The sequence below is a fragment of the Aquabacterium commune genome, assembly GCF_004362855.1.
In the GTDB taxonomy this organism is placed as follows: domain Bacteria; phylum Pseudomonadota; class Gammaproteobacteria; order Burkholderiales; family Burkholderiaceae_C; genus Aquabacterium; species Aquabacterium commune.
On sequence record NZ_SNXW01000001.1, the window covers coordinates 122,121 to 178,414 of the forward strand.

50 protein-coding genes and 2 tRNA genes (1 of these 52 only partly in view) are annotated in these 56,294 nt (G+C 67.6%); 26 read left to right on the forward strand and 26 right to left on the reverse strand.

Annotated features, from left to right (window positions below; all coding sequences use genetic code 11):
• A partial coding sequence (locus tag EV672_RS00575) for an Ig-like domain-containing protein (RefSeq protein ID WP_166643396.1) occupies window positions 1-2,776 on the forward strand: 2,776 nt, incomplete at its 5' end.
• A gap of 94 nt (window positions 2,777-2,870) precedes the next feature.
• Here EV672_RS00575 and EV672_RS00580 read toward each other — a convergent pair.
• Window positions 2,871-4,787 (reverse strand): bifunctional diguanylate cyclase/phosphodiesterase, encoded by a 1,917-nt coding sequence (locus EV672_RS00580; RefSeq protein WP_166643397.1) that lies wholly within the window; start codon window positions 4,785-4,787, stop codon window positions 2,871-2,873.
• Window positions 4,788-4,833: 46 nt separating this feature from the next.
• Window positions 4,834-5,568 (reverse strand): transglutaminase-like cysteine peptidase, encoded by a 735-nt coding sequence (locus EV672_RS00585; protein WP_243738440.1) that lies wholly within the window; start codon window positions 5,566-5,568, stop codon window positions 4,834-4,836.
• 258 nt (window positions 5,569-5,826) lie between these two features.
• Here EV672_RS00585 and EV672_RS00590 point away from each other — a divergent pair, with 258 nt between their 5' ends.
• Window positions 5,827-7,698 carry a TolC family outer membrane protein gene (locus EV672_RS00590; protein WP_243738441.1) on the forward strand — a complete coding sequence of 624 codons (1,872 nt, stop codon included), beginning with the start codon at window positions 5,827-5,829 and terminating at the stop codon, window positions 7,696-7,698.
• Window positions 7,668-8,051, forward strand: coding sequence for a zinc ribbon domain-containing protein YjdM (locus tag EV672_RS00595; protein ID WP_133605654.1), 384 nt, complete (start codon window positions 7,668-7,670; stop codon window positions 8,049-8,051). Before EV672_RS00590 ends, EV672_RS00595 begins: the two co-directional genes overlap by 31 nt.
• Before the next feature lie 66 nt (window positions 8,052-8,117).
• Here the strand turns inward: EV672_RS00595 and EV672_RS00600 are convergent.
• The 5 genes from EV672_RS00600 to EV672_RS00620 all read right to left on the reverse strand — a co-directional run bounded on the left by EV672_RS00600 (window position 8,118) and on the right by EV672_RS00620 (window position 11,879).
• A tRNA-Ser gene (locus EV672_RS00600) sits at window positions 8,118-8,207 on the reverse strand.
• A 38-nt stretch (window positions 8,208-8,245) separates the two neighbouring features.
• Window positions 8,246-9,415, reverse strand: coding sequence for a branched-chain amino acid ABC transporter substrate-binding protein (locus EV672_RS00605; RefSeq protein ID WP_133605655.1), 1,170 nt, complete (start codon window positions 9,413-9,415; stop codon window positions 8,246-8,248).
• Window positions 9,416-9,482: 67 nt separating this feature from the next.
• Entirely contained in the window at window positions 9,483-9,824 is a 342-nt protein-coding gene (locus EV672_RS00610; protein ID WP_133605656.1) for a DUF2486 family protein, read from the reverse strand.
• On the reverse strand, window positions 9,821-10,267 hold the full coding sequence (locus EV672_RS00615) for a DNA polymerase III subunit chi (RefSeq protein ID WP_133605657.1): 447 nt from the start codon (window positions 10,265-10,267) through the stop codon (window positions 9,821-9,823). Before EV672_RS00615 ends, EV672_RS00610 begins: the two co-directional genes overlap by 4 nt.
• 16 nt (window positions 10,268-10,283) lie before the next feature.
• Window positions 10,284-11,879, reverse strand: a complete 1,596-nt coding sequence (locus EV672_RS00620; protein ID WP_133605658.1) for a leucyl aminopeptidase — start codon at window positions 11,877-11,879, stop codon at window positions 10,284-10,286.
• A gap of 41 nt (window positions 11,880-11,920) precedes the next feature.
• Between EV672_RS00620 and lptF the strand changes: the two genes are divergently transcribed.
• From lptF to EV672_RS00640, 4 genes are read left to right on the forward strand one after another with little or no spacing between them, the layout of a single operon-like run.
• Window positions 11,921-13,024, forward strand: coding sequence for an LPS export ABC transporter permease LptF (lptF, locus tag EV672_RS00625; RefSeq protein ID WP_133605659.1), 1,104 nt, complete (start codon window positions 11,921-11,923; stop codon window positions 13,022-13,024).
• The gene (gene lptG, locus EV672_RS00630; protein ID WP_133605660.1) at window positions 13,021-14,205 is read left to right on the forward strand and encodes an LPS export ABC transporter permease LptG; all 1,185 of its coding nucleotides are present in this window, start codon (window positions 13,021-13,023) and stop codon (window positions 14,203-14,205) included. Before lptF ends, lptG begins: the two co-directional genes overlap by 4 nt.
• A gap of 21 nt (window positions 14,206-14,226) precedes the next feature.
• Entirely contained in the window at window positions 14,227-14,613 is a 387-nt protein-coding gene (locus tag EV672_RS00635; RefSeq protein WP_133605661.1) for a sirohydrochlorin chelatase, read from the forward strand.
• 12 nt (window positions 14,614-14,625) lie between these two features.
• On the forward strand, window positions 14,626-15,603 hold the full coding sequence (locus EV672_RS00640; protein ID WP_133605662.1) for a CysB family HTH-type transcriptional regulator: 978 nt from the start codon (window positions 14,626-14,628) through the stop codon (window positions 15,601-15,603).
• A gap of 25 nt (window positions 15,604-15,628) precedes the next feature.
• Here EV672_RS00640 and EV672_RS00645 read toward each other — a convergent pair whose 3' ends face one another.
• Window positions 15,629-17,590, reverse strand: a complete 1,962-nt coding sequence (locus EV672_RS00645; protein ID WP_133605663.1) for a type IV pilus assembly protein FimV — start codon at window positions 17,588-17,590, stop codon at window positions 15,629-15,631.
• A gap of 162 nt (window positions 17,591-17,752) precedes the next feature.
• On the opposite strand from EV672_RS00645, the gene EV672_RS00650 reads away from it, so the two are divergent.
• Window positions 17,753-18,526, forward strand: coding sequence for an oxepin-CoA hydrolase, alternative type (locus EV672_RS00650; protein WP_133605664.1), 774 nt, complete (start codon window positions 17,753-17,755; stop codon window positions 18,524-18,526).
• A 30-nt stretch (window positions 18,527-18,556) separates the two neighbouring features.
• On the opposite strand, the gene EV672_RS00655 is transcribed toward EV672_RS00650, so the two are convergent.
• The 8 genes from EV672_RS00655 to EV672_RS00690 all read right to left on the reverse strand — a co-directional run bounded on the left by EV672_RS00655 (window position 18,557) and on the right by EV672_RS00690 (window position 26,729).
• Window positions 18,557-19,234 (reverse strand): hypothetical protein, encoded by a 678-nt coding sequence (locus tag EV672_RS00655; RefSeq protein ID WP_133605665.1) that lies wholly within the window; start codon window positions 19,232-19,234, stop codon window positions 18,557-18,559.
• A 731-nt stretch (window positions 19,235-19,965) separates the two neighbouring features.
• Entirely contained in the window at window positions 19,966-21,255 is a 1,290-nt protein-coding gene (locus EV672_RS00660) for a hypothetical protein (protein ID WP_133605666.1), read from the reverse strand.
• Window positions 21,256-21,465: 210 nt separating this feature from the next.
• On the reverse strand, window positions 21,466-21,894 hold the full coding sequence (locus EV672_RS00665) for a hypothetical protein (protein WP_133605667.1): 429 nt from the start codon (window positions 21,892-21,894) through the stop codon (window positions 21,466-21,468).
• Between the two features lie 87 nt (window positions 21,895-21,981).
• A complete protein-coding gene (locus EV672_RS00670) occupies window positions 21,982-22,299 on the reverse strand; it encodes an HVO_A0114 family putative DNA-binding protein (RefSeq protein ID WP_133605668.1) in 318 nt (105 codons plus the stop codon).
• A 59-nt stretch (window positions 22,300-22,358) separates the two neighbouring features.
• Entirely contained in the window at window positions 22,359-22,664 is a 306-nt protein-coding gene (locus EV672_RS00675; RefSeq protein WP_133605669.1) for a toxin-antitoxin system TumE family protein, read from the reverse strand.
• 44 nt (window positions 22,665-22,708) lie between these two features.
• A complete protein-coding gene (locus tag EV672_RS00680) occupies window positions 22,709-23,953 on the reverse strand; it encodes a tyrosine-type recombinase/integrase (RefSeq protein ID WP_133605670.1) in 1,245 nt (414 codons plus the stop codon).
• A gap of 198 nt (window positions 23,954-24,151) precedes the next feature.
• A tRNA-Arg gene (locus EV672_RS00685) sits at window positions 24,152-24,228 on the reverse strand.
• 65 nt (window positions 24,229-24,293) lie between these two features.
• A complete protein-coding gene (locus EV672_RS00690) occupies window positions 24,294-26,729 on the reverse strand; it encodes a heavy metal translocating P-type ATPase (RefSeq protein ID WP_133606395.1) in 2,436 nt (811 codons plus the stop codon).
• 151 nt (window positions 26,730-26,880) lie between these two features.
• Between EV672_RS00690 and EV672_RS00695 the strand changes: the two genes are divergently transcribed.
• The 7 genes from EV672_RS00695 (at window position 26,881) to EV672_RS00725 (ending at window position 33,600) form a co-directional block, all read left to right on the forward strand.
• On the forward strand, window positions 26,881-27,102 hold the full coding sequence (locus EV672_RS00695; protein ID WP_133605671.1) for a heavy-metal-associated domain-containing protein: 222 nt from the start codon (window positions 26,881-26,883) through the stop codon (window positions 27,100-27,102).
• The gene (gene cueR / locus EV672_RS00700) at window positions 27,099-27,545 is read left to right on the forward strand and encodes a Cu(I)-responsive transcriptional regulator (RefSeq protein ID WP_133605672.1); all 447 of its coding nucleotides are present in this window, start codon (window positions 27,099-27,101) and stop codon (window positions 27,543-27,545) included. The genes EV672_RS00695 and cueR overlap by 4 nt, the downstream gene beginning before the upstream one ends.
• 45 nt (window positions 27,546-27,590) lie before the next feature.
• Entirely contained in the window at window positions 27,591-28,493 is a 903-nt protein-coding gene (locus tag EV672_RS00705) for an alpha/beta fold hydrolase (RefSeq protein ID WP_133605673.1), read from the forward strand.
• Window positions 28,494-28,635: 142 nt separating this feature from the next.
• The gene (epsC, locus tag EV672_RS00710) at window positions 28,636-29,553 is read left to right on the forward strand and encodes a serine O-acetyltransferase EpsC (RefSeq protein WP_133605674.1); all 918 of its coding nucleotides are present in this window, start codon (window positions 28,636-28,638) and stop codon (window positions 29,551-29,553) included.
• A 38-nt stretch (window positions 29,554-29,591) separates the two neighbouring features.
• The gene (locus EV672_RS00715) at window positions 29,592-30,509 is read left to right on the forward strand and encodes a family 2A encapsulin nanocompartment shell protein (protein WP_133605675.1); all 918 of its coding nucleotides are present in this window, start codon (window positions 29,592-29,594) and stop codon (window positions 30,507-30,509) included.
• Window positions 30,496-32,199, forward strand: coding sequence for a family 2A encapsulin nanocompartment cargo protein cysteine desulfurase (locus tag EV672_RS00720; protein ID WP_133605676.1), 1,704 nt, complete (start codon window positions 30,496-30,498; stop codon window positions 32,197-32,199). Before EV672_RS00715 ends, EV672_RS00720 begins: the two co-directional genes overlap by 14 nt.
• An 81-nt stretch (window positions 32,200-32,280) precedes the next feature.
• Complete coding sequence (locus EV672_RS00725) at window positions 32,281-33,600, forward strand: OmpP1/FadL family transporter (RefSeq protein WP_133605677.1); 1,320 nt, start codon at window positions 32,281-32,283, stop codon at window positions 33,598-33,600.
• Window positions 33,601-33,609: 9 nt separating this feature from the next.
• Here the strand turns inward: EV672_RS00725 and EV672_RS00730 are convergent, their stop codons facing one another.
• Window positions 33,610-34,632, reverse strand: coding sequence for a sigma 54-interacting transcriptional regulator (locus EV672_RS00730; RefSeq protein WP_166643398.1), 1,023 nt, complete (start codon window positions 34,630-34,632; stop codon window positions 33,610-33,612).
• A 5-nt stretch (window positions 34,633-34,637) separates the two neighbouring features.
• A complete protein-coding gene (locus tag EV672_RS00735) occupies window positions 34,638-35,861 on the reverse strand; it encodes an acyl-CoA dehydrogenase family protein (protein WP_133605679.1) in 1,224 nt (407 codons plus the stop codon).
• Between the two features lie 422 nt (window positions 35,862-36,283).
• On the opposite strand from EV672_RS00735, the gene msuE reads away from it, so the two are divergent.
• The 10 genes from msuE to EV672_RS00785 all read left to right on the forward strand — a co-directional run bounded on the left by msuE (window position 36,284) and on the right by EV672_RS00785 (window position 46,005).
• A complete protein-coding gene (gene msuE, locus EV672_RS00740) occupies window positions 36,284-36,832 on the forward strand; it encodes an FMN reductase (RefSeq protein ID WP_166643399.1) in 549 nt (182 codons plus the stop codon).
• Between the two features lie 15 nt (window positions 36,833-36,847).
• Window positions 36,848-38,059 carry an acyl-CoA dehydrogenase family protein gene (locus tag EV672_RS00745; protein ID WP_133605681.1) on the forward strand — a complete coding sequence of 404 codons (1,212 nt, stop codon included), beginning with the start codon at window positions 36,848-36,850 and terminating at the stop codon, window positions 38,057-38,059.
• A 29-nt stretch (window positions 38,060-38,088) separates the two neighbouring features.
• On the forward strand, window positions 38,089-39,240 hold the full coding sequence (gene ssuD / locus EV672_RS00750; protein ID WP_133605682.1) for an FMNH2-dependent alkanesulfonate monooxygenase: 1,152 nt from the start codon (window positions 38,089-38,091) through the stop codon (window positions 39,238-39,240).
• 59 nt (window positions 39,241-39,299) lie between these two features.
• Window positions 39,300-40,292, forward strand: coding sequence for an aliphatic sulfonate ABC transporter substrate-binding protein (locus tag EV672_RS00755; RefSeq protein WP_133605683.1), 993 nt, complete (start codon window positions 39,300-39,302; stop codon window positions 40,290-40,292).
• A 63-nt stretch (window positions 40,293-40,355) separates the two neighbouring features.
• Window positions 40,356-41,222: an ABC transporter permease gene (locus tag EV672_RS00760; RefSeq protein ID WP_133605684.1), complete on the forward strand. Its 867-nt coding sequence runs from the start codon at window positions 40,356-40,358 to the stop codon at window positions 41,220-41,222.
• A 19-nt stretch (window positions 41,223-41,241) separates the two neighbouring features.
• Entirely contained in the window at window positions 41,242-41,976 is a 735-nt protein-coding gene (locus EV672_RS00765; RefSeq protein ID WP_133605685.1) for an ABC transporter ATP-binding protein, read from the forward strand.
• Between the two features lie 114 nt (window positions 41,977-42,090).
• Complete coding sequence (locus EV672_RS00770) at window positions 42,091-43,068, forward strand: sulfonate ABC transporter substrate-binding protein (RefSeq protein WP_133605686.1); 978 nt, start codon at window positions 42,091-42,093, stop codon at window positions 43,066-43,068.
• A gap of 8 nt (window positions 43,069-43,076) precedes the next feature.
• Complete coding sequence (gene ssuD, locus EV672_RS00775; RefSeq protein ID WP_133605687.1) at window positions 43,077-44,240, forward strand: FMNH2-dependent alkanesulfonate monooxygenase; 1,164 nt, start codon at window positions 43,077-43,079, stop codon at window positions 44,238-44,240.
• A 6-nt stretch (window positions 44,241-44,246) separates the two neighbouring features.
• On the forward strand, window positions 44,247-45,056 hold the full coding sequence (ssuC, locus tag EV672_RS00780; protein WP_133605688.1) for an aliphatic sulfonate ABC transporter permease SsuC: 810 nt from the start codon (window positions 44,247-44,249) through the stop codon (window positions 45,054-45,056).
• A gap of 40 nt (window positions 45,057-45,096) precedes the next feature.
• Window positions 45,097-46,005 (forward strand): ATP-binding cassette domain-containing protein, encoded by a 909-nt coding sequence (locus EV672_RS00785; RefSeq protein ID WP_133605689.1) that lies wholly within the window; start codon window positions 45,097-45,099, stop codon window positions 46,003-46,005.
• A 42-nt stretch (window positions 46,006-46,047) separates the two neighbouring features.
• Here the strand turns inward: EV672_RS00785 and EV672_RS00790 are convergent, their stop codons facing one another.
• On the reverse strand, window positions 46,048-47,334 hold the full coding sequence (locus EV672_RS00790) for an O-acetylhomoserine aminocarboxypropyltransferase/cysteine synthase family protein (protein ID WP_133605690.1): 1,287 nt from the start codon (window positions 47,332-47,334) through the stop codon (window positions 46,048-46,050).
• Window positions 47,335-47,713: 379 nt separating this feature from the next.
• Between EV672_RS00790 and EV672_RS00795 the strand changes: the two genes are divergently transcribed.
• The gene (locus EV672_RS00795; RefSeq protein WP_133605691.1) at window positions 47,714-49,489 is read left to right on the forward strand and encodes a vanadium-dependent haloperoxidase; all 1,776 of its coding nucleotides are present in this window, start codon (window positions 47,714-47,716) and stop codon (window positions 49,487-49,489) included.
• 121 nt (window positions 49,490-49,610) lie between these two features.
• Here EV672_RS00795 and EV672_RS00800 read toward each other — a convergent pair whose 3' ends face one another.
• The 7 genes from EV672_RS00800 to ccmE form a co-directional block, all read right to left on the reverse strand.
• The gene (locus EV672_RS00800) at window positions 49,611-51,350 is read right to left on the reverse strand and encodes an arylsulfatase (protein ID WP_133605692.1); all 1,740 of its coding nucleotides are present in this window, start codon (window positions 51,348-51,350) and stop codon (window positions 49,611-49,613) included.
• Window positions 51,351-51,383: 33 nt separating this feature from the next.
• Window positions 51,384-52,328, reverse strand: a complete 945-nt coding sequence (locus tag EV672_RS00805; protein WP_243738442.1) for a formylglycine-generating enzyme family protein — start codon at window positions 52,326-52,328, stop codon at window positions 51,384-51,386.
• 62 nt (window positions 52,329-52,390) lie between these two features.
• On the reverse strand, window positions 52,391-53,191 hold the full coding sequence (locus tag EV672_RS00810; RefSeq protein WP_133605694.1) for a tetratricopeptide repeat protein: 801 nt from the start codon (window positions 53,189-53,191) through the stop codon (window positions 52,391-52,393).
• A complete protein-coding gene (locus EV672_RS00815; RefSeq protein ID WP_243738443.1) occupies window positions 53,188-53,637 on the reverse strand; it encodes a cytochrome c-type biogenesis protein in 450 nt (149 codons plus the stop codon). Before EV672_RS00815 ends, EV672_RS00810 begins: the two co-directional genes overlap by 4 nt.
• Window positions 53,630-54,199 carry a DsbE family thiol:disulfide interchange protein gene (locus EV672_RS00820; protein ID WP_243738444.1) on the reverse strand — a complete coding sequence of 190 codons (570 nt, stop codon included), beginning with the start codon at window positions 54,197-54,199 and terminating at the stop codon, window positions 53,630-53,632. Before EV672_RS00820 ends, EV672_RS00815 begins: the two co-directional genes overlap by 8 nt.
• Window positions 54,196-56,259: a heme lyase CcmF/NrfE family subunit gene (locus EV672_RS00825; RefSeq protein WP_133605695.1), complete on the reverse strand. Its 2,064-nt coding sequence runs from the start codon at window positions 56,257-56,259 to the stop codon at window positions 54,196-54,198. The genes EV672_RS00820 and EV672_RS00825 overlap by 4 nt, the downstream gene beginning before the upstream one ends.
• Window positions 56,256-56,294 carry the final stretch of a cytochrome c maturation protein CcmE gene (ccmE, locus tag EV672_RS00830; protein ID WP_133605696.1) on the reverse strand. It continues 417 nt past the right edge of the window, so 39 of the gene's 456 nt are visible here — the last part of the coding sequence; its start codon lies beyond the right edge, outside the window; the stop codon is at window positions 56,256-56,258. The genes EV672_RS00825 and ccmE overlap by 4 nt, the downstream gene beginning before the upstream one ends.

The window sequence follows — 56,294 nt, forward strand, 5'->3', positions numbered from 1 at the left end:
CACCGTGGACGGCCAGGGCAACTGGACTTACACGCCCAACAAAGATTACAGCGGCGCTGACAGCTTCACCATCACCGTCTCCGACGGCAAAGGCGGCACGGCCACGGCCACCGTGGACATCGGCGTCACCCCGGTGAGTGACGCCCCGGTCGTCACACAGGCCGCAGCCACACTGTCCGAAGAAGGTCTGGCGGGCGCCAATGCCGACAACAGCGGCTCCACCAGCACCAACGACAGCACCAACGCCCGCGAAGCCAGCGGCCACATCACCGTCAACGACGTTGACAGCACGCAGCTGACACTGACCCTCGGCGGCCCCACCGGCCTCACCTCGGGCGGCACCGCCATCACCTGGTCGGGCAACGGCAGCGCCAACAACCCGCTGGTCGGCTCCGCTGGCGGCAAGCCGGTGCTCACCGCCACCATCGACGCCAACGGCGACTACAAGGTCATCCTGCAAGCCCCCATCGACCACGCAGGTGCCGGCGAAGACGCGCGCAGCATCGACCTCACCGTCAAGGCCAGCGACGGCAAATCCGTGGGCACGGGCACGCTGACGCTCAACGTGGAAGACGACGCCCCGCTGTCTGGCGCCCAGATGGTGGAAGTGAACGCTGTCACCAGCGCACAGAACACCAACCTCATGCTGGTCATCGACACGTCGGGCAGCATGGAAGACCGCCTCAACGACAAGACCGCTGGCGGCATCAAGGCCGCCATCAAGGGCCTGATCGACCAGTACGACGGCTTGGGCGATGTCAAAGTGCAGATCGTCACCTTCAGCGACAAGGGCGCCGGCCAGAAGCTGTGGATGAGCGTGTCCGACGCCAAAGCGCTGATCGACAAGCTCACCGGCGACGGTGGCACCAACTACGACGCGGCCCTGGCAGAAGCGCAAAAAGCCTTCGCCTACAACGGCAAGATCGCCGGTGGCGTCAACGTGTCGTACTTCGTGACCGACGGTCAACCCAGCGATGGCAAGGGCCTGAGCAGCAGCGATGAAACCAAGTGGGAGAGCTTCCTCACCACCAACGCCATCGACTCCTACGCCATTGGCACGGGCACGCTGACAGCGCAGTACGTGTCCAACATCGAGCCCATTGCCTACAACGGCATCACTGGCAAAGAGCAACCCGCCGTCACCCTGGCCACCAACGCCGAGCTCAGCAAGTACCTGCTGGACACCGTGCCAGTGGTCAAGACCGGCACCCTCGCCTCCCTGGCCGGTGCCGACGGCCTGCAGAAGATCGAATCCTTCAGCGCCGCAGGCCAGTTGGGCAGCAGCCTGGACAGCAAGACCCAAGTCCTCACCATCCAGCTCAAGTCGGGTGGCGAGATGAAGGTCAACATGCTGACCGGCGAGTTCACCCTGACCCAACCCAAGGGCGCCGCAACCGAATCCTTCAGCTACAGCATGCTGGACAAGGACGGCGACCGCGGCACCGGCACGGTCAGCCTGTCGGTGAGCAACCGCGCACCAGAAGGCACGTCGGGCAGCGTCACCCTGCAGGAAGATGGCAGCCACGCCTTCAAGGCCACCGACTTCGGCTTCAAGGACCAGGACGCCGGCGACAGCCTGCGCGCCGTGCGCATCGACGGCCTGCCCGCCCATGGCAGCCTCGCACTGGACGGCGTGGCCGTGGTGCCAGGCCAGCTCATCTCGGCCGGTGATCTCGGCAAGCTGGTGTTCAGCCCAGAAGCCAACGCCAACGGCAGCAACTACGCGCAAATCAGCTTCAGCCTGCAGGACAGCAACGGCGCCTTCGACACCAGCCCGAACACCCTGCAGATCAACGTGACGCCGGTCAACGACGCCCCCGAGGTCTTCGCCAACCAGGCGGGCTTCAACCTGCTGGGCCTGGTGGACGTCAGCGTCAACCCGCTGCTCAACCTGATGAAGACGCAGACCTTCGCGGTCAACGACGTGGACAACAACCTCACCAAGGTGGAAGTCCGCGTGACCGCGCTGATCTCGCTGGGCTCGCTCCTGGGCGGCCACGACGCGCTCACCGTGTCCACCGACGCGGCCTTGACCCAAGGCCTGCGCATCACGGGCAATGGCACGGACGACCTCGTCATCACCTCGGCGACGAACGGCGGCACCCTCGACGTGGCGCAGATCAACAAGCTGCTGGGCACCCTGCACTTCGACCCCGCCGACGTGCTCGGCGTCAACGTCGATCTGCTGCCCTTCATCACCATCACCGCGACCGATGCCGGCAACCTGAGCGCCAGCCAGACCGTGCACACCAGCCTGCTCTCGGTGGGTGTCGATGTGCAACCCGTGCTGGCCTTGGGCGAAAGCCTGCTGTCCGGCCATGGCGAGCACACCGGCGCATGCGGCACCGAGGTCTTCCAATGGACCTTGGCCGACCGCCCCGCCAGCGGCAGCGGTGAGCACTACGTGGACACCATCCACGGCTTCGACGGCTCGGCACGCACTGCGGGCGGCGACGTGCTCGACCTGCGCGACCTGCTCAGCGGCGAGCACGCCAGCACCACCAACGGCCAAGTGGACGTCGGCAACCTGCTCAACCACCTGGACTTCGACACCCAGTCGCAGCCCGGCAGCACCGTCATCCACATCAGCGCCAACGGTCAGTTCTCGGCAGACACCAGCGGCAACAGCCACTCGGCCGGCTGCGCCGACCAGCAGCAGATCGTGCTGTCCGGCGTGGACATCCGCAGCTCGCTGGGCCTGGACGCCCAGGCCAACGACCACCAGATCATTGCCGAGCTGATGCAGCGCGGCAAGCTGCTGGTGGACCAAAGCTGATCAGGCACTGCGCCAAGGAAAACACCGCCCTCGGGCGGTGTTTTTTTGTCTGTCGGCGCAGGGTCAGCGCACAGTCAGGCGCTGTCCACGCCCATCAAGCCACTCGCACCGCCGGCCCGGTCACGCCATCGATGCCGCACTGGCGCAGCGCCAGGATGTCGGCCGGCTCGTTCACGCCCTCGCCATAGACCTGCAGGCCCAGGCCGTGCAGCATGTTCACCGTGCCCGACACGAAGGCCGCACGGGCCGCGTCGTTGGCCACGCCTTGCACCACGGACGCGTCGAGCTTGACATAGTCCAGCCCGGCTTCGAACAAGGACTCGATGCGCGTCAGCCGGTCACCAGCGTGCTCCAGGCCCACGCGCGCGCCCAACGGCCGCAACTGCTTGCACAGCTCGCGCACCAGTTCGAAGCGCTCCACCGCAGCGGCCTCGGCCACCTCCAGCCACAACAGGCGCGCGGCCTCGGGCTTGGCGGCCAGCAGCGCCCGCAGGCGCGGCACGAAGCCACTGTCCAGCAAGGAGTTGGGCGCGATGTTCACCCCGCGCGGCTGCTGGTCCTGCGCGATCTGCGCCAGCGCCAGCGACACGGCCGCCTCGTCAATCTGAGAAATCAGCCCCGTGCGCAAGGCCATGGGCAACCACATGGCCGCCGTCTCGAACGGCCCATCGGCCTCCAGTTGCAGGCGCATCGGGCACTCGTGGTGCAAAAGCTTGAGCTGGCGGTCCACAACGGGGTAGCGCATCAACTGGGCACGCCCCGTCTGCAGGGCATTGCCCAGGCGACGGCGCCATTCGTCTTCGCCCAGCACCACGGCCTGGGCGTCGGCCAGGGCCGACAACTCGACGCTGAACGCGCCTCGGCTTTCGGCGCGCGCCAGGGCCGAATCGGCCGCCGCCAGCACGGACTGCATCGTCACACCGCGCTTCCAGCGCACCCCGCCCACCACCACCGCCGCGGGCACGGCCTGCTCGGTGAAAGCGCGCTTGAGCGCATCGGCATAGTGCTCGGCCTGGGGCAAGGGCACATGGCTGCTCATCAGGCACACGGCGAAGTCACCGCCATTGAGGCGTCCCATGGCGGCCCCCGGCACACCGGCAGACTCTTCGGTGAGCACGCGCGCCAGGCGCTGCAGCAGCACGTCGGTCTGGCGATGCCCGAGCAGACGGTTGATGCCGGCCAGGTCGCTGATGCGGATCAGGTAGATGACCCCATCGCCCGAGCCCTCTTCGCTGCTGAGCGCCGCACCGAGCTGGGCCATGAAATGCCGCCGGTGCGACAAGCCCGTGAGCGGGTCGCAATGGGCCTGCTGGCGCAACAGCTCCACCTGCCCGGCCTGCTCCTCGAACACCGACTTCATGCGCAGCACCACGGCGTTCATGGCCTGGCTCAGCTGCGCCAGCTCGGGCACGCGCGGCTCGACCACGGTCACGAAGCGCCGCTCCATCAAGGCACGCGCCTGGCTGACCGTGGCGTTCAGGGGCTTGCGGATGCCGTTGACGCCAAAGGTCGCCACCACACAGGCCAGGGCGCCGAGCAGGGTCAGCAAGCCCGCCGTCTTCATCGAACCCTGCCACAGCTGCGCATGCGCAAAGGCCGAGTGGCTGACCACCTCGACCGAGCCCACGGCGCGCCAGCCATCGGACACCTGCGCCACGCCCGGCACCGATTCCACCGGCACCAGCTCCACGAACCAGGCGGGCGCCTGCTCCCGGGTGACACTGGGATCGGCCGCGCGGTTGGCCAGCACACGGCCCGCCGCGTCTTTGAGGGTGATGCGCTGGTAGGAGCCCGTGTCGAACATCGCCGACAGGGCCAGGTCCATGCCCATGGTGTCGCCGCGCTGCTGCGTCAGGTTCAAGGCCAGGGACTGTGCGTTGTCCGCGTTCTTCAGGCGCAACTGGGTTTCCAGGTAGCCGCGAGACGACAGCATCCAGACGGCAAAACTGCCGAGGAAAGCCATCAGCAGCGTCACCAGCAGCAGCAGCCAAATCTGACGGATCAAGGACATGGAAGGTTCTCTGAGTTCTTGGTTGTGTCTGTGTGCATGGCGCGCGTCACCACCACCCCTCGGCCTTGGCCTTGGCCAGCACCTCCCGCCAGCGTGACAGCCGCGCCGAAGGATCGCCGGCACTCGCACCCGCCACACCTTGCCACAAGCCTTCGGCATTGAAGCTGAAAACAGGGATCAGGTCGGGGCGGCGCGACGCCGGTCGGATGTCGGTCAGCAAATTGTCCAGGATGAGGGGCTCGGCATCGGGCTCCGGGTAATAGGCCAGCACCATGTGGGCCTGGATGATGGCGCCAATCTGGGCCCGCACATACACCAGACGCATCTTCACACTGGGCACGCCCGCTGCCAGCAAGGAGAAATACTTGCCAATGGCGAAATCCTCGCAATCCCCTTGCCCCTTGCCCAGGGTTTCCAGGGGGGATGCCCAGTAATCCACCGCGCCCCAGACCTCCCGGTCGTCGCGGTACAGGATTTGCCGGTTGAAAAAGACATTGACCGATTTCAGCCGCGACTCCTCGTCCTGCGCCGCCGCCTCGCCAATCACCTGGACCAGCGACTGCGCCCGTTGCACGGTCGCCGGGTTGACCTTCTGGGCCTGCGCCAGCAATTTCGGGGAATCCCAGGCCAGGCCCCAGCCACTGAGCAGCAGCAAGGCCAGGCTCAGCGCGCCGATCCACCATTTCGGCCACAGATGCGCCCACCCCTCCCTCACGCGACGGATCGTCGTGCAGGCGCCAAACTGCCAGCAGCGGTGTCGGAGCAGGAGATTTTGGGACACGGTTTGACATCGGCGTCACCGCCGCAAACTTGACGTGAAACTGCGCAACGCACCTGTCGAACGGACCACGCCCCCCCCGGTTTGACCGCCGCCTGTCTCGTTCTTGCACCGCACCGTCCATTTGAGCGGGGCGGTCCAAATGCGCATTGCGGGATTGATGCGAAAATGTTTGTGAAGAAGTCCGCATTCAATTGTGGACAGAAACGACCGAAAAGGCAGTTTCTTGCCCCATTTCGACACCCAACAACGAGGTTCCCAGTGACACACCAGCCCCTGACATCCGCCCTGAGTTCCGGACTGACCGCCCTGGCCCTGGCAACGCTGTCCTGCGTGGCCCACGCCCAATCAGCCAACGCAGGCAGCAGCGTCAGTGGCATGGCAGCGGCCGTGCAGAAAGCCATCGACACCAACCCCGAAGTCACGGCACGCCTGAACGCACTGCGTGCGGCGAACAACGAGGTGGACGTCGCCCGCGGCGCCTACTACCCGACGCTGGACCTCTCGGCCGACGTGGGCCGCGACAAAGACAAGATCTCCACCCGCAACCCCGACTCGCTGAGCTTCACCCGCAGCGGCGTGGCCCTGACGGCCAACCAGGTGCTGTGGGACGGCCGCCTCACCGCCAAGGAAGTCGAGCGCCTGGGCCATGCCCGCACCGTGCGCTACTTCGAGTTCCTTGCCGCCACCGAAGACACCGCCCTGGAAGCCGCCCGCGCCTACCTGGACGTGCTGCGCTTTCGCAAGCTGGTGCAACTGGCCGAAGACAACTACACCCAGCACAAGTACGTGTTCGACCAACTCCAGTCCAAGTTCAAGGCCGGTGTCGGCCGCGGCGTGGACTCCGAGCAGGCCAACGCCCGCCTGGCCCTGGCCGAATCCAACATGACCACCGAAGTGGCCAACCTGCACGACGTCAGCGCGCGCTTCCTGCGCCTGGTCGGCGACGTGCCCGCCGCCAAGCTGCCCGCCGCGCCCAACCTGGAAAACAGCATCAAGGCCGACAACGCCGAGCTGATCGCCCAGGCGCTGGCCAAGAACGCCAGCATCAGTGCCGCCATCGAGAACCTGCGCGCCGTGCAAGCCGAAGCCAGCACCAAGGAAAGCCCCTTCCAGCCGCGCGTCGAAGCCCGCCTGCGCACCGGTGCCGGCAAGAACTTCGATGGCCTGCGCGACCGCAAGAGCGCCACGTCCGCTGAAATCCTGCTGAACTGGAACCTCTACAAAGGTGGCTCCGACACCGCACGCGTCAAGCAATTCGCCGACCTGATCAACCAGGCCGCCGACCAGCGTGACAAAGCCTGCCGCGACGTGCGCCAGACTGCCGCCATCGCCCAGAACGACATCAACCGCTCCAGGCAGCAACTCTCCGCCCTGGACCGCAACGTGCTGGCCATCGAGAAGGCCCGCGACGCTTACCGCCAGCAGTTCGACATCGGCCAGCGCAGCCTGCTGGACCTGCTGAACGCCGAAAACGAGCTCTACACCGCCAAGCGCGCCTACGCCAATGCCGACGCCGACCTGCAACTGGCCCATGTGCGCACCCAGGCTGCCCGCAACACGCTGGTGGCCAACCTGGGCCTGTCGCGCACCAACGACGACCAGGCCGGTCTGGTGAAAGACTGGCAAGCCGCCAGCGACGCCGCCCAACGCTGCCCAGCCACCTCGGTGGACGTGCCGGTCACACCCCGTGAAGAGCTGGACGCCCGCGCCCGCAAGCAAGCTGGCGTGAGCCCGGTGGCCACCCCCGTGGCAGCGCCCGTCGCTGCTGCTGCAGCCCCCATCGTCGCCGATGCAGCCGCCGTGCAGACCGTCTCCCAGCGCCTGGACGACTGGGCCGCCTCCTGGCGCGCCAAGGACGTGGAGCGCTACCTGAGTTTCTACAGCAAGGCTTTCGCACCCGCGCGCAGCACGCACGCCAAGTGGGCGCAAGAACGCCGCCGCCTGGTGGGCAAAGAAGGCGCCATCGACCTGAAGCTCGACGGCGTCAAGGCCTCACCCCAGGGCGATGCCGTCCAGACCGCGTTCACCCAGATTTACACCTCGGCCAACTTCAAGGACCAGACCGCCAAGCTGTTGACCTGGCGGCAGGAAGCCAAGCAATGGGTGATCGTCAAGGAAAGCAACCGTTGAGCGGCGATCAGACTGTGCCAGCCTGCCCGAAATGTGCGTCTGTGTATGCCTATGCAGACGGCACCCAGTTCGTGTGCCCGGAGTGCGCGCACGAGTGGCCTCAGCAGCCTGAAACGCCCGGAGCAGCAGTCGATGCCGCGCGCGTCTGGAAAGACGCCAATGGCCAGATTTTGCAAGACGGTGACAGCGTGACCGTCGTCAAGGACCTGAAGATCAAGGGCTCGTCCTCGGTCGTCAAGGTGGGCACCAAGGTCAAGAACATCCGCCTGATCGACGGTGACCACGACATCGACTGCAAGATCGATGGCATCGGGCCGATGAAACTGAAGTCCGAGTTCGTTCGCAAGGCTTGAACCGGGGGAACCTGCGGGCCAAGAAAAAAGCCCTTGATGAGCGATCATCAAGGGCTTGAATCTTTTTGGCGGAGAGGGCGGGATTCGAACCCGCGGTGGGGATAAACCCACACACGCTTTCCAGGCGTGCGACTTAAACCGCTCATCCACCTCTCCGAAGCCCTGCATTCTAGCAAGGATTTGAGCCTGCTCTCTCAGTTGAGGGCGACTTTCTTGCCGTCTTTGTAGGTGTAAAGCGTCATGGCCGGGTTCTTGAGTTCGCCGTTGGGCTCGAACATCACCTTGGCCGTCACGCCCTGGTAAGCAGCCTCCACCAGCTTGGGGCCATACACCTTGGGATCGGTGGAATTGGCGCGCTTCATGGCATCGACCAGCACCATGGTCGCGTCGTAGGTGTAAGGCGAGTACACCTGGAACTGCTTGGGGAAACGCGCCTCGTACTTGGCGCGCCAGGCCTGGCCTGCAGGCAGTTTGTCGAGCGACGCACCGCCCACGGCGCACACCACATTGCCCAGGGTCTTGGCGCCGCTGGAGAGCTCCATCAGCTTGTCCGTGCAGATGCCGTCGCCACCGAACACATAGGCCTTGGTCAGGCCCAGGTTCTGCATCTGGCGCAGCATCGGGCCGGCTTGCGGGTCCATGCCACCGAAGAAGATGCCATCGGGCTTCTTGTTCTTGATGGCCGTGAGGATGGCCATGAAATCCACCGCCTTGTCGTTGGTGTATTGCTGGCTCACCACCTCCAGGCCCAGCTCCTTCGCCGTCTTGGCGAACACATCGGCCACGCCTTTGCCGTAAGCCGTGCGGTCATCGATGATGGCGACCTTCTTGAGCTTGAGCGTGTGCGCTGCGTGCTTGGCCAGGCCGGCGCCCAGGGCGTTGTCATTGGCCAGCAGGCGGAAGACCTGCTTGTAGCCCAGGGTCGTGAGCTCCGGGTTGGTGGCCGAGGGCGAGATCATGGGCAGGCCGCATTGGTTGTACACCTTGGCCGCCGGGATGGTGGTACCCGAGTTCAGGTGGCCGACCACGCCATTGACCTTGGCATCGCACAACTTCTGCGCCGCTGCCGTGCCCTGTTTGGGGTCGGCGGCGTCGTCTTCTGCCACCAGCTCGAACTTGACCTTCTTTCCACCGATGCTCAAGCCCTGGGCGTTGAGCTCTTCCACGGCCATGCGGGCGCCGTTCTCGTTGTCGCGGCCGTAATGGGCCTGCGGGCCAGACACCGGGCCGACGTGGCCAATGCGCACAACGGTCGGCACAACGGTAGGCACAGCGGTCTGGGCCTGCGCCTGCAGCGACGACAGGCCGAGGGCCAGCAGGGCGGACAGTGGCAGGAGCTTGCTGAGGGTGGGGTTCTGGGTCATCTTCACCTCGTTGAAAGTCAAGGGGCAAGGGGTCAAGGAGCGGGCCGGCACAGCCCTTCGTGGCGGCTCAGCGCGGGCGCAGTTTGGCGACTTCCTGGGCCACCGACCGCGCCACCACGTCACGCATGGTGCGTGCCAGCTCGTCTTTCAGCTCACGGACGATGGCCTCGCTGTGCCGGGCCAGCACGGGTGCCATGGCTTCGCGCAGGCGGAACTCCAGCATGCTGTCGATCTGGCGTTGCACGTCGTTGAGCACGCGCTGTGCAAGCTGCCCTTCCAGCACGGGCAGGCTGTCCAGCGGGATGGGCTGAGGTGCGGCGGGCGTGGGCGAGGGAGCGAGTTCAGCCACCTCGATGACCTCGGTCAGCGTGGGCACATGCGCTGGGTGCGGGCGGGAGAAAGTGTTCATGGTGTGGCGCCTTCATTGACATCGTGCGGGCGCACGTCCCAGCCGCGCGCGGCATAGGCTTTCCAGCGGGCGCGGCCCTCCTGGCGGTCGTCGGGCTGGCTGGAAACGAGGTCAAACAGGCGGTCGAAGCGCTCTGCGCCGGGGGGCACCTCGCGGCCCAGGTTGACCAGGACGCTGCGTGGTCCCGGCGCCGAAGCCGGATCGTCGGACAACCAGACCGGCGTGGCGTGCAGGCGCTCGGGCAAGCTGGCACCGCCGGTGCTCAGCACGTGGGGCAGGAACTCCTGGTCGTCGAACACCCACAGCAGGCGGTCCAGCGCCTGCAGCGCCGCGACGTCGCCCGTCACCACCAACTGCACGCCCGCGCGGCTGGCCTTGCGCAACAGGCGGCAGGCATAGGCCTGCTTGTCGCCGATGCCGTGGTGGAACTCGACCTGGGGCATGGTGGCTGACCGATGCTCAGGCCTGGGCGGCAGGCTTGACGGCCGACTTGGCCGCGGCCTTGCGGGCCACAGCCTTCTTTGCGGCAGGTTTGGCCGCTGGCTTTTTGGCCTCGGCCTTGCGCTGCAAAGCGCCCTTGCCCGCCGCGGCCTGGTCCAGCAAGAACTGGGTCAGCAGACCCACCGGGCGGCCTGTGCCACCTTTGGCGCCGCCCGACTTCCAGGCCGTGCCAGCGATGTCGAGGTGGGCCCAACGGTAGGCCTTCGTGAACTTGCTCAGGAACACCGCCGCGGTGATGGCGCCACCTTCGCGACCACCCACATTGCCCAAGTCAGCGAAGTTGCTCTTGAGGGACTCGCCGTACTCTTCGTCCAGGGGCATGCGCCAGGCCGTGTCCAGGCTGGACTGACCGGCGCTCAACAGGGCCTGGGCCAGCTCGTCGTCGGCCGAGAACAGACCGCTGTGGATGTTGCCCAGGGCGATGACGCAGGCGCCGGTCAGCGTGGCGATGTCCACCACGGCCGCGGGCTTGAAGCGCTCGGCGTAGGTCAGGGCATCGCACAGGATCAGGCGGCCTTCGGCGTCGGTGTTGAGCACCTCGATGGTCTGGCCCGACATGCTCTTGACCACGTCACCCGGTTTGGTGGCTGTGCCGCTGGGCATGTTCTCGCAGGTGGGGATCAGGCCGATCACGTTGAGCTTGGGCTTGAGCAGCGCCAGGCTCTGGAAGGTGCCCAGCACGCTGGCCGCACCACCCATGTCGAACTTCATCTCGTCCATGCCGGCGCCGGGCTTGAGGGAGATGCCGCCGGTGTCGAAAGTGATGCCCTTGCCCACCAGCACCACGGGCGCTTGCGAGGCAGCCGCGCCTTCGTAGCGCAGCACGATGAATTTCGGCGGCTCAGCGGAACCATTGGTGACCGACAGGAAAGAGCCCATGCCGAGCTTTTCCAGCGCGGGGCGCTCCAGCACCTGCACACCGATGTGCTTGTGGGCCTTGCCGATGCGGCGGGCCTCGGCGGCCAGGTGCGAGGGCGTGCAGTGGTTGGCCGGCAGGTTGCCCAGGTGGCGGGCCAGGGTCACGCCCTCGGCCACGGCTTCGCCTTGGGCCAGACCAGCCTTCACGGCCGCAGCCACCTCAGCGGCATGCAACAGCGTGATCTTCTTGAGGGCGCCGGGCTTGGGCGCACTGGGCTTGGTGTCGCGGAAAACGTAGGTGGTGTCGGCCACCGCGGCCACCACGCTCTGCGCCAGCGTCTGGGCAGCGTCGGCATCGGGCAGGAGGCCTTCGGCCAGGGCCACGGCCACGTGGGCGGCCGCGCTGTCCTTCAGTGCCGCCACACCCTTGGCCACCGCGGCCTTGAGGGATTTGGTTTGCGCGTTGGCCGCGGCCACCAGCACCAGGCGCGGGGCCTTCAGACCAGCGGGGCGATGCAGGTAAAGGGTGCGACCGGCCTTGAGGGCGAAGTCGCCGCTGTCCAGCGCCTCCTTGACCAGGCGGTCCAGCTCAGGGTTGGCGACGGCGCTGTGCTCGGGGGCCAGCACCAGCACGAGGGCGTCGGCGTTGACCTGGGACAGGGCGGGCCCTTGGGCGATGGCGGAACGGTAGTCCATGCGGTGCAAGTCCATAATGCGCGGGTTGATCGACCCAAGCGATGTTATTCGATTCCTCCGTCCGCAGAGAACTCTGGCGCAGCTTCAGCGGCACCCTCGTGGTGTTGCTGACCGTGCTGTTGACCATGGTGCTCATCCGCATCCTCAGCCAGGCCACCAAAGGTGCGCTGGCCCCCACCGACGTCGGCCTGGTGCTGAGCTACACCGTCATCGGCCAGTTGCCGGTGCTGCTGGCGCTCGCCCTGTTCGTGTCGGTCGTCTCCGTGCTCAGCCGCATCTGGCGCGACAGCGAGATGGTCGTGTGGCAGGCCAGCGGTGCGCGCCAGGCCAGCTTCATCCGTCCGCTGCTGGGCATGGCCTGGCCCGTGCTGCTGATGGTGGCGGGCGCCGCGCTGGTGGCCCGTCCCTGGGCGCAGAACCAGACGCAGGTGCTGAAGTACCGCTACGAGCAGCGCTCCGACATGGCGCGCGTGGCACCGGGGCAGTTCCAGGTCTCGGCCGATGGCAAGCGCGTGTTCTTCATCGACAGCCACAGTGATGGGCTGCAGTCCGGCCGCAACGTGTTCATGGTGACCACCGCCGACGGCCAGGAAGCCGTGGTGACGGCCAACCAGGGCCAGGTGCAGGTGATTGACGGCCAGCGCTTCTTGGTGCTGAGCCATGGCGAGCGCACCCAGACCGACCTGAGCACCGGCGAGAAGGCTTTGTCGCGCTTCGAAACAGCGAAGGTACGCATGGGCGAGGCCATCGACCCCAACGATGTCGCGCCGGACATGCGCTCCCTGCCCACCTTGGCGCTGCTGGCCTTGCGCTCCGACGAAGCGCGCGGCGAGCTGGTCTGGCGCTTCGGCCTGGTCTGGGCCGCCTTCAACATGGTGCTGGCCGGCCTGAGCCTGGCCGCTGGCAACGCACGGCGCCACAGCAGCTGGAACCTCGTTTACGCCCTGCTGGTGTTCGTGGTGTATTTCAACCTGCTGAGCCTGAGCCAGACCTGGGTCAGCCGCGGCAAGCTGCCCTGGGATGGCGCCTTGCTGGCCGTGCACGGCACGCTGACCGGGGCCGCCTTGCTGGTGGTCTGGTGGCGCGATGGCGCGCGGTGGCCGGGCCAATCCGCGCGCCGACCCAGCCCCAAGGCATCCCCATGAGGACCGTTCGCCGCCTCATCTACCGCAGCGTGGCATCGAGCGCCACGCTGGTGGCCCTGGCCTTCGCCGCACTGGCCTTCTTCATCGATTTCGTTGAGGAGTCGCAAGACCTGGGCAAGAACGGCTACACCGTGCTGGACGCCCTGTGGACCTGCCTGCTGATGCAGGTGCGCCACATCTACGACCTGATGCCGATCGCGCTGCTGATCGGCGGCATCCTGGCGCTGTCGCGCATGGCACAGACCTCGGAGTTCACCATCCTGCGCACCGGCGGCCTCGGTCCCTGGCGGGCGCTGCAGCTGCTGGCCGGCCTGGGTTTGATGTCGGCCCTGCTGGTGGCCGGCATCGGCAACTGGGCCGTGCCGCTGGCCGAGCAAATGCTGACGCAGCAACACGCACGCTTCAGCAGCCAGCAGCAGCTCACGCTGGGCCGCGGTGGCACCTGGCTGCGCGAAAAGCGCGAGGTGCCGGGCATGGGCACACACACCATCACCGTCAACGTGGGCAGCGCCCTCAGCGAAGGCGAGTTCGGCCTGGTGCGCATCTTCGAGTTCGACGCACGGGGCCAACTCACGCGCCGGCTGTCGGCGGCCAGCGCCAAGGTGGATGCGGTGCAGGCAGCCCGAGAAGCCGGCGCGATGTTGCCGGCCGAGGGCTCGGTGTGGCGTCTCCAAGGCGTGACCGACACGCGCTGGTTGTCGCACGAGCGGCTGTCGCAGGAGGCCGCACTGGCTGGCTTGAAAGTGATCGACGAGCGCCAGTCCGCCGCCCTGGACTGGTCCAGCAGCCTGACACCGCTGGTGGTGTCGGCATCCGTGCTGCCGCCCGAGAGCATGTCGGCCTTCGCGCTGTGGCGTTACACGCGCCACCTGGCGTCCAACGCCCAGGCCGCACAGCGCTACGAAATCCAGTTCTGGAAAAAGAGCTTCTATCCGCTGGTCTGCCTGGTGATGATCGCGCTGGCCCTGCCCTTCGCCTACCTGCACGCGCGCAGCGGCAGCATGAGCCTGAAGATCTTCGGTGGCATCATGCTGGGCATCAGCTTCGTGCTGATCAACCACATCTCCAGCCACCTGGGCCTGCTGCAGAACTGGCAGCCCTGGCTGGCCGCCGCCGCCCCCAGCCTGCTCTACCTGCTGCTCTCCATGAGCGTGTTCGCCTGGCTGGTGCGCTACCAGTGAGTCACTGACAAGGCTTTCCGCATGACCCGACTTGGCATCCTCCTCTTCGCCCACGGCGCCCGAGACCCGGCCTGGGCACAGCCCTTCGAGGCCGTGGCGCGCCGACTGACCGAGCAAGCCTCGGCGCAAGGTCACCTGGTGACGCTGGCCTTCCTGGAGTTCATGTCGCCCGACATCCTGGCCGCAGGCGCTGCGCTGGCCGAACAAGGCTGCACCGAGGTGGCCGTGGTGCCGCTGTTCCTCGGCGCGGGTGGCCATGTGCGCAAAGACCTGCCCCGCCTGCTGGCCGAACTGGCCGAAGCGCACCCTGGCGTGCAGTGGCGCCTGAGCGCTGCGGTGGGCGAAACCGACATCCTCATCCAGGGCATGGCCGATGCGGCCTGGTCGCTGGCCCAGCCGGGCACTTGACGAGGCCGCGCGATGAACCTGCACCAGTTCCGCTTCGTGCACGAAGCCGCGCGCCGCAACCTCAACCTGACGGAAACGGCGAAGGCCCTGCACACCTCGCAGCCCGGCATCTCCAAGGCCATCATGGAGCTGGAAGAAGAGCTGGGCGTGGACATCTTCGTGCGTCACGGCAAGCGCCTCAAGCGCATCACCGAGCCGGGGCTGGAGGTGCTGAAGTCGGTGGACGTGATCCTGCGTGAGCTGGGCAACCTCAAGCGCATCGGCGACGAGTACGCCATGCAGGACGCAGGCACGCTGTCGATCGCCACGACGCACACACAGGCGCGTTACGTGCTGCCGGAGCCCGTGGCCGCGCTGCGCAAGAAATACCCCAAGGTGGCCGTCAGCCTGCATCAGGGCACGCCCGAGCAGGTGGCGCGCATGGTGCTCGACGAGGTCGCCGACATCGGCCTGGCCACCGAATCGCTCAGCGAATTCCCCGAGCTGGTCACCCTGCCCTGCTACGAATGGCAGCACGTGGTGGTGATGCCCGCCAGCCACCCGCTGGTGCAGGCACCGCGCCTGACGCTGGAGCTGCTGGCCGCAGAGCCGCTGATTTCTTACCACCCGTCGTTCACGGGCCGCAAGCGCATCGACCAAGCCTTTGCGCAACGCGGTTTGACGCCGAACGTGGTGCTCGAAGCCATCGACGCCGACGTCATCAAGACCTACACCCGCCTGGGATTGGGCGTGGGCCTGGTGGCCGAGATGGCGGTCAAGGACGACCCCACGATGGGCCAGCCGGGCAGCGAGCTGGTGTGGCGCCCGGTGGGCCATTTGTTCGGCCCCAACCTGGCCCGCCTGGCGTTCAAGCGCGGCGCCTACCTGCGCCAGTTCGTGCTGGCGTTTGCCGAGTTGATCTCGGACCGCCTCACGCGCCAGCTCATCCTGCAAGCGATGCAGGCACCGCCGGGGCAATCGGCACCGGGCACGGGCGATTACGGTTTGTGACGACCGCTTGAGCTGCGCAGGGATGTCAAGGCCGGTAGTCTGAATCTGGCTCGCGCGGGCTGGCTTCGGCATCAGCCTCGCTGGCGGGCAGGCCCTTGGAAGCAAAGGCAGATGCCGCACCAGGCGCACCCACATTTGGCTGCGCCAAGTCGTCCAGGCACAGGTCCACATCGAGCGTGGGGCGCACGTCGGGGTCGGCGATGAAGGGCCGTGTGGCGGTCAAGGGCGTGACCGCGGTGATGGGCGCATCGCTGTGGGCATCGGGCTTGTCGGCCAGGTCGCGGGCGATGGCATAGAGGAACAGCAACTCGCGGTAGGCCGGCAGGTCGAAGGTTTCGGCATCGGCTTCCGGGCGGATCAGCGACTTCTCCAGCACGTCCATGGCGCGGGCCGGTGCCGACCACAGAGCCTGCAGCCGCTCGATGATGCCGGGGTAGTCTTCCAGGCGCTGGCCTTGCTGCAGGTCCGACTCCCAGGTCGGGGCGTGCGCATTGAAGTGGGTGTTGAAAGCGGCTTGCACGCGCTCGTAGTCGGCGCGTCGGCCCAGGCGCTGGTAGAGCTCCAGCAGCTTGAGGAAGGGCAAGGGGATGGTGCCGTCCGTGCCCTGCACGTGTGCTTCGAGCAGGCCAATGGCGGCATCGTCCTGGCCGAGCACGACGAAAAACTCGGCCTGCTGCTCCAGGTCGATCAGCTCTTCGACGGAGACGGCGCGCAGGTGCTCGATGGCCTCCTGCTCATGCGGCGGGGCGAACGATGGCGGCGCCACACCCCAATCGGACAGCGGGACGGCAGGCGGCGTGAAAGCAGATTGAGTCGCCGTGTGGGCTGCTAGCGCCATGGGCTGCGGTTTCACGACAGCATCGTGCGGCTTCAGCGGCGGCGCATGGACATAGGCCGTCGTGGTGTCCTGCACCTCGGGCGGAGAGGCGGTGTCGGGCTCGCCTTCGCGCGGCACAGACAACGGCGCCGCGCCACTGTGCGGTGGCCACCACTCGGTGCGCTGGCGCTCCTGGCGCCGCAACTGGCTGTAGCAATACAAGGCCACGCCCATGGCCGCCAGAGCCAGGCCGCCCAGCGCATAAGCCCCCAGGGAGGAGCGGTCTGATTCGAGCTCGCGCATCCGCCCCTGCAACGCGGAGACGCTCTGGCGCGTCTGCGCACCCTCGGTGTTCAGTCGCGTCAGTTGCTTTTCCAGCTCTTGCAGGCGCTGTTGGTCGCGCAGCTGTTGCTCGGGCGTGGTGTTCAGGGCGCGCCACAGGGCGGCGGCGGCATCGCGGCGGGCTTGCAACTGGGCGCCATCGCCTTGGGCGCCTGCAGCTTGTGCAGCGTCCATGCCCACGCTGGGGCGCAGTTCGGGCGATACCAGCGCATCGGCCTCGACAGGGTCCACCTGCAAGCGACTGACGGACGACGTCGCGGGTGCGGGCTGGGGTGACGGCTTTGCTTTGCCCTTGGCCTGGCGACGCTCGACATCGCGGGTGCGGCTCGCAGTGCGGGAAGCCGCAGCGCGCGAGGGTTGGCGTGAGACAGGCGAGGTGGCTGCAACCGTGCGATCTGATTCGGTGACTTCGGCCACGGCCTGAGACAGCCCCTGCTCAGCCGCCGGCGCCAGCGGCGTCATGTCAGAAGGGGGATCGGCCAGCGCCACGAACTTGCGCGTGATGCGGGCCTGGCAGCCTGCACTAAGGTACACCGTGACCACTGGCTCGTTGATCAAGGCCGTGGTGCGGATCAGCAAGGTCCGGGCCCCCCCGCGCGCCGCTTCGGCCGCGGAACCCGACACCGGCACGACCTGCGCGGACACCACGGTCCCCGCCAGCTTGTCGTCACCGAAATAGACTTCGGCCGAGACGCAATCATCGGCGACCTGCTCGCCAGGCTCCAGGCGCAGGGGCACCGTCAGGCGCAGGGTTTCGCCCAGCACGGCACGGGTGGAGGGCTTGCCCAGGCCCAAGGCCCACGAAGCACCTGGGATCAGCGCGAGCATGGAAACTGCGAAAACCGCGGCCACTGCCCGCTCAGGAAAATTCATATCGGTGCATCATCAGGCGTGATCTTTTCACTCTAGCATGAGTCAATTCGCGACCAAGCCTTTGCCAGCCAGGCATTCACACGGCTGTTGCGCGGTTGAGCCAACCTCCCCTTTGCCATGACCACCGAACTCCAAACCGAGCACCAGGGCCACACCCTGGTCATGCGCCTGAACGGCCCCGCCACCCGCAACGCGCTGTCGCCCCAGGTGTACGCCGCCGGCATCGAGTTGCTCAATGTGGCCGAATCGAACCCCGACGTGCGCGCCGTGGTTCTGACCGGCCATGGCGGCCACTTCTGCGGCGGGGGTGACCTGCAGCGCCTGTCACAGCAGCGTCTGCACGACCTGGCGGGCCAAGGCCTCCACCTCGACGCCTTCCACCAGTGGATCGAAGCCCTGCACAGCTTCCCCAAGCCGGTGATCGCAGCGGTGGAAGGCGTGGCCGCGGGCGGCGGGATGTCTCTGGTGTTGGCCTGCGACCTGGTGGTGGCGGCCGACAACGCCCGTTTCCTGTCGGCCTACAGCCAGGTGGGCCTGTCGCCCGATGGAGGCGCGAGCTGGCACCTGGCGCGCGCCGTGGGCCGCTCCAAGGCCTTGGCCCAACTGTGGCTGGGCACACCGCAAACCGCACAGGCATGGGCCGCGCAGGGCCTGGTGCACCAACTCTGCCCGGCGGGCGAAGCCCTGGCGCAGGCGCTGGACCTGGCCGAGCAGCTGGCCTCGGTGCCAGCCGGCGTCGTGGCCAGCATCAAAGAGTTGGTCAACGATGCGGCCCAGCCCCTGCGCACGCAACTGGACGCCGAGAAACAGCACTTCCTCGTGAACCTCGCGCGCCCCGAGGCCGGTGCCGCCATCGACGCCTTCCTGCGCAAGCGCGCCGCCAAGGGCTGACCCCAGGGCTTGGGCTTCAGGGCTGGGGGATCAGGGCTTGGGGTGTTTCGCGGCCTTCGCCTGCTCACGCAGGCGCGAGGCCAGGCGCGCAAACAACTGGCCCACCAGCTTGAGCCGGGCGGGCTCCAGGGGCTGACCGGCGGTGCGCATGGTGAGGATGCCGCGGTTGAGTGTGAGCACCAGCACGAGGGTGTCGGTCCACCAGACGCTGGCAGCGTCGTCGAGTGCCGACAGCACGCCATCGTCCAGCCAGGCACTGGCCACGGCATCGGCGTTGCTCAGCAGCATGAAACGCTTGGCCAGACCCGGCGATGCGTTCAAGGACACGCGCTGGTGCATGGCCAGCCAACGCATCTCGTCGGGCAAGGTGTTGTCGATCTGCGTCTGCATCGCGTTGGTGAAACGGCTGAAGACGTCGGACTCCAGGGCCTGGGCCAAGGTCTTGCTCACCATCACCATCTGCACATCGGACGACATGCCGGTGTCGCAGCGAAAGCGCAGCTCCTTGCCCATGATGTAGGGGCGCTGGGACTCGCCCCACTCCACGCGCCAGCCATCGGCGGTCTCGACGACGTAGCCGCCACCGGTCTTGTCCTTGACGCGCTTGAAGGCATGGCCCTCGGCCTTGGCCCAGGTCGCCAGGACTTGGTCGGTATCCCCGTTGGCAGCCGCTGAGCCGCCGATCATTCGCTTGAGCGCATCGAACATGGGTGGGTGGCACCTTGTGAAAGCCTGCTGCTTTGGCGCCCGGAGGGGCATGAACAATGACGCAGAACCATTATGGGCACTGGTGGTACGCCGTTTCGGTATTCCGACGTTCCCCGGTTTGTTCCCCGGTATTGCTGGTGGTGTGGTCTTGGTTGGGTCCAGAGATGCCAAGCGCAAGGCCTTGCTGCCTTGTCAAGCACCACGCCACGTGATTGGCGAGCTACTTCTTGTCCGCCCAGCGCCTGAGATGTGACGCCTTCTGCTCGGGCGTCAGCTTGGCGATTCTATCCTTGGTCTTCTGCAAGGACTCCTTGTGCGCCTCTTCCTGCTTTGGCGTCAAGGTAGGTGGCATGGTTGATCGTGCCGTCATAGGCCGCTCCTTCCTCACAGTTCAGATACCCATCTTAGGTGCTTGGAAGTCACATCAATGCTACGGAAACATCACAGGTGCGTCACACATCACATCACAGTGTCACTTGGGTGCCTGACTGATGGAGAACAACCCGCACACCACGGGCAGCGGCACCCGAGCTGGGTCAGGCAGTTGGTCGAAGTCGGCAAGTATGGGAAGTGAGGTTGTCTGCGTCATCGTGAAGCCCTCTGAGGTTTCGTTTCGATGGCTGCATTACGACGCCGGGGCACTTGGCCCCTGCCTTACCCCGGTCAAGTTCATAGCAGAACCCCGGCCAATCTATGACTCGAACCCCGGTCAATGGGAGCTTTTACCCCGGTCAATCATTCAGCGGACTTGCTGAGCTATGCCGGTCGTACACGTTTGGGAAGTGCGCTTTAAGCCTCTCCCATCCCTTTTCTTGACTCATTCCCATCCGACCGGTTCTTCGCTTCGGGTCAGTCAGCCATTGCATGACCTCTAGCGGGCATAGCAGGGGTGGCGTGCTTCTCGTTCCCGAGGTACCCGCAATCTTTATGGCCGCGTGCAACTTAGGTTTGTCCTTGGTCTTGTTGAACCAATCGGCGTGCATTCCGGTGAATGACCCAAACGCACTAATCAGTTGCTCCGGGGTCGCCAGCAGGGACCGATCAATTGCTGGTTGAGCAGTTGTGTCCTGTTGCGCGCCATTGCCTTGATCATCATCCCGGCTAGGCATAGGTGTCGGTGCTTGGCTCGCCTTTTCCGCATCGGATTGGTCTCCGATCAGGTGGTTCAACAAGTCCTTGAGCCAGATTGCCTCGGCCACTTCGGCGGCCTTCTTGGCATCGGCAACCGCATCGCGAAGGTTGCGGTAATCAACGTCTTTGGCTTTCCAGTCGTCAAGCGCGGGGAAGATTTCGTCTCGCTTCTTTTTCGCAGCGTCCCGGCTTTTGGCCGCTCGTAGCTCGGCATCATTCCGCAAAGCAATTACCTGTCGAATGGATTCTTCGTCCTTTGCTGCAAGCCCCTCCTTCAACGGTGCCAGCTTCTCATCCAGCTTGCTTTGTTGGGCTGATAGCTCAGCTTCGAGTTCAGCATTCACCTTCGCCAAATTGACATCAATGCCAAGATTTTTGCGGGCTCTGCGGAGCAAAGCCTCGCGTCTCCGTTCCTTTCGCTGCGCACTTGCGGTATGTGGCATTTGCAGCGTACCGACCACTTCCGCAGCCCTTCGGAGCTCCGCAAAGGCCTCGCGCACTGCAGCCTTTGCCGCAGGGCCGCAATCTAGTGTCTGCAAGGCTTTTTCAAGATCGGCCTTCTGAGCTTTCTGAGCCCTCTTGCTGAGTACACGTAGCACCATGTCCCCAAAACGATCGGAGGCGTACAGAGCACCTGCACCGACCAAGAAGGAGGCCGCCAATTCGGCTGCAGTGAACGGTATTGGCAAGACGGGCAGGGACGCCGGGTCTGGCTTGCCGGGAACCCATAGCGCATCGAGTGGGTGCTCCAGGAATTCTCTGCGCTCAGGTCTGAACAACAAGCGCGGAACTCGCTTCTCGCGGAGCCAGACGCCGTCTTCGCGGACCTTCAATAGTTCCGATTCAGCAAAAATGGCTTTTGCAGTTTCATATTCGAACCGATCCGGCATCCCGCCCCCTTCAAGGCACCCTTCAAAGAGATCGCCCCAGCAGGCGGGTGAAGGTCTCCCACTCTTCGGTTCGCGGGCCTAGCTGGGGCAAAACTGGCACCCAAGTGCCTCTGGCTGATGGTTGGCGCCGGCTAGCGTCGTTTTGTACAGGAATCGGAGATGCGCAAAAGGTACGCAGAGTCTTCGACTAGCTGTCTGCGTACCGGTTTCCTAGCTGGCAATCGCTCCGTTGAGATATCGAACGTGCTCCTGAAGAGACCAGATGGCATCGTGGGTCACACGCTTTTCTAGCGTCGCCTCATAGATTTCATCGTTGCTGGACGGGCTTGTGATGAACGACTCTCGGATGATCATCGAGACGCAGAGCGCTTGATCTATTCCGTTACCGAAGCTCCCGGGTATCTCCATGTCAGGATTATTTTCCAGTCGCGTGATGAGCTCTTTTGCCTCTGTAAGCAGCTTCTCCACGAGCTTTAGGGACCCTTGAACCGCTGTACCGTCGACTTCGCCCCGGTTCGACCTGTGGTCGCCGGATGCATACAGTCTGATCACGTCTAGCAGCGATGAGGACTGCTCCATAAGACAGAGCAATCGATCAAAGAGTTCATGATCAAGGGGCTGTACATTCTCGATAGCCATGGTGCACGTTCCTTCCGCTGGTTGTGCGTTGCGGTCAGGGCCTGCTCGGTGCTCTAACACCTTGCGGGCCCGCTTTGCCTGAGTCCGTCAGGCGACGGGTGCCAGCGCAACGCTGGCCTGAACTTCATCCCAAGGCGCCGACAGCTTGCGCCCGTCGCGCAACAGCAGGCCGGACGTCTCCAGCGCGGCCACATCCTGGTGCACGTTTTTGTAGTCGCGACCAATGGCGGCAGCCAGCTCGCGGGTGTTGGTAGCGCCATGCTGGCGCACATACTTGAGCAACTCCAGCCGACGCGGCGACAGCGTGGCAAGCATGGTTTCCAGATCTAGGAAGGTGGCGTGGGTTTCGCTGACTTGCTCGCCCTGCTCCGCCCGGCGCCATGCACTCACGAAGCGCTTGCCCATGTCCTGAAGACTGCCCACATGCACCTGGGCGGTCTGCCGGGTCGTCTTACTTGCCTTGCTCATGCATCACCTCTCGCCTTGTCAACGTCGGCCAGGAAATCGGCCACCAGCTTCTCGGAGCTGACAAAGCGGTAGGCCGTCTCCCGGCTCTTGAAGTGCCGGTGATCGCCCTTGCCGCGCTCGTTGTCATAGCCCACGATGCGCTCGCCATCCTTGCCGTAAAACAGCCGGTACTTGAGGCCGTGCGTGGTGGGCGGCACCGGTTCGGGAACCTGCCAGATCACCATCTCCACGATCCCACCATCAGGCAAGACAGCCTTGTCGTAGAAAATCCGCACCGCCTGATTTATGGTTGATTTAGCCATATTTATTTTATGGCGTCAAGCACCATCATTCATCGAAAGGGCCATCAACCGACAGCCTTGAGCTGAATCACCGCTCCACCGGCCTTCAGCCCATCGAGGTAGTCAGCCCAGGCCTGCATCATCTGGCGGCGCTGCGCCATGAACTCGGCCCGGTCGTAGGCCATCCCCAAGGGTCCCGACTTGCCGTGCGCCAGCTGGGCCTCGATCACCTCAGGCAACACGCCGGGCAGGCGCTCAGCGATCAGGGTGCGCGCCATGGCCCGAAAGCCGTGTGGCGTCATGTCGTCGTTGGTGAAGCCCATGCGGCGTAGCGCCGTGCGGATGGTGTTCTCGCTCATGCAGCGCTTGGGCGACACCAGCGAAGGAAAGACGAACTGCAGGTGACCAGACAGCGGCCGCAGTTCTTCCAGCACGGCCAGGGCCTGGGGCGACAGCGGCACCAGGTGCGGCCGACCGTTGAGTTTGCCGTGCAGCCTGCGCTTCATCTTGGCGGCTGGGATCGTCCACAGCCCAGCCTCGGTGTCAATTTCGGCCCACTCCATGGCCCGCATGTTGCCCGGCCGCTGGAACAGCAGCGCCGACAGGAGCAGTGCCCCGCGCGTGACCGGCTGGCCGCAGTACGCATCAATGGCGCGCATCAGGTCGCCCACCACACTGGGTTCGAGCACGGCAGCCATGTGCTTCACCACTATGGGCACCAGGGCGCCTTGTAGGTCAGAAGCCGGGTTGCGTTCGCATCGTCCGGTCTGGATGCCGTAGCGGAACACCTGGCCCGCCGTCTGCCGCAGGGTGTGGGCTGTCTCTCGGGCGCCTCGGCGCTCCACCTTGCGGATGGCCCCAAGCAGCATGGGCGCGGTGATGTCCGAAAGGGGAACAGCGCCCAGATCGGGGAACAGATCCTTCTCCATGCGCTCCAGCCACCGGTTGGCGTAGCGCTCGCTCCATCCCGATGCCTTGGCCTTGTGAAGCTCTCTGGCCACCATGTCGAAGGTGTTGCCACCCTTCACCGCGCTGGCCGCGCGGTCGGCCTTGCGTTTCTGGACCGGGTTCTCGCCGGCCTGGCGCAGTTTCTTGGCTTCATCCCGGGCCTTGCGCGCCTCCTTGAGGCTCAGCTTGGGATAGCTGCCCAGGGCCAGGCGAGATTCCTTGCCATCGGGGTAGAACTTCCAGAACCAACGCTTGGTGCCAGATGGAGATACCTCTAGGTACAGGCCCCCACCATCGGTCAGGCGGACCCGGTTCTTGCCTTCAGGGCAAGCGGCATTGCGGCAATCGACATCCTGGAGCATGGGACCTCTGACCGGGGCACCACACCGGGGAACGTTCCCCGCTTTCCTCCGTGTGCCCCGCTTTGTTCCCCGCAATGTTCCCCGGTTGAGGGTGAGATGTCAAGCGATCACATGACTTGAATTGAGACATCACCAGGGGTGAAATTCCCGGGAAATGGCCTTTTCTGACGCCAGGTGAGACGCCATGAAACCCCGATTTGGCCTGCCCGGAGGGACTCGAACCCCCGACCTGCTGCTTAGAAGGCAGCTGCTCTATCCAGTTGAGCTACGGGCAGACATTTGGCCAAAGTTTACGCCATGGCCGGATGCCGCCGTTGTGGCGTGGCACACGCTGGGCGCCTCAAATGGACCGTTCAGGCGCTTGAGGTCGCCAGCGCGAGAGCCACAGCGCGTTGCTGACCACGCTGACGCTGCTGAGCGCCATGGCCGCGCCGGCCAGCATGGGGTTGAGCCCGCCCAAGGCCGCCAGCGGGATGCCGATGACGTTGTAGCCAAAGGCCCAGCCCAGGTTTTGCCAGATTTTGCGCGAGGTGCGGCGCGACACCTCCAGCGCAGCTGGCACGAGCAGGGGGTCACCCCGCATCAGGGTGATGCCCGCGGCCTGCATGGCCACGTCGGTGCCGCCCTGCGGGTTGGCCATCGCCATGCCGATGTCGGCGGCGGCCAGCGCAGGGGCGTCGTTGAGGCCATCGCCGACCATGGCCACCGTGACGGCACGGCCCTGGGCGTCGCGCTGCAAGCGGCGGATGTGGTCGGCCTTGTCGCCGGGCAAGACCTCGGCGATGACCTCCTGGATGCCGACCTGCCGCGCGATGGCCTGCGCCGCCTGGTGGCTGTCGCCCGAGATGATGGCCGTGCGCACCCCCAGGGCGTGCAGCCTGGCCACGGCTTGCGCGGCACCGGGCTTGAGGGCGTCGCCAAAGGCCAGGGCGGCCACGACCTGCCAAGTGCGAGCGCCTTTGGGCTCGCTGCCATCGCCGACACGGTCGGCCTCCTCGCCATCGTCCGAGTGCAGGGCTGCAGGGGCATGCAGCAGCCACGAGACGGTGGCCCCGTCGGCCGACCAGCGTGCCGCCGCCTCGGCCACATCGGCAGGCGCACCTTGCCCGGTGAGCTCCTGCATCCAGCGCGGGCTGCCCAGGCACCAGGATCCGGCCCAGGCCGCGGGGACCGCACCGCTGCCCCCCACGGACACCACGCCCTCGATGCCCCGGCCCGGCACGGCCCGCGACTGTGAGACGCGCAACGGCTCGGCGGGCAAGGTGTCAGCGGCTGCCAGCACGGCGAGGGCCAGTGGGTGCTCGCTGCCGCGCTGCAAGGCCGCGGCGAACTGCAAAGCCTGCTCGCGGCCCAAACCCGTGGCCGCCGTGGCCGATGCCACGGCCCAATCCAGCAAGCGCGGCTGGCCTTGCGTGAGGGTGCCGGTTTTGTCGAAAGCGACGAGTTGCACGCGGTGGGCCACCTCCAGCGCCTGTGGGTCCTGGATGAGGATGCCTTGGCGCGCGGCGGCACCAGTGCCCGCCATGATCGCCGCCGGGGTGGCCAGGCCCAAGGCGCACGGGCAGGCGATCACCAAGACGGCCACGGCACGGATCAGGGCCACGTCGGCGCCCTGCCCGGCCAGCCACCCACCCACGCCGGTCAACAGCGCGATCACCAGCACGGTCGGCACGAACACCGCCGAGACGCGGTCCACCACGCGCTGGATGGGCGCCTTGCTGGCCTGAGCCTCGACCACCCGCCGGATGATGTGCGCCAGCATGGTCTGGCCGCCCACGGCCGTCACCTGCATCAACAACCGGCCCTCGGCGTTGATGGCGCCGCCCGTGAGGCGGTCGCCCACGTGCTTGGCCACGGGCAGTGGCTCGCCTGTCAGCAGGGACTCATCGACGTGGCTGCTGCCCTCCTGGACGAGGCCGTCCGAGGGCACCCGCGCGCCGGGCAACACCACCAGCACATCGCCCACCAGCACCTGGGCCAGGGGCACCTCGACCTCGCCCTGTGGGCCCAGACGCCGCACAGTGTCGGGTCGCAGCGATTGCAGCGATCGGATGGCCAGGGTGGTCTGGCGTTTGGCGCGGGCCTCCAGGGCCTTGCCCAGCAGCACCAGCGTGATCACCACGGCCGAAGATTCAAAGTAGAGCGCAGGCGGCATGGCCTCGGGCATGGCACCCACCGTGTGGCTGTGGGCACCACTTGCCGGGGCCAGGCCATGCTGCCACCACAGCCAGACCGACAGACCCCAGGCCGCAGACGTGCCGAGCGCGACGAGCTGGTCCATGTTGCCGCTGCCATCGCGCAGGGCGGCCCAGCCAGCTCGGTAAAAGCGCGCACCCAGGCCGAACTGCACCGGGGTGGCCAGGGCGAACTGCACCCAGGCGGGCCAGAAATGGTGGTCGCCCCAGAGCATGGGCAGCACCAGCGGCACGCTGGCCAGTGCCCCGAGGCAGACAGCGCCCCACACCGACCACCAGGAGGCGTGTTCGTCGGCCAGGGGGTGGTCGGCCTCTTGCAGTTGGGCGTGGTAGCCCGCGGCCTCGATGGCGGCGATCAGCCGGGCCGCATCGGGCACCGGGGCCTCGCCGGCGGTCGGCGCCAGCACGACGCTGGCGGTTTCGGTGGCGAAGTTCACCTGGGCCTGTGCCACGCCGGGCACCTTGCGCAAAGCGCGCTCGACCCGATTGACGCAGGCCGCGCAGGTCATGCCGCGCACGGCCAGCAGCAAGGCGGGGTCATCGTGGGGCGCTGAAGACGGAGGCGTCAGGGTGGTGTTCATGGCGGGCAGGGTCAGGATGCACATGGGATGTCGGCAGTGTCAACCTTGACACCGTGGAAGGGTCAAGCGCATGCTGACCCTTGACTCTGACATGGTGTCAAGGTTTACCGTGAGGAACCTGCACATGAACACCCACCCAAAGGCCCTTGCCATGAACGCCCCCACCCAACTCACCACCCACGAACTCCAGGTCAAGGGCATGAGCTGCCAGCACTGCGTGAAAGCCGTGACCCAGGCCGTGCTGGCCCTGGACGCCCAGGCCCAGGTCGGCGTAGACCTGCCCTCGGGCCAGGTCAGCGTGCAAACCCAGCTCAGCCGGGAGGCCACGGCCGCCGCCATCGCCGACGAAGGCTACACCGTGGTCAACCCATGAGCGAGGCGCTCAGGCACATCGGGGAAGCGGCGCGCCTCACCGGCGTGTCGCCCAAGATGGTGCGGCACTACGAGGGCCTGGGCCTGCTGCCGTCCGCGCCGCGCACCGAGTCGGGCTACCGCCTCTATGACGAGGCTGCCCTGCACACGCTGCGCTTCATCCGCCGTGCGCGCGACCTGGGTTTTGGCATGGCCGACATCGCCCAGCTGCTGGACCTGTGGCGCAACCGCAGACGCGCCAGCGCCTCCGTCAAGAAGCTGGCCACGGCCCATGTGGCGGCGCTGCAGCAGCGCATCGACGAACTGGAGGCGATGAAACGCACGCTCAGCCGGTTGGCCGCCGAGTGCCAGGGCAACGCGCGCTCGCCCTGCCCCATCCTGGACGACCTGGCCCAAGGCGCACCGCCTTGCGTCGGCCATGCATCCGGGTGTGCCGCCGACTGAATCGCATGCATGATGTGGGGAAGCCCACTCTGCCGAACACGCCCCATGCCCATCCCGACACAGCCTGGCTGGCCGCTGCAAACGTCTGAGCTCACGGCCTGCGGCATCCGCAGCCGCGTGCTGCAAGGTGGCGCCGACCTGCGCGCGACCGAGGCCGTGGTGTTCGTGCATGGCAACCCGGGTTGCTGCGAAGACTGGCGCGAGCTGATGCAGGCCGCGTCCCCACTGGGCCGCGTCATCGCTGTCGACATGCCCGGCTTCGGTCAGGCCGACAAGCCAGCCGACTACCCCTATTCAGTGGAAGGCGGTGCAGCCTTCCTGAGCGAAGCGCTGCGCCAGCTGGGCGTGCTGCGCGTGCACCTGGTGCTGCACGACTTCGGCGGGCCCTGGGGTTTGATGTGGGCGGCGCTGAACCCGATGGCCGTGGCCAGCGTCACACTGATCAACACGGGCGTTATGCGCGGCTACCGCTGGCACCTCATGGCCCGCATCTGGCGCACACCGCTGTTGGGCGAGTTGGCACAACTCACCACCACGCGCAAGGGCTTCCACTGGGTGATGTCGCTGGGGGCGCCGCGCGGTCTGCCGCCGGCCTTCGTCAACCGCATGTACGACGACATGGACTGGGGCACGAGGCGCGCTATTTTGAAGCTCTACCGCGCCACGGGTGACCTGGAGCAGCGCAGCCAGACGCTGTCGGCCATGCTTGCGCCGATCAAGCCGCCGACCCTGGTGGTGTGGGGCGCCGCCGACCCCTACCTGCCCGCGCGCCTGGCCGAGCAGCAACAAGAGACCTTCCCCGGCGCCCAGGTGGTGATGCTGCCCGACAGCGGGCACTTCCCGTTTGCCGACAACCCTCAGGCCGTGGCACAGGCCGTGGTGCCCTTTCTGCAAAAGCACCTGCTGCCACATGGCAGCGCATTCGGCGGGCGCACGGGAACGGTTTGAGCGGCGACTGAACATGCGGAATCCGCATACCGTCATGCCAATGTCAGGCATGCGATGCGCAGGCGCGATCTCTGCATTGGACGCCTGATCGCTGCAACAGCAAAGTCCGGGAGGTGATGCGCACCAGCGCCAGCCTCCCGACATGACACACCCAGACACCGACCTCCCCCCCCACAACGGCTGGCACCTGCCCCATGTGGTACGGGCTTTGCGCGAGTCGCGCGAAGTGACGCACCGCGTTCGCCACCAGGGCCGCCTGCGCGAATTGCCCTCGCGCGAGGTGCTGACCCACATCATGCAAGGCCTGTCGGCCGCGCTCTTCCCGACGCACTACGGCCGACCGGACCTCAACGACGAGAGCATCGACTTCTTCGTCGGCCACACCCTGCACGACACCCTGGGCATGCTGAACGACCAGGTTCGCCGCGCGCTGATGTTCAACGCCACGGCCGATGCCAGCGAAGACGCCGACCTGGCACCGCGCGCAGCGGCCACCGTGCGGGCGCTGGCCGAGCAGCTGCCCGACATCCGCGGGGCGCTGTTCAGCGACCTGCAAGCCGCCTGGCAAGGCGACCCGGCGGCCACGGGCATGTCGGAGATCCTGCTGTGCTACCCGGGCATCACGGCCATCGTGCACCACCGCATCGCGCACGCCCTGCTGCGCCTGGGCACGCCGCTGCTGGCCAGGTTGATTGCCGACATCGCCCACGCCCGCACCGGCATCGACATCCACCCGGGCGCGCAGATCGGCCGCGGCTTCTTCATCGACCACGGCACCGGCGTGGTCATCGGCGAGACCTGCGTGATCGGCGAGAACGTGCGCCTCTACCAGGCCGTGACGCTGGGCGCCAAGCGCTTTCCCGCCGACGAGAACGGCCACCTGCTCAAGGGCCAGCCCCGCCACCCCATCGTCGAGGACGACGTGGTGATCTACGCCGGCGCCACGGTGCTGGGGCGCATCACGATCGGCCGCGGCTCGACCATCGGCGGCAACGTCTGGCTCACGCAGAGCGTGCCGCAGCACAGCAACGTCAGCCAGGCGCTGAGCCGCCAGAGCTGACCCCTCCCCCACTTCCCACCACCACGGAGAAACGGCCCATGGCCAACAACCACGAAAACAGCACCGCCCTGGGCGACATCGCCGCACGGCAACTTGCCATCGCCACCCGCACCGTGCCGCAGATGGGCACGATCACGCCGCGTTGGCTGACCCACCTGCTGCAATGGGTGCCGGTGGAGGCCGGCATCTACCGCGTCAACAAGGTCAAGGACGCGTCCAGCGTGACGGTGGACTGTTCGGGCCGCGACGAGCGCGAACTGCCGCAGACCTTCGTGGACTACATCGAAGACCCGCGCGAGTACCTGCTGTCGGCCGTGAACACGGTGCTGGACGTGCACACCCGCGTGTCGGACCTGTACTCCAAGCCCTACAACCAGATCGCCGAGCAGCTGCGCCTGACCATCGAGACCATCAAGGAGCGCCAGGAAGCCGAGCTGATCAACAACAAGGAATACGGCCTGCTCAACAGCATCGCGCCGCACCAGCACATCCAGACCCGCACCGGCGCGCCCACGCCCGACGACCTCGACGAGCTGCTGAGCAAGGTGTGGAAGGAGCCCGGTTTCTTCCTGGCCCACCCGCTGGCCATCACCGCCTTTGGCCGCGAGTGCACCCGCCGTGGCGTGCCCCCGCCCACGGTGTCGCTGTTCGGCTCGCAGTTCATCACCTGGCGCGGCATCCCGCTGATCCCGTGCGACAAGATCCAGATCGAGGACAACAAGACCAAGATCCTGCTGATCCGCACGGGCGAAAGCCGCCAGGGCGTGGTGGGCCTGTACCAGCCTGACCTGCCGGGCGCCCAAAGCCCCGGCCTGGCCGTGCGCTTCATGGGCATCAACCACAAGGCCATCGCGTCCTACCTGGTGTCGCTGTACTGCTCGCTGGCGGTGCTGACCGACGATGCCATCGCGGTGCTCGAAGACGTTGAAATCAACAAGTACCATGAATACAAGTGACCTCGCCGGCCTGGGTCTGCCGGATGCGCAAGCCCTGGCCCAGTTGGCCAACCAGTTCTTCTCGGCGCTGCCTGGCTTGGCACCGAGTGGGCTGACGGCACCCACTGGCTCGCCATCTGGGTTGCCATCCGGTCTGTCGCACCTGAGCTCGCCCACGGCCGCTCACCCCCTCGACGTGCCGGACACCAACCCGGCGTCGCGCACGGCAGGCGTGCAACCCATCCTGACGCTGAACCCCTTGGACTGGGGCCTGCCTTCGGACACGGCCTTGCGCGATGTGCTCGCGCTGCGCTCGCCTGATCGCTCTGCGGCGCTGCCCACCACCGGCGCAGGCCCATCGTTCTACTTCCTGGACGCGGGCTTCAACGGGCTGGGCGGTGCGGGCGGGCAGCCTCCGGGCCTGCACGTGCCAGGGCAGGCGGCGCGTCCGCTGTCGCCCCAGGCTCAGGGCTTTGCAATGCCTTTTGACGTCAACCTCGTTCGGCGCGATTTCCCCGTGCTGCAAGAGCGCGTCAACGGCCGCCCGCTGATCTGGCTGGACAACGCCGCGACCACGCACAAGCCGCAATCGGTGATCGACCGCATCGCGTACTTCTATGCGCACGAGAACTCGAACATCCACCGCGCGGCGCACGAGCTCGCTGCCCGCGCCACGGATGCCTACGAGGCGGCGCGCGAGAAGTGCCGCGGCTTCCTGAACGCGCGCTCGACGAACGAGGTCGTGTTCGTGCGGGGCACCACCGAGGCCATCAACCTGGTGGCCAAGAGTTGGGGCCAAGCGAACGTGCGTGCCGGCGACGAGGTCATCGTCAGCCACCTGGAGCACCACGCCAACATCGTGCCCTGGCAGCAACTGTGTGCGGCCACGGGGGCGAAGCTGCGCGTGATCCCGGTGGACGACGATGGGCAGGTGTTGCTCGACGAGTACGCCAAACTGCTGGGGCCACGCACGAAGCTGGTGGCCTTCACGCAGGTGTCGAACGCGCTGGGCACGGTCACGCCGGCCAGGCAGATCGTGGCGATGGCGCACAGCGCAGGCGCCAAGGTGCTGGTGGACGGCGCGCAGTCGGTCTCGCACATGCGCGCCGACGTGATCGCCCTGGACTGCGACTGGTTCGTGTTCTCCGGGCACAAGGTGTTCGGGCCCACCGGCATCGGCGTGTTGTACGGCAAGGAGGCCATCCTCAATGACACCCCGCCCTGGCAAGGCGGCGGCAACATGATCAAGGACGTGACCTTCGAGCACACCGAGTACCACGATGCCCCGGGCCGCTTCGAGGCAGGCACGGGCAACATCGCGGACGCGGTGGGTTTGGGTGCGGCCATCGACTATGTGCAGGCGCTGGGCATCGAGAACATCGGTGCCTACGAGCACCAGTTGCTGCTGTACGCCACGCGCTTGCTCCAGGAGGTGCCCGGGCTGAAGCTGATCGGCACGGCGCCGGACAAGGCCGCGGTGCTGTCCTTCACCCTGCAGGGCTACCAGACCGAAGAGGTCGGGGCAGCCCTGAACAAGGAGGGCATCGCGGTGCGCTCGGGGCACCACTGCGCGCAGCCCATCCTGCGCCGCTTTGGGCTGGAGGCCACCGTGCGGCCGTCGCTGGCGTTCTACAACACCTGTGCCGAGATCGACACGCTGGTGGGCGTGTTGCACAAGCTGGCGAGCGGCAAGGCCTTGCGCCACACATAAGCAACTGCGAGAAAAGCAGTTCACAGCGCGAAGGGGCATGGACACAGTGAGAGGCCTGAACAACCTTTCTCTGAGCAGTCCATGCCCCTCGCCCATTCCGTCTCTGGCACCCACCACGCCGCCCCACACCCACGCAGCACCGCAGTGGCCAGCGCCGCTGCGCTCCTGGCCCTGCTCGCCAGTGCCCTGCCCCTGAACGCACACGCCACCAACGGCTACCTTGCCCATGGCTACGGGGCGCAGTCCCTCGGCGCAGCCGGTGTGGCCGCCGCCCTGCCGCAAGACGCCCTGGTGATCGCCACGAACCCGGCTGGCATCTCGGCCCTGGGCAACCGCCTGGACGCTGGCCTCACCTACTTTGCACCGCGCCGCGAGGCCAGCATCCAGGGCAGCCCCGTGCCGGGCCTCAATGGCCAGTACAACGGCGACGGCAAAAAGAACTTCTGGATTCCCGAGTTCGGCTACACGCGCCAGCTGAGCCCGAGCTTGAGCGCTGGCTTGGCCGTGTACGGCAACGGCGGCATGAACACGCGATATGAACGCAACCCCTACGCGGCCATTGGCGGCCAGGGCCGCGCCGGGGTGAACCTGGAGCAGCTGTTCATTTCGCCAGCGGTGTCCTACAAGCTGAACGCGCAGCACAGCCTGGGCGCTGCGCTGAACCTGGTGCACCAGCGCTTCTCGGCCGAAGGGCTGCAAGGCTTTGACCAGAGCGGCTTTTCCTCATCGCCGGGCAACGTCACCAACCGCGGCACCGACACCAGCAACGGCGTGGGCCTGCGCCTGGGCTGGCTGGGTGAGCTGACGCCCGAGCTCAAGCTCGGTTTCGGCTGGGCGTCCAGCGTGCGCGGCCGTTTCGACAAGTACAAAGGCCTGTTCGCCGACCAGGGCAACTTCGACATCCCGGCCAGCTACACGCTGGGGCTGTCTTACCAGCTCACGCCCCGCTGGCAACTGGGTGCGGACTACCAAGTCATCCAGTACAGCGACGTCAAGCCAGTGAACAACCCTCTGGGTGCCTTCCTGACAGGCAAGAAGCTGGGCGACGACGCCGGCCCGGGCTTTGGCTGGAGAGACATCGACGTCGTCAAGCTGGCCGTGATCCACCGCCAAAGCGACGCCCTGACGCTGCGCGCTGGCTACAGCCACGCCAAGCAGCCCATCCCGCGCGACCAGACCTTCTTCAACGTGCTGGCCCCCGGCGTGGTGCAAGACCACGTGACCTTGGGTTTCACCTGGAAGACCAGCGCCCAGGGTGAGTGGACGGGCTACGCCGCCCACGCCTTCAGCAAAACGGTGTCGGGCCAGAACTCGATCCCTGCCAACCTGCTGGGCGGCGGTGAGGCGAACATCCGCATGAAGCAGAACATCCTGGGCGTGGCCTACGGATGGAAGTTCTGAGCCTGGGGCTCACTTGCGCGCGTCGATCTCACCGAGCGCGATCAAGCGCCCCCGCAGGACGTTGCGGCTGACACCCAGCAGCCGCGCGGCCTGGATCTGGTGTTGACCGCAACGCCGGTGCGCGTGGCTGAAAAGGCTGCGCTCCACCACCTCGAACAGTCGCCCCTCGAAGCGTTCGCCCATGCGCCCCAGCAGGGCATCGAGGTCGGCCAGCAAGGCCTCATCGGGTGACGCTGGCGTGGCCGCGCCGGTGTGGGCCGCCGATGCGCCGTCATCGCCGACCGGCAGCATCAGGTCCTCGGCCCGGATCACCCCGGCCGGTGCGCGCAGCAAGGCCCGATGGAGCACCGCCTCCAGTTCGCGCAGGTGCCCGGGCCAGGTGTGGCGCAGCAAGGCCTGTTCGGCACACGCCGAGAACCCGGGCACGGCTTGCTTGAGGTGGCGGCTTTGGTCCTGAAGCAGGCTGCGGGCCAGGGGCAGGATGTCATCGGGCCGGTCGCGCAGCGCGGGCATCGCCAGCGTCACGGTGGACACCAGGCGCAGCAAGTCCGCCAGGAAGCGACCCTCGGCCACGGCTTGCGCCAGGTCTTGCGAGGTGGCGCAGACCAGCCTCACATTGACGGGGGTGGCGTGCCGCCCGCCCACTCGCCGCACCTGCCCGCTGCGCATGACCGACAGCAAATCCTGCTGAACGTCCAGCGAGAGGGCGTGCACCTCGTCGAGGAAGACCGTGCCATCCAGCGCGGCTTCGAACCAGCCAGGCGTGGCCGCAAAGCCGCCACGCACGGCCCCGGCCTCGTGCCCGTGCAGGCCAATGCCCAGCGAGACGGCGTCGTGCGCGCTGCAGTCCACCGCCAGGAAGGGGCCGCGGCGGCTGCAGGCGTGGAGGTGGCGCGCCAGGTGGCGTTTGCCGGTGCCGGCATCGCCCAGCAGCAGCACGTGGTGGTCGGTCGCCGCGGCAGCCTGGATGCTGTCCTGCAGCGCCTGCGCGGCGGGGCCCCGAAAGGTGGGGCGGTCGGTGGCTGGTGTCATGGGTTTCATGCGTAGAAGCCAGGTTCGGGCAAGCGGCCCTGCAGCGCCCAGAGGCCCAGCTCTCGGACCTTGTGGTCGATGGGGTCGTGCAGCGTGTGCGTGCGCAGGTTGCGCCAGTAACGGTCCAGCCCCAACGCGGCGTGGGTGGACCGCGCCCCGGTGACTTCGAACAGGCGGTTGCACAGGTCCAGGCCCGAGCGGGCCGCGGCGACCTTGGCGGTGGCGATGTGGATGGCCAGCTGGCCACGCTCCTCGGACGTCAAGGCTTCGCCGCGCTCCAGCGCCGCCACCAGGCCCATGCCGGCACGGTCGGCCAAGAGCACCGCGCCGTCCAGGCCGACGTGGAAGTCGCCGAAATGGGCCAGCACGTAAGGGTCGTCGGCCATGCGTTCGACGCCTGCGCCTGGCCAGGGGCGAGCCTCTTCGCGGGTGTACCGGCGGGCGGCCTCGAACGCACCCTGGGCGATGCCCACGTAGATGTTCACCAGGATGAGCTGGGACACGAGCGAGCGCAGGCACGACCGGGGCGTGGACAAGGGGCCCGGCTCGCGCAGGACTTCGCCGTCCTCGATGCGCAGGCGGTCGAACTGGACGGAGCCGCTGTCGGTCTGTCGCTGGCCCATGTTGTCCCAGTCCTGCCGGATGTGGATGCCGCTGCGCGAGGTGGGCACGGCGGCCACCATGAGCTGCCCTTCGCACTCGCCGGACACCACCAGCATCTCGGAGTCCAGCGCGCCCGAGCAAAAGCTCTTGGGGCCAGACAGCAACCAGCCGCCGGATGCCGGGCTGCAGCGGGCGCGCTGGTCACGCGGGTTGAGGGCGTTGCCCCAGAACCAATCGTGCCGCGCCGTGTGCGCCAACCAGGGCCGCCATTGTTCAGGCTGGCCATACAAGGTCACAGTGGCCAGCATCAGGTGGTGGAAGGCGTACAGGTGCGCGATGGAGCTGTCCACGCGGGCGAACTGCCGCACGACGTCGAGCACATCGCGCCAGCTGCCGTCCAGGCCGCCCAGCTCGACCGGGATGGACAAGGCGAGCAGGCCGCTGGCACGCAGTTCGTCGCGCTGGGCCTTGGGGCAACCGCCCTCGGCATCGCGCAGGGCGGCGGTGGTGGCGAAGTGCTGGGCCAGCCGGTCGGCGACTTGCGGCACCTGGTCGAGGTGGCTGGCGCGGTCCGGGGTCGCGGCGTGGTCAGGACGTTCGATCGTCAAGGCGTGCAAGGAAGACATGGGGCTTGCGCAAGCAGCCGCCATGCCAGGGCAAGGCTGGCCTGCTGATCCTGCAGCAAACCAGCCCAGGCCGGCGCCACACCCGCAACGCAGGTTGATTTATCAACATCACATGGTTGTTTATCACCACCTTGCTTGTTGACAAATCAGCACATGGGCGAGCGCACCGGCGACATCCGACCGGCAGGCGCGCCGTGACGCCACGCCCGCACCCCTCATCGAGCCGCCTGGCGAGGCAGCAGGCGCACCGCGCACAGGCCCTGAACACAGGTGTTTTGCTGAAACAGCCGCAAAAACAAGGCGCTTCATGCAGTGCACAGACATCGACATGCGCGTTCCGCATGAACGGCGCGGTGCTGGCACATCGGTTGCTGAATGAGGAGCAGATCGACGCACAACGCGCCCCCTCCAGAGGTCACACCATGAGTCACATCCGCAAAGTCACCGCCATCGTCGGCAGCACCAGCAGCCCCTCCCGCACGCGGGTGCTCGTCGATGCCATCGTCCAATCCCTGCAGACCACGCAAACCATCGAGGTGACATGGGTCGAGCTGGCCACGCTGGCGCCGCACATCGGCGCGGCCACCAGCCACGATGCGCTCACCCCGGAAGGCAAGGCCGCGCTGCAGGCCATCGAAAGCGCCGACCTGCTGATCGCCGCCAGCCCGGTCTACAAGGGCAGCTACACCGGCCTGTTCAAGCACCTCATCGACTTCCTGCACCCCGAGGCCCTGGTCGGCAAACCCACGCTGTTGGCCGCCACCGGCGGCAGCGACCGCCACGCGCTGGTGGTGGACCAGGAACTGCGCCCGCTGTTCAGCTTCTTCCGCACGCACACCGTGCCCTCGGCCGTGTTCGCGTCCGACGCCGATTTCAGCGCCATCACCGGCGGCTACCAGGTGCAAAACGATGCGCTGTTCACCCGCATCCACGAAGCCACCCAACAGGCCTCGCGCCTGCTGGCAGCCTGACAGGGAGCGCGCGCGATGTCGCTCCTTGCCCATCCACCCCTGCTGCCGCTCGAGCACGGTGGCGAGCGCGCCTGGATCCAGCCCCAGCTGGACACGCTATGCGCCACCTTCGCAGCGACAGCGGCCCAGCGCGATCGCCAGGGCGGGCATGCCGCGCACGAGCGCGAACTGATCCGCGCCAGCGGCTTGCTGAACCTGAGCACGCCCACCGCCCTGGGTGGCCATGGCGCGAACTGGCAGACCGTCTACCGCACCGTGCGCCAGCTGGCCGAGGCCGACAGCGCCCTGGCCCACCTCTTCGCCTTCCACCACCTGCAGGTGGCCACGGTGCTGATCTTCGGGCGGCCTGAGCAGCAGGCGCGTTTGCTGAGCGACACGGCAGCGCGCCGCCTGTTCTGGGGCAACGCGCTGAACCCGTCGGACCGCCGCGCCACGGCCCAGCCCACGCCGGGCGGCTACCTGGTCAACGGCCCCAAGAGCTACTGCTCGGGCTCGGTGGGCTCGGACCGCATGACCGTGTCGGCCTGGCACGAAGCGACGCAATCCTTCCTGATCGGCGTGGTGGCCACGGACGCACCCGGCGTGCACGTGGTGGCCGACTGGGACGCCTTCGGCCAGCGCCAGACGGACAGCGGCACGGTGACCTTCGAGCAAGTCTTCATCGCCGACGACGATGTGCTGATCCACCCCGGCGAAGCGGCCACGCCCTGGGTCACCTTGCGCTCGCAATTGGCGCAGCACGTGCTGGGCAGCCTGTACGCGGGCTTGGCCGCCGGGGCCTTGCGCGCCGGCCTGGACTTCAGCCGCGAGCTGGCACGGCCCTGGTCGGCCTCGGGCGTGTCGCGCGCGGTGGACGACCCCTACACCCAGCTGCGCTACGCCGAGCTGTGGCTGCAGGTGAAAGCGGCCAGCGCGGTGTCGGACGCCGCCGCGGCGGCCATCGATGAGGCCTTTGCCCAAGGCCCGTCCCTGGACGCGGCCACGCGTGGCGACGTGGCCATCGCGGTGGCCGAGGCCAAGGTGCTGTCGCACCGCGCGGCCATGGAAGTCACCTCGCGCTTCTTCGAGCTGACGGGCGCGCGCTCGACGGCCACGGGCCGCGGCCTTGACCGCTTCTGGCGCAACGCCCGTGTGCACACGCTGCACGACCCGGTGGACTACAAGCTGCGCGACATCGGCCGCTACGTGCTGGAAGGCCGCCACCCCGAGCCCACCGCCTATTCGTGAACCCGCTGACCTCACCTGGAAACATCCCCATGAGCCTGGACATCTTCTGGTTCCTGCCCACCTCGGGCGACACGCGCTACCTCGGCAAGTCCAACTCCGGTCGGGCGCCGACCATGGACTACCTCAATCAGATCGCCATCGCCACCGACAAGCTCGGCTACGACGGCGTGCTGATCCCCACCGGCAGCGGCTGCCATGACCCCTGGGCCGTGGCCGCCAGCGCCATCCAGCACACGCAGCGCCTGAAGTTCCTGGTCGCCCTGCGCACCTCGCTGGGCAGCCCCACGGCCCTGGCGCGCGCCACCGCGACGCTGGACCAGGCGAGCCAAGGCCGCCTGCTGCTCAACGTCGTGCCCGGGGGCGATGCCGCCGAGCTGGCCGCCGATGGCGTCTTCCTCAGCCACGACGAGCGCTACGAAGCCGCCGACGAGTTCCTCACCATCTGGAAAGACCTGCTGGCCGGCAAGACCGTGGACTTCCACGGCAAGCACCACCGCGTGGAAGGCGCGCGCAGCTACTTCCCGCCCGTGCAGCAGCCTCACCCGCCCTTGTTCTTCGGCGGCTCTTCACCGGCCGCGCACGACCTGGCCGCCGAGCACGTGGACGTCTATCTGAGCTGGGGCGAGCCGCCCGCCGCCGTGGCCGAGAAGATCGCCGATGTGCGCCGCCGCGCCGAGGCCCTGGGCCGTACCGTGCGCTTCGGCGTGCGCCTGCACGTCATCGTGCGCGAGACCACCGAAGAGGCCTGGGCCGAAGCCGACCGCCTGATCAGCACGCTGGACGACGAGACCATCGCCAGCATCCAGAAGCGCTACGCCAGCATGGACTCGGTCGGTCAGCAACGCATGGCCGCGCTGCACGGCGGCCGGCGCGACCAGCTGGAAGTCAGCCCCAACCTGTGGGCCGGCGTGGGCCTGGTGCGCGGTGGTGCGGGCACGGCCCTGGTGGGCGACCCGCAGATCGTTGCCGAGCGCCTCAAGGAATACGCCGACCTGGGCATCGACCACTTCGTGCTCTCGGGCTACCCGCACCTGGAAGAGGCCTACCGCTTCGCCGAGCTGGTCTTCCCGCTGCTGCCGGGCAAGCAGCCCGTGACGCTGATCGGCGAAGCCGTCACCGGCGGCCCCTTCGACAAGTCCACCCTGGTGAGCGCGGCCGAAGCGCACAAGAAGGTGGCCTGAGGCCTTCGACTGCATCACATCGCCATCACACCGTCATCACACCCTGAGGAGTCCTGAACATGAAACGTCGCACCCTGATCCAGTGGGCCGCAGGCAGCAGCGCCCTGGCCACCGTCTCCGCCCTGCCCTCGCTGGCACAGGCCGCCGAGGCCCCGAAAGACATCCGCCTGGACTACGCCTACTACAACCCCTCCAGCCTGGTCATCCGCCGCTTCGGCTGGCTGGAAGAGGAATTCAAGAAAGACGGCATCGGCGTCAACTGGGTGCTGAGCGCGGGCAGCAACCGCGCGCTGGAATACCTCAACGGCAACAGCATCGACATCGGCTCCAGCGCGGGCCTGGCCGCGGTGCTGTCCAAAGCGAACGGCAACCCCATCCGCACGCCCTACATCTTCTCGCGCCCGGAGTGGACGGCCCTGCTGGTGCCGAAGAACTCGCCCATCCAAACCCTGGCCGACCTCAAGGGCAAGAAGATCGCCGCCACCAAGGGCACCGACCCCTACCTCTTCCTGCTGCGTGCGCTGCACACCGTGGGCCTCAAGCGCAGCGACATCGAACACGTCTCCCTGCAGCACGCCGACGGCAAGGCCGCGCTGGAGCAAGGCCGCGTGGACGCCTGGGCTGGCCTGGACCCGCTGATGGCCGCCAGCGAACTCGGCGCCGGCTCGCGCCTGCTCTACCGCAACGTGGCCTTCAACACCTACGGCTTCCTCAATGTCCGTGAGGACTTCTTGCAGCGCCACCCCAACGAAGTGCGCCGCGTGCTGGCCGTCTATGAGCGAGCCCGCCAGTGGATTCAAGGCAACACACGCGCTGCGGCGCAGATCCTGTCGGAAGAGGCCAAGGTCTCGCTGGAGGTCGCGCTGCTGCAGCTGAAGGTCCGCACCGACTTCACCCAGCCGCAGCCCGGCACGCAGCACATCCAGGCGCTGCAGGCCGCCTCGCCCATCTTGCTGGACGAAGCCCTGGTACGCCCCGGCACCAACGTGCAGAAGGTGATCACCGACCTGGTGGACACCCAGTTCGCGCAATCCGTCATCCGCCGCGGCTGACGCCTTATCCCTCTTGCACCGCTTGCCCCGCTTGTGCCCTTGCCCTCACCCCAGGCCCGCACCATGTCCCCTCCCCCCTCGGTCGGCACGCTGGACGCCGACGTGACCTCGCCCCCACCGCCAGCCTCCGTCCGGCGCCCAGCGGTGCCGGCTGTGCGCCCGCGTGCGCGCCGCTCCACCGCCTGGCTGGGCCTGCTGCCTCCGCTGGCGCTGCTGCTGGGCCTGGAGTTCGCCGTGCGCCAAGGCTGGGTGCCCCGGCACCTGCTGCCAGCCCCGTCCGACCTGGTGCAGACCTTCGTGCAGCTGGGCCAGGCCACGGTGACGCAGCACGTGCTGGTGAGCAGCCTGCGCGTGCTGGCCGGCTTCCTGCTGGGCACGCTGCTGGCCTTGCTGGTGGGGGCGGCCGTGGGCTTGCGCAAGCCGCTGGAGGACCTGCTCGACCCCTCGTTCCAGGCCCTGCGCGCCATCCCCTCGCTGGCCTGGGTGCCCTTGCTGCTGCTGTGGCTGGGCATCGACGAGGCGCCCAAGATCGTGCTGATCGCCATCGGCGCCTTCTTCCCGGTGTACCTGGGTGTGTCGTCGGGGCTGCGCGATGTCGATCGCAAGCTGGTCGAGGTGGCGCGCATGGCCGGCCTCTCGCCGCTGGCATTGACCCGGCGCGTGCTGCTGCCGGCGGCCATGCCCGCGGTGATGACGGGCATCCGCCAGGGCCTGAGCCTGGCGTGGATGTTCATGGTCGCGGCCGAGCTGATCGCGGCCACGCAAGGGCTGGGCTACCTGCTGACCGATGGCCGCGAGACCGGCCGCGCCGACCTGGTGCTGTCGGCCATCGTGCTGCTGGCCGTGCTGGGCAAGCTCAGCGACTCGCTGCTGCAGCGGTGGGAGCGCCACCTGCTGCGCTGGCGCGACACCTTCCAGTCCCACCGCTGACCCCTTCGCAAAGACCGCCATGACCGCCTTGCTGGACGTCCACATCCACACCAAACGCTACGGCGACCGCACCGTGCTGCGCGACCTGTCCTTGAGCCTGGAGGCCGGTGAACTCGTCAGCCTGGTCGGCGCCAGCGGTTGCGGCAAGAGCACCTTGCTGCGCCTGATCGCCGGCCTCGACGAGGACCACGCCGGCCGCATCCGGCTCGATGGCCAGGAGGTGCGCGGCATCACCGCGGACATCGGCTTCATCTTCCAGGAGCCGCGCCTCTTTCCCTGGCTCACCGTCGCCGAGAACGTGTCCTTTGGCAGCCCGCGCGGCCCCGACAGCGAGGCGCGCGTGACCGCGCTGCTCGCCGAGGTCGGCCTGTCCGATCATGCCGAAGCCCTGCCCAAGCAGCTCTCGGGTGGGCAGGCACAGCGCGTGGCCATCGCGCGTGGCCTGTTCCGCCAACCCCGCCTGTTGTTGCTGGACGAGCCCTTCTCGGCCGTCGATGCCTTCACGCGCATGAAGCTGCAGGACCTGCTGACGCGGGTGGTGCACGAGCACGGCGTGACGGTGCTGATGGTCACGCACGACCTGGACGAGGCCGTCGTGCTCAGCGACCGCGTGCTGGTGCTCGACCAGCAGCCAGGGCCCTTGCTCGACACCTTGCGCGTGCCCCTGCCCCACCCCAGGCAGCGCGACGACGACGCCATCACGCAGGCCCGCACAGCCTTGCTCCGGCGGCTGCAGGCGGCCCACGCCTTGTGAGCCCCCGGCCTTCATGCCCAAACCTTCTTTGCAGCACACCAAACCTTCGTTCACCCCAGGCGCTGCTTTGCCTATCGTGACATCTGTTCCAGCATCCACCAGGACCCCACCACCATGCGCTCCACGCTCCGCTCTGTTCGCCGTCAACTGATCCTGTCCCTGGGGCACGTGGCCCTGGGCCTGGGCCTCGCCACCGCGGGCGCCAGCAACGCCTGGGCCGAGAACGCCGTCGTGCGCATCGGCTACCAGAAGTACGGCACGCTCACCATCCTCAAGGGCAAGGGCGACCTCGAAAAGCGCCTGGCCCCGCTGGGCGTGTCGGTGAAGTGGGTCGAGTTCCCGGCCGGCCCGCAGCTGCTCGAAGGCCTGAACGTCGGCTCCATCGACTTCGGCAACGTGGGCGAAGCCCCGCCCATCTTTGCGCAGGCCGCCGGTGCCGACCTGGTCTATGTGGCCAACCAGCCGCCTTCGCCCACGGCAGAAGCCATCGTCGTGCCCAAGGGCTCGACCGTGAAGTCCGTGGCCGAACTCAAGGGCAAGAAGATCGCGCTCAACAAGGGCTCCAACGTGCACTACCTGCTGGTCAAGGCCCTGGAGAAGGCCGGCCTGAAGTACACCGATGTACAAACCATTTTCCTGCCCCCCGCCGATGCACGCGCCGCCTTCGAGCGCGGCAGCGTGGACGCCTGGGCCATCTGGGACCCCTTCCTGGCCGCCGCTGAAAAACAGATCGGCGCCCGCGTGCTGGCCGATGGCAAAGGCATTGTGGCCAACCACCAGTTCTACCTGGCCTCGCGCCCCTATGCGAACAAGAACCCCGGTGTCATCAAAGCCATCGTGTCCGAGCTGCAAAAGCTCGACGTGTGGGCCGCCAACGACTTCGCCGCCGCGGCCAAGGTGCTCGGCCCCGAAATCGGCCTGAACCAGGAGATCACCGAGTTGTCGGTACGCCGCTTCGCTTACGGCATCCAGCCCATCACGACCACGGTGGCCGCGCAGCAGCAGCAGATCGCCGACGCCTTCTTCCAACTCAAGCTGATCCCCAAGGCCATCCGCATCGCCGACGCGCTGCCGGACGGCGTGGGCAAGTGAGGCCCCCCATGCGCATTTTCTGGTTCATCCCCTCCCACGGTGACTCCCGCTACCTGGGCACCAGCCATGGCGCGCGCAACGCGTCCTTCGATTACTTCAAGCAGGTGGCCGTGGCCGCCGACAGCCTGGGCTACGAGGGCGTGCTGCTGCCCACGGGACGCTCGTGCGAAGACTCCTGGGTGCTGGCCTCCAGCCTGATCGACGCCACGCGCCAGCTGAAGTTCCTGGTGGCCTTGCGCCCGGGCCTGATGCAGCCGGCGCAGACGGCCCGCATGGCCGCCACGCTGGACCGCATCTCCGGTGGGCGCCTCTTGGTCAACCTCGTCACCGGGGGCGACCGCGAAGAGCTCGAAGGCGACGGCCTGTTCTACGACCACGCCGAGCGCTACAAGCTCTCGCGCGAGTTCCTGACCATCTGGCGCGAGGTGCTGGCGCGCAGCCACGACGGCGGCAGCTTCGACTTCGACGGCCGCCACCTGCAGGTCAAGGGCGCCAAGCTGCTGTACCCGCCGGTGAGTCGGCCTTACCCGCCGATCTTCTTCGGTGGCTCGTCGGACGAGGCCCATGAGCTGGCTGCCGAGCAGCTCGACACCTACCTGACCTGGGGCGAACCGCCCGAGGCCGTCGCCTCCAAGGTGGCCGACATCACCCGCCGCGCCGCGAAGCACGGCCGCACGCTGAGCTTCGGCATCCGCCTGCACGTCATCGTGCGCGAGACCGAGGACGAAGCCTGGCAGGCCGCCAGCAAGCTGCTGTCGCACCTGGACGAGGCCACCGTGGCCGCCGCCCAGCAGAAGTTCGCGCAGATGGACTCGGTGGGCCAGCGCCGCATGGCCGAGCTGCACAAGGGGCACTTCAACCGCCACAACATCCGCGAAGGCCTGGAGGTCTCGCCCAACCTGTGGGCCGGCGTGGGCCTGGTGCGCGGGGGCGCGGGCACGGCCCTGGTGGGCAACCCGCAGCAGGTGGCCGACCGCCTGCGGGCCTACGCCGACCTGGGCCTGGACCACTTCATCCTGTCGGGCTACCCGCACCTGGAAGAGGCCTACCGCTTCGCCGAACTCGTCTTCCCCCTGCTGCCGCGCACGCTGCAGGAGCGCCTGGCGCCCCGCGTGGCCGCCGGCCCGCAAGGCGAGATCGTGGCCAACAGCTACGTGCCCCCGGCAAAGTGAGGCCCCATGTCCGCACGCCTTGAGACCCTTCGCGCGCAGGTTCTGCCCCACCTTCTGCCGCGCCTGCTGCCCTGGCTGCTGCCGGTCGGGCTGATGGCCCTGTGGGAGCTCAGCGCCCGCGCCGGCTGGCTGTCCACCCGCGTGCTGCCCGAGCCCTGGGCCGTGGTGCTGGCCTTCTGGCACCTGGCCGACAGCGGCGAGCTGTGGCAGCACCTGGGCGTGAGCACCGCGCGGGCCCTGAGTGGCCTGGCGCTGGGCGGCGGCCTGGGCCTGCTGCTGGGCCTGGTCACCGGCAGCCTGCGCTGGGCCGAAACCCTGCTCGACACCACGCTGCAGATGGTGCGCAACATCCCGCCGCTGGCGCTGATCCCGCTGGTCATCCTGTGGTTCGGCATCGACGAATCGGCCAAGCTCTTCCTGGTCGCCGTCGGCGTGTTCTTCCCCATCTACCTCAACACCTTCCACGGCATCCGCTCGGTGGACGCGGGCCTCATCGAGATGGCGCGCAGCTACGGTCTGAGCGGCTGGCAGCTCTACCGGCAGGTCATCCTGCCCGGCGCCCTGCCGTCCATCCTGGTGGGGCTGCGTTTCTCTCTGGGGCTGATGTGGGTGCTGCTGATCGTGGCCGAAACCATCTCGGCCCAGGCCGGCATCGGCTACATGACGATGAACGCCCGCGAGTTCCTGCAGACCGATGTCGTGCTGGTGGGCATCCTGCTGTACGCCCTGCTGGGCAAGCTGGCCGATGTGCTGGCACGCGCCCTGGAGCGCAGCGCGCTGCGCTGGCACCCCGGCTACCAAAGCGCCCGGGCATGACGCCCTCAGGACACTCCCAGCACAGCCTCCGGACCACGCCATGAGCAACATCCACGCCCTGCCCAGCACCCTGCGTTCGAACGCGCCAGTCCACACGGCAGCCCACACGGGCGCATCACCCGGTGTGGCCGTGCAACTGAGACACCTGGCCCAACGCTTTGGCACGCGCCAGGTGCTCAAGGACATCGACCTCGACGTGGCCCCCGGGGCCTTCGTCGCCATCGTCGGCCGCAGCGGTTGCGGCAAGAGCACCCTGCTGCGCCTGCTGGCCGGCCTGGACGCGCCCTCGCAAGGCCAGATCACCATCGACGGCCAGACGCTGGACACCCGCCGCCCGGCAGACCAGGGCATCCGCTTGATGTTCCAGGACGCGCGCCTGTTGCCCTGGAAGTCGGTGGGTGACAACGTGGCACTGGGCCTGTCAGGGGCCGATGTGCCCGCGCGGGTGCGCGAGGCCTTGCAGTCCGTCGGCCTTGCCGACCGCATTGGCGAGTGGCCCGCGGCGCTCTCGGGCGGTCAGCGCCAGCGCGTGGCCTTGGCGCGCGCGCTGGTGCACCGCCCACGCCTGCTCTTGCTGGACGAGCCCCTGGGCGCGCTGGACGCCCTGACCCGCATCGAGATGCAGCAACTCATCGAGCGGCTGTGGCAAACCCACGGCTTCACGGCCGTGCTGGTCACGCACGATGTGTCCGAGGCGGTGGCACTGGCCGACCGCGTGCTGCTGATCGAAGACCAGGCCGTGGCGCTTGACCTGCACGTGGCACTGCCGCGCAGCCGAGCGCGCAGCCATGCGGCTTTTGGGGCGCTGGAAGACCAGGTGCTGCAGCGTGTGCTGCGCCCGGCCTTCGCACGGACGGCACCGGCCGAGGCCAGCGCAGAAACCGGCATGGCCGGGGCCGGAACCGGGGCCGGAACCGACACGGCGACCGACGTCCGCTGGGCCACCTAAGCGCCAGCTTGGCCGGTGGCCCGTCGGGGGCCTGGGGTCGGCTCAGGCCTGCGCCAGCGCCGCGTCCAGGTCGGCGATCAGGTCGTCGATGTGCTCGATGCCCACCGACAGGCGCACCGTGTCCTCGCTCACGCCCGCCTTGGCCAACTCGTCGGGGTTGAGCTGGCGGTGCGTGGTCGATGCCGGGTGGGTGGCCAGCGAACGCACGTCGCCGATGTTGACGAGGCGCGTGAACAGCTGGAGGCCGTCCAGGAAACGCGCGCCCCCTTCGCGGCCGCCTGGCACACCGAAGGTCAGCACGCCCGAGGCCTGGCCCGAGAGGTACTTCTGCACCAGCGGGTTCTCCGGATGGTCTGCCAGGCCAGCGTAGTTGACCCACTTCACGCGCGGGTGCTTCTGCAGGTGCTGCGCGATCTTCAGCGTGTTGGCGCTGATGCGGTCCATGCGCAGGCCCAGGGTCTCCACGCCCTGCAGGATCAGGAAGGCGTTGAAGGGCGAAAGCGCCGCACCCATGTTGCGCAAGGGCACCACGCGCGCCCGGCCGATGTAGGCCGCCGCTCCCAAGGCCTCGGCGTAGACCACGCCGTGGTAGCTGACATCGGGCTCGTTGAGGCGCTTGAAGCGTTCCTTGTGCTGGGCCCAGGGGAACTTGCCCGAATCCACGATGGCCCCGCCGATGCTGGTGCCATGGCCACCCAGGTACTTGGTCAGCGAGTGCACGACGATGTCGGCGCCGTGCTCGATGGGGCGGCACAGGTAGGGGCTGGGCACGGTGTTGTCCACGATCAGCGGCACGCCGTGGCGGTGGGCGATCTCGGCGATGCGGGCGATGTCGGTGATGTTGCCCGAGGGGTTGCCCAGGGACTCCACGAAGATGGCCTTGGTGCGCGCGTCGATGAGGCCTTCGAAGCTGGCCGGGTCGCGGTGGTCGGCGAAGCGCGCGGTGATGCCGTACTGCGGCAGCGTGTGCGCGAACAGGTTGTAGGTGCCGCCGTACAGCGCCGTCGATGAGATGAAGTTGTCACCCGCTTCGGCGATGGTCAGGATGGCATAGGTGACCGCCGCTTGGCCCGATGCCAAAGCCAGCGCGCCCACCCCGCCTTCCAGTGCCGCGATGCGCTGCTCCAGCACATCGGTGGTGGGGTTCATGATGCGGGTGTAGATGTTGCCCGGCACCTTCAGGTCGAACAGGTCGGCGCCATGCTGGGCGCTGTCGAAAGCATAGGCCGCCGTCTGGTAGATGGGCACGGCCACCGCTTTGGTGGTCGGGTCAGGCGAGTAGCCAGCGTGGACAGACAGGGTTTCGAACTTCCAGTTTTTATCGGACATGTGCAGCCTCCAATGGATCAAGCCTGACAGCCTAACCACCGCTGAAGCAGCTTGCAAATGCGCATTTCACCCTTGCTGATTCAGCGCAGGCATCTGTCGATGCCGCACGACGCTGCGCTGTTGCATGCGGTGCACAGACCCTGACGCATCGGCAGCAAACGGCTGCGGGCTTTTGACCAGGCACGGGCCCCACGTGGCCCTCTCGCAAGCCTGTGCGCAGAGGCTTGCATGGCCCATCTCCTGGAAAAGCCCCCCACAGAAAGACCCCACAAGTTCCTTGGAACACCGTTTGCAGTGTGAGCCTGGACCCGGCGTCATGCCGACACCGGGCACACACCGGCCACATCGGCCTCACACCCTAGGTTGAGGAGTGACACACATGTCCAAACAGGCAGAGCAAGAAGACAAGCAAGTCGGGGAGCGTCCGTCGCGCCGTCGGTTCATCGGGTCCACGGGCTCGGTGATCGTCGGCAGTGTGGTGGGGGGCACCTTGGGCAGCGCCGGCACCGCCAGCCACGCGGCCGACCTGGACCTGCGCGGTGCCAGCGGCCGCCAGGGCGATCTGGACCAGGCCTTGCGCAACAAGACCTTCCGCCTGCGCACCGAGCGCGCCATCGTCAACCACAACGTGCCGGTGCCCCGCCACCCTGACAACGACGACGAAGAGCGCTACCCCCACAAGATCGGCACCGACACGCGCGGCCTGCCGCACAACGCCCGCGGCGAGGTGGACCTGGCCGCCTGGGCCTTGCTCAAACAAGCCGTCACCACGCGCGAGGTGGCCGACTTCGAGAAGGTTCAGCTGGGTGGCACGCGCAAGCTGGTGAACCCGCTGGGCACGCTGGCCGTCAACCTCACGGGCTTGTCGTCCGTGCAGTTCGCCGTGCCGTCTGCACCCGCGCTGGCCAGTGCCGAACGCGCGGCCGATGCGGTCGAGGTGTACTGGCAATCGCTGCTGCGCGATGTGCCGCTGTACGAGTACCGCAAAGACACCAACCACCCCCTGGTGCGTGCGGCAGCCGCTGACATCAACCGCCTGAGCGGCTACACCGGCCCGCGCGATGCGTCCGGCGTGGTCACGCCCGACCTGCTGTTCCGCGGCACCGCCCGCTATGTGGACCGCGCCGACCCCACGGGCCGCAGCGCGCGCCATGCCGTGCCGCCGGGTGTGGCGGTGGGGCCCTACATCTCGCAGTTCCTGCTGCTGGACGCGCCCTTCGGCACCTCCTTCATCCCCGCGCTGTTGAGCACCCAGGCACCGGGCAACGACTTCCTCACGCAAACGGCCGAGTGGCTGGCCGTGCAGGATGGCAAGGCCCCGACGCGGCGCATCACCTTCGACCCGGTGCGGCGCTACCTGGCCACGGGCCGCGACCTCGCCGAGGTCGCACGCGGCGCACCCGGCTTCGCCTCGGCCTTCCAGTTGCTGAGCACGGCCACCAGCAGCGACCCGGCACGCGTGGGCGGCCTGGGCACGCCCCTGAACCCGACCAACCCCTACCTCAAGCTGCGGACATCGACCGGCGCGGCGGGCAGCTTTGCGGCCGGCTATGTGCAAGGCTTGCTGCCCCTGGCCGTCTCGCGCGCCATCCGTGCCGCCTACTGGCAGAAGTGGTTCGTGCACCGCACCCTGCGGCCCGAGGCCTATGGCGGTCTGGTGCACCAGCGCCTGAGCGCCGGGGTGGACTACCCGCTGCACGCCGATGTGCTGCAGTCCGACGCCGTGGCCCGCAACCTGCGCAAGTTCGGCACGCACCTGATTTCCAGCGCCTACCCGGAAGGCGCGCCACTGCACGGCTCCTACCCAGGCGGGGCCTCGGTCAGTGCGGCGGTGCAGGCCACGCTGCTGAAGGCGTTCTTCGATGAGAACGCCGTCATCGCCAACCCGGTGCAGCCGGACCCCGCCGACCCGACACGGCTCATCCCCTACAGCGGCCCCACGCTGACGGTTGGCGGCGAGCTCAACAAGCTGGCCACCAACCTCGGTGTGGGCCGCAACTGGGCGGGCATCCACTGGCGATCGGACGCCGCAGCGTCCCTGGCACTGGGCGAGGACGTGGCCATCGCCTTGCTGCGCGATGAGAAGCTGAGCTTCAAGGAACCCTTCGAAGGCTTCCGCTTCACGCGCTTCGACGGCAGCACCGTCAGCCTCTGATCTTCACCGCCAAAGCGGCCGGCGAACTGTCGAGCTGGCCGCCGTGAAGCGCCCTCCGCAGGGGCACGGTCGCCGTGCCCCTTGCGGGCCCAGGGCGCGCACCTGCGGCACTTGTCCCTGATCAGGGTGCGACCGCGTCAGCGGCCGTCAACGCCTGGAAATAGTTCAGGCTGCTGTAGCGCTCGGCGATGCGCTCTGCCAGGCGGGGCACTTCCTGCACGCCGTTGCGGTGCACGTAGGCGGCGTAGGCGGCCTTCAACTCGGCCAGCTTCTCGGGGTGCTGGGCGGCCAGGTCACGCTGCTCGGCACGGTCGTTCTTCAGGTTGTAGAGCTGCCAGTCGCCCGTGCCGAACGGCGGCACCGAGTACACGACCTTCCAATCTCCCTGCCGGTAGGCCTTCTGGCCGAACAGCTCCCAGCCCTTGTCGAAGCGCTCGCTCAGCTCGGTCACCTGGCCACTGAGCACGGGCAGCAGCGATCGCCCTTGCAGCGCGGGTGCAGGCTGTTGGCCGAGCTTCTCCGGGTAGGCCACACCGGCCAGTTGCAGCAGCGTGGGCGCGATGTCGGTGACGTGGCCCGGCACGCGCGAGACCCCACCCACGGCCCCACGCGGCTGCTTGCCCTTGGCCAGCGCGCTCGGGTAGCGCACGATGGTCGGCACCGTGGTGCCACCTTCGCGGCTGTAGCCCTTGAAGAGGCTGTAGGGCAAGGCACCGATCTGCGCCCAGTTCGGCCCATACGAGACGTAGGACGAGGCCTTGCCGATGTTGGCCAGGCGGTTGTCGCGCGGGATGGCCGAGGCGCGGTCGGCCACATTGGCGCCCTCCGCGCCGTTGTCCGAGATGAAGACGATGAGCGTGTTGTCGTACTGGCCCGAGGCCTTGAGCTGGCGGATGACCTTGCCGATGTTCTGGTCCATCACGTCCACCATGGCGGCATAAACGGCCATGCGGCGCGCCTCCTGCTTTTGCTGCGCCACGGTGAGCTTGCCCCAGTTCGGGAAGACGTTCAGCGCCGGGGCCGGCTGGAAGTCCTTGGGCAAGATGCCCAGCGACTTCTGGCGGGCGATGCGCTCGGCGCGCAAGGCGTCGTAGCCGGCCTCGTAGCGGTGCTCGTACTTGGCGATGGCATCGGCAGGCGCTTGCAGCGGCCAGTGCGGCGCGGTTAAGGTCAGGTAGGCGAAGAAGGGCTTGCCGTCGCCTTGCGTGGCTTGCAGGTAGGAGACCAGCTTGTCGGCGTAGAAGTTGCTCGAATAGAAGTCGGCCGGCACCGTCGTCAGGCGGCCGTCTTCCCGGTACAGCGGCTGCGCCGGGTCGATGCGCGTGTTCCAGGGTTGGGCCACGTGGTCATCGGCCCCACGCAGCAAGGCGAAGGATTTTTCGAAGCCACGGGCGGCCGGGCTGCGCTCCTCCGTCAGGCCCAGGTGCCACTTGCCGGCCATCAGCGTGTGGTAACCCGCCTGGCGCAGCAGCTGCGGGAAAGGCACGACGCGGTCGTTGAGGTAGCCCTCGTAGCCGGGCTTGCCCTGCTGCTCGGGCACGGTCAGCTCGGCCATGCTGCCGATGCCCGCGAGGTGGTGGTCCACGCCCGACAGCAACATCGAGCGCGTGGGCGAGCAGGTGGCGCCGCTGTGGAAGTCGGTCAGGCGCAGGCCCTCGCGCGCCAGGGCGTCGAGGTTCGGCGTGTCGATCTCTCCGCCAAAGGCGCCGATGTCGGAGAAGCCCAGGTCATCGGCCACGATGAGCAGGATGTTCGGGCGCGCGGTGGCGGCATGCGCGCTGGTGGCCAGCAGGGACGCTGCCGCGACGGCGGTCAGCCACTGTGCGCCCAGGCGCGTGAAGGTGGATTCGGTGGATGGCATGGGTGTCTGTCTTTGCAAGGATGGATGGAGGCCTCAACGCCGTGAGACCGTGCGAAAGCCCACATGGGACGTGGCCAGCGTGGCGTCCTGGACCTCGCGGGCCGCGGCGCGGTAGCGCACGCAGTAATCGGGTGAACACAGGAAAGAGCCGCCCTTGATGACGGTGCGGGCCTGCGCAGGCGCCTGGCGCAGCACGGCCGGGTCGCCATTGGCGTGGCTTTGCCGAGGGCGCACAGCGCCATCGCCCGAGGGGCTGGCGTCGGCATCGCGGGTCCACTCCCAGGCGTTGCCGATCATGTCGTACAGCCCCAAGGCATTGGGGGCGTAGCAGGCCACGGGCGCGATGCCGGCGTGGCCGTCTTCGGCGGTGTCCATGAGCGGGAAGCTGCCCTGCCAGTAGTTGGCCGAAGGGCGCCCGCTGGCATCGCGCGGGCCACCGTCCAGCCGGGCCTCAGCCTGGCGCAGGGTGCCACCTTTGGCGGCGAACTCCCACTCGGCTTCGGTGGGCAGGTCGCGACCCAGCCAGCGCGCATAGGCCAGCGCATCGGCCTGGGTCACCAGGCGCACGGGCTCGCGCTCTCGGCCCCGGATGTCGCTGGCCGGTCCGTCCGGGTGGCGCCAGTCGGCCCCTGGGACGATGCGCCACCAGGCCAGCGGGCGCTGGCGCAGCTCGGCCGCATCCGGGATGGCGAACACCGCGGCCTCGCCCTGCCGCTCCGCGTCGGTGACATGCCGGGTGGCCTGCACAAAGGCGGCGAACTGCGCGTTGGTGACCTCGGTGCGGTCGATCCAGAAACTGCCCACCTGGGCCTGTCGGACGCGCTCGTCGCGGTAGCCCTCGTCGCTGCCCATGGCGAAGCGCCCACCCTGCACACGGACCTGGCCCGCGTGCGGCGTGCGGGGCCAGCCCGAGGGCAGTTCGGGCAAGGGCGCACACGCCATCCTCGCTGCGCTCGCATCGCCCAGGCAGGCCGCCATGGCGAGCAGGCACCCCCAACCCAGCCCGGGTCTGAGCGCCCTCGCCGTCTTGCACCGCCTGCTCATGGACCAGCCCGCCCGTTCTGGCCGCGGGCGGCCAGGGCCTGCGCCTTGGCGATCTGCCCTTCGATGCTGGCACGCACCTCGGCATCGGCAGGCACGTTCTCCAGGATGCGGCGCCATTGGGCGATGGCCCGCGGGTAGTCGGCGCGCTCGTAGGCCGCACTGCCGGACAAGGCCAAGGCCTGCACGTGCTGGGGGTTGAGGCGCAATGCCCGGTTGAGCGCCTCTTCGGGCTCACCCGCCAGGCTTTGGCCCTGGCTCATGCCCAAGGTCACGGCGTAGTCGGTCAGCAGGTCGGGGTCATCGGGGGTCAGGGCCAGCAGGCGACGCCAGGCGTCCACGGCCTGGGGATAGCGTCCCAGCGTTTCGTAAGAACGCACCAGCATGCGCCAACCCGCCACGTCATCGGGCTGCTGCTGCAGGCGCTGCGCCAGGCGTGACACCATGCCCTCGATCTGGGCGGGGGTCATGCCACCAGCGGCATTGCCTGCCGGGCCCTGCCCGGTGCTGGGCCGCGCCTGGCTGGGCGCTGGACTGGACACGGCGCTGTCTGATGCGGTGGACGCCAGGACTTCCGCCGTCGGGTCAGGCTGCGACAGCAAGGCCGCTGGCGTGCCCACCATCGCGTACATGAACGCGGTGAAAAAGGCCAAGGCCGTGCCCAGGCCGATGGCCACGCCGCGCCGAGGCGCCACCGCCGCTTCAGCAGGGTCGTCGGGCACGGTGCGCCACAAAGGCCACACCACGAAAACAGCGGCCAGGCTCATCAAGGCCAGGGCTGCGAGCAAGAACGCGGTCATGTGGGGTCTCCTTCTTCTGGTCGGTGGCGCAGCAGTTGCCAGACCAAGACGCCCAGCCCGAGCGCCAGCAGCAGCAAGGGCCCACCCCACAGCCAGACCGTGGCGTTGTTGAGTGGCGGCCGGTACAGCACGAACTCGCCATAGCGCTGCACCATGAAGTCGCGGACCTGCTGGTCCGAAGCGCCGCGGGCCAGTTGCTGGCGCACCTCGCGCTTGAGCTGCATGGCCAGCTCGGCCTGGGAGTCGGCGATCGTCTGGTTCTGGCACACCAGGCAGCGCAGTTCTGCGCTCAGGCGCTGGGCGCGCTCGTCCAGACGGGCTTCGTGCGGGGCCAGGCTGTCGGGCCGAGGCTCGGCTGGCGCATCGGCGGCCTGTGCCCAGCTGACCAGCCAGCTGCACAGCACGGCCGCGAACAGCCCGTGCATCCATCGAGGGTGTTCACGCACCTTGCAGCTCCTGGATCAGCGGTTGCAGGGTGTTGCGCCAGACCTCCGGGGTGATGGGCCCGGAGAGCTTGTGGCGAACACGGCCTTGCTTGTCGATGACGAAGGTCTCCGGCACCCCGACCACGCCCAGGTCCAGGCCTGCACGGCCGTCCGGGTCGGTCACGGTCAGGCGGTAGGGGTCGCCTTGCCGGGCCAGCCAGGCGCGCCCCGCCTCGGCCTGGTCCTGGTAGTTGAACCCGATCAAGGGCACTTGGGCCTCGCGCGACAGGCCCATCAGCACAGGGTGTTCTTCCTTGCAAGAGGTGCACCACGACGCCCAGACATTGAGCAGCCACACCTGGCCTTTCATCTGCGCCGGGGCAAAGCGCGGGGCCTCGCCTGCGGCCAACTGGGGCAGCACGAAGGTGGGCAAGGCACGCCCGATCAGGGGCGACGGCAGCGCTTCGCTGTGGCCATGTTGCAGCCCGCGGGCCAGCATGAAGGCCAAGGCGGCGAACAAGGCCAAGGGCAGGCCGAAGCCCAGCAGGCGGCCGAGGGAAAGACGGGGGCGTGGCGCACTCATGGTTGGACGGGATGGGGAGAAGGGGCCCAAGCAGGGGCATGGCTGGAGGGGGTGTCGGACGAGGTCGTGGCAGGCCCCGTCCCCACTTGCGCTTGCTGGACCCGCTGCCGGTAGCGGCGGTCGGACGCTGCCAGGCCACCGCCCAAGGCCATCAACAGGCAACCGGCCCAGACCCAGCCCATGAAAGGCTTGACCTGCACGCGCACGCCCCAGGCGCCGTCCGGTGAGGCTTCACCGAGCGAGACGTAGAGGTCCCGCGTGAAGCCGCGGTCGATGGCGGCCTCCGTCATGGGCATGCGCTGCACGATGTACAGGCGCTTCTCGGGGTGCAGGGTGGCCACATGGCGCCCATCCCGCGTGACCTCGAAGGTGGCCCGCGCCGAGATGTAGTTGGCGCCCTTGCCCTTGGCCAGCGACGCGAAGTGGACATCGTGGCCCGCCACAACGACGTGGTCGCCCTCCTTCAGGCTGGCATCCTGCGCATGGTCGAAACCCTTGACCAGGGTGACGCCCGCCACGAACACGCCCACGCCCAGGTGGGCCGCGGCCATGCCCCACAGGCCCAGCGGCAAGGCCCGGGCGCGCGCAAGCCACGCGGTCTGACCGGGCACGGCCACCCAGCGGCGGCGCAGCAGTTGCAGTGTGCCCAGCACGATCCACAAGCTCAGCAGCAGGCCCAGGGCCACGCCCAGGGACGCACGCGCCACAACGGCCACCGCGCCCGCCAGTGCCACCGCAAGCAGGGCAGGTGCGCGCAAGGTCTGCCACGCCTGCGACCACGAGCCTCGCTGCCAGGCCACCACCGGGCCGAACACCATCAGCACCAACACGGGCACCATGAGGGGCACGAACACCGCCTCGAAGTACGGCGGCCCCACAGAGATTTTGCCCAGGCCGAAAGCATCGAGCGCCAGCGGGTACAGCGTGCCCAGCAGCACCGTGCCCGCCGTCACCAGCAAGAAGACGTTGTTGAGCAGCAGCAGGGATTCGCGCGACCAGGCTGCAAAGCGCACGCGTGGCACGTGGACACCATCGGCAGCATGGGGCGCCGCCACAGCCGAAGCGCGCCAGGCGTACAAGCCCAGAGAACCCCCGATCACCACCACCAGGAAAGCGAGGATGAACAGGCCCCGGCGCGGGTCGGACGCAAACGCATGCACCGACGACAACACGCCCGAGCGGACCAGGAAGGTGCCCAGCAGCGACAGCGAGAACGCGAGGATGGCCAGCAAGACCGTCCAGTGTTTGAAGCTGTCGCGCTTCTCGCTGACCGACAGCGAATGGACCAGTGCCGTGCCCACCAGCCAAGGCATGAAGGAGGCGTTTTCCACCGCGTCCCAGAACCACCAGCCGCCCCAGCCCAGCTCGTAATAGGCCCAGAAGCTGCCCAGCAAGATGCCCAGGGTAAGGAAGGCCCAGGCCGCCAAAGTCCAGGGCCGCGTCCAGCGGGCCCAGGTGGCGTCCAGCCGGCCCGAGATCAAGGCCGCGATGGCGAAGGCAAAGGCCACCGAGAAACCCACATAGCCCATGTAGAGCAAGGGCGGGTGGAAGACCATGCCCGGGTCTTGCAACAAGGGGTTGAGGTCGCGACCATCGGCGGGTGCGGGCAGGCTGCGGTCGAAGGGGTTGGACGTCAGCAGCGTGAAGCTCAGGAAGCCCACACCCACCAAGCCCAGCACGCCCAGCACACGGGCCACCACGTCTGGCGGCAATTGCCGACTGAAGCGTGCCACCGCCAGCGTCCAGCCGGCCAGCATCAACTGCCACAGCAGCAGGGAGCCCTCATGGCCGCCCCAGGTGGCCGCCACGCGGTAAGGCAGCGGCAACAGAGAGTTGGCGTTGTGGGCCACATAGGCCACCGAGAAATCCTTGACCACGAAAGCGTGCACCAGCAGCGCAAAGGCCAGCGCCACGAAGGCGAATTGCCCGGCCGCCAAAGGTCGAGCCAAGGCCATCCAGCGGGCGTCCTGACGCCAGGCACCCCACAGCGACAAGGTGCCCAGCAAGGCCGCCAGGCCCAGGGCCAGGATCAGCGCGATCTGTCCGAGTTCGGGCGTCATGGCTGTGCCCCCGATGCCTGAGCGCGTGCCGCTTG

Excerpts from the sequence above, each read along its gene's own strand:
- EV672_RS00580 (WP_166643397.1), bottom strand. The coding sequence starts at position 4,787 with ATGTCCTTGATCCGTCAGATTTGGCTGCTGCTGCTGGTGACGCTGCTG.
- EV672_RS00595 (WP_133605654.1), top strand. The coding sequence starts at position 7,668 with ATGGGTGATCGTCAAGGAAAGCAACCGTTGAGCGGCGATCAGACTGTG.
- EV672_RS00605 (WP_133605655.1), bottom strand. The coding sequence starts at position 9,415 with ATGACCCAGAACCCCACCCTCAGCAAGCTCCTGCCACTGTCCGCCCTG.
- EV672_RS00610 (WP_133605656.1), bottom strand. The coding sequence starts at position 9,824 with ATGAACACTTTCTCCCGCCCGCACCCAGCGCATGTGCCCACGCTGACC.
- EV672_RS00615 (WP_133605657.1), bottom strand. The coding sequence starts at position 10,267 with ATGCCCCAGGTCGAGTTCCACCACGGCATCGGCGACAAGCAGGCCTAT.
- EV672_RS00620 (WP_133605658.1), bottom strand. The coding sequence starts at position 11,879 with ATGGACTACCGTTCCGCCATCGCCCAAGGGCCCGCCCTGTCCCAGGTC.
- lptF (WP_133605659.1), top strand. The coding sequence starts at position 11,921 with ATGTTATTCGATTCCTCCGTCCGCAGAGAACTCTGGCGCAGCTTCAGC.
- lptG (WP_133605660.1), top strand. The coding sequence starts at position 13,021 with ATGAGGACCGTTCGCCGCCTCATCTACCGCAGCGTGGCATCGAGCGCC.
- EV672_RS00635 (WP_133605661.1), top strand. The coding sequence starts at position 14,227 with ATGACCCGACTTGGCATCCTCCTCTTCGCCCACGGCGCCCGAGACCCG.
- EV672_RS00640 (WP_133605662.1), top strand. The coding sequence starts at position 14,626 with ATGAACCTGCACCAGTTCCGCTTCGTGCACGAAGCCGCGCGCCGCAAC.
- EV672_RS00645 (WP_133605663.1), bottom strand. The coding sequence starts at position 17,590 with ATGCTCGCGCTGATCCCAGGTGCTTCGTGGGCCTTGGGCCTGGGCAAG.
- EV672_RS00650 (WP_133605664.1), top strand. The coding sequence starts at position 17,753 with ATGACCACCGAACTCCAAACCGAGCACCAGGGCCACACCCTGGTCATG.
- EV672_RS00655 (WP_133605665.1), bottom strand. The coding sequence starts at position 19,234 with ATGTTCGATGCGCTCAAGCGAATGATCGGCGGCTCAGCGGCTGCCAAC.
- EV672_RS00660 (WP_133605666.1), bottom strand. The coding sequence starts at position 21,255 with ATGCCGGATCGGTTCGAATATGAAACTGCAAAAGCCATTTTTGCTGAA.
- EV672_RS00665 (WP_133605667.1), bottom strand. The coding sequence starts at position 21,894 with ATGGCTATCGAGAATGTACAGCCCCTTGATCATGAACTCTTTGATCGA.
- EV672_RS00670 (WP_133605668.1), bottom strand. The coding sequence starts at position 22,299 with ATGGGCAAGCGCTTCGTGAGTGCATGGCGCCGGGCGGAGCAGGGCGAG.
- EV672_RS00675 (WP_133605669.1), bottom strand. The coding sequence starts at position 22,664 with ATGGCTAAATCAACCATAAATCAGGCGGTGCGGATTTTCTACGACAAG.
- EV672_RS00680 (WP_133605670.1), bottom strand. The coding sequence starts at position 23,953 with ATGCTCCAGGATGTCGATTGCCGCAATGCCGCTTGCCCTGAAGGCAAG.
- EV672_RS00690 (WP_133606395.1), bottom strand. The coding sequence starts at position 26,729 with ATGAACACCACCCTGACGCCTCCGTCTTCAGCGCCCCACGATGACCCC.
- EV672_RS00695 (WP_133605671.1), top strand. The coding sequence starts at position 26,881 with ATGAACGCCCCCACCCAACTCACCACCCACGAACTCCAGGTCAAGGGC.
- cueR (WP_133605672.1), top strand. The coding sequence starts at position 27,099 with ATGAGCGAGGCGCTCAGGCACATCGGGGAAGCGGCGCGCCTCACCGGC.
- EV672_RS00705 (WP_133605673.1), top strand. The coding sequence starts at position 27,591 with ATGCCCATCCCGACACAGCCTGGCTGGCCGCTGCAAACGTCTGAGCTC.
- epsC (WP_133605674.1), top strand. The coding sequence starts at position 28,636 with ATGACACACCCAGACACCGACCTCCCCCCCCACAACGGCTGGCACCTG.
- EV672_RS00715 (WP_133605675.1), top strand. The coding sequence starts at position 29,592 with ATGGCCAACAACCACGAAAACAGCACCGCCCTGGGCGACATCGCCGCA.
- EV672_RS00720 (WP_133605676.1), top strand. The coding sequence starts at position 30,496 with ATGAATACAAGTGACCTCGCCGGCCTGGGTCTGCCGGATGCGCAAGCC.
- EV672_RS00725 (WP_133605677.1), top strand. The coding sequence starts at position 32,281 with ATGCCCCTCGCCCATTCCGTCTCTGGCACCCACCACGCCGCCCCACAC.
- EV672_RS00730 (WP_166643398.1), bottom strand. The coding sequence starts at position 34,632 with ATGACACCAGCCACCGACCGCCCCACCTTTCGGGGCCCCGCCGCGCAG.
- EV672_RS00735 (WP_133605679.1), bottom strand. The coding sequence starts at position 35,861 with ATGTCTTCCTTGCACGCCTTGACGATCGAACGTCCTGACCACGCCGCG.
- msuE (WP_166643399.1), top strand. The coding sequence starts at position 36,284 with ATGAGTCACATCCGCAAAGTCACCGCCATCGTCGGCAGCACCAGCAGC.
- EV672_RS00745 (WP_133605681.1), top strand. The coding sequence starts at position 36,848 with ATGTCGCTCCTTGCCCATCCACCCCTGCTGCCGCTCGAGCACGGTGGC.
- ssuD (WP_133605682.1), top strand. The coding sequence starts at position 38,089 with ATGAGCCTGGACATCTTCTGGTTCCTGCCCACCTCGGGCGACACGCGC.
- EV672_RS00755 (WP_133605683.1), top strand. The coding sequence starts at position 39,300 with ATGAAACGTCGCACCCTGATCCAGTGGGCCGCAGGCAGCAGCGCCCTG.
- EV672_RS00760 (WP_133605684.1), top strand. The coding sequence starts at position 40,356 with ATGTCCCCTCCCCCCTCGGTCGGCACGCTGGACGCCGACGTGACCTCG.
- EV672_RS00765 (WP_133605685.1), top strand. The coding sequence starts at position 41,242 with ATGACCGCCTTGCTGGACGTCCACATCCACACCAAACGCTACGGCGAC.
- EV672_RS00770 (WP_133605686.1), top strand. The coding sequence starts at position 42,091 with ATGCGCTCCACGCTCCGCTCTGTTCGCCGTCAACTGATCCTGTCCCTG.
- ssuD (WP_133605687.1), top strand. The coding sequence starts at position 43,077 with ATGCGCATTTTCTGGTTCATCCCCTCCCACGGTGACTCCCGCTACCTG.
- ssuC (WP_133605688.1), top strand. The coding sequence starts at position 44,247 with ATGTCCGCACGCCTTGAGACCCTTCGCGCGCAGGTTCTGCCCCACCTT.
- EV672_RS00785 (WP_133605689.1), top strand. The coding sequence starts at position 45,097 with ATGAGCAACATCCACGCCCTGCCCAGCACCCTGCGTTCGAACGCGCCA.
- EV672_RS00790 (WP_133605690.1), bottom strand. The coding sequence starts at position 47,334 with ATGTCCGATAAAAACTGGAAGTTCGAAACCCTGTCTGTCCACGCTGGC.
- EV672_RS00795 (WP_133605691.1), top strand. The coding sequence starts at position 47,714 with ATGTCCAAACAGGCAGAGCAAGAAGACAAGCAAGTCGGGGAGCGTCCG.
- EV672_RS00800 (WP_133605692.1), bottom strand. The coding sequence starts at position 51,350 with ATGCCATCCACCGAATCCACCTTCACGCGCCTGGGCGCACAGTGGCTG.
- EV672_RS00805 (WP_243738442.1), bottom strand. The coding sequence starts at position 52,328 with ATGGCGGCCTGCCTGGGCGATGCGAGCGCAGCGAGGATGGCGTGTGCG.
- EV672_RS00810 (WP_133605694.1), bottom strand. The coding sequence starts at position 53,191 with ATGACCGCGTTCTTGCTCGCAGCCCTGGCCTTGATGAGCCTGGCCGCT.
- EV672_RS00820 (WP_243738444.1), bottom strand. The coding sequence starts at position 54,199 with ATGAGTGCGCCACGCCCCCGTCTTTCCCTCGGCCGCCTGCTGGGCTTC.
- EV672_RS00825 (WP_133605695.1), bottom strand. The coding sequence starts at position 56,259 with ATGACGCCCGAACTCGGACAGATCGCGCTGATCCTGGCCCTGGGCCTG.